This window comes from uncultured Ramlibacter sp. (assembly GCF_936925435.1).
Classification (GTDB): domain Bacteria; phylum Pseudomonadota; class Gammaproteobacteria; order Burkholderiales; family Burkholderiaceae_C; genus Ramlibacter.
The window spans coordinates 163,204-215,575 of record NZ_CAKZHQ010000002.1 but is presented as its reverse complement, the minus strand read 5'-3'; the positions used below and the strand labels follow the sequence as shown (position 1 = coordinate 215,575).

Sequence of the window (52,372 nt, the reverse complement as noted above, 5' to 3'; positions counted from 1 at the left end):
TCGCGCACGACCATCGAATGGATGGCGGCCGACCACCTGGGTGCCATTCCCGCGGTCGGCGAGTTGCTGCCGCCCGGCCATGGTTTCGGCCTGGGTCTGGCCGTGCGCCTGGCCACCGGCCTGGGGCCGCAGCCGGGCTCGGCCGGCATGGTCTATTGGAGCGGCATCGGCGGCACCTCGTTCTTCGTCGATCCGGCGCAAGACATGTTCGCCATGTTGCTGCTGCAGGCGCCCAACCAGCGCGTCCACTACCGCAACCTGTTCCGCCATCTGGTCTATGCCGCGCTTGACTGACGGCGGCGCCGGAGTAGCCTCACAGCCATGAGCCACGATCTCGACCCCCACGACCATTCACACGGCCATTCGCACGACTGGAAGCACGACGGCGTGCGCGTCATTCCCGGCGGCCAGCTCGATGGCAACACCGCGCAGACGCCGGGCATGGACCGCAAGGCGGCCATCAACTTCGCCCGCGTCGGCGCGCAAAAGCTCTGGGCCGGCACTGTCACCATCCATGCCAATGCCAAGACCGGCGCCCACCACCACGGCCATCTGGAAAGCGTGATCTACATCGTCAAGGGCCGGGCCCGCATGCGCTGGGGCGAGCAGCTGGAGTTCACCGCCGAGGCTGGTCCGGGTGACTTCATCTACGTGCCGCCCTATGTGCCGCACCAGGAGATCAACGCCAGTCCCACCGAGGCGCTGGAGTGCGTGCTGTGCCGCAGCGATGGCGAGGCGGTGGCGGTCAACCTGGACATCGCGCCGGTAGAGCAGCCCGAGCAGGTGCTGTGGATCGATCCCACCCATCCGCGCGGCGGCGTATAGCGCAGGTAAAGAGATCGCCTGTAGGGCGCAACCGGCTTACTTTTGTTGCATCGGCCTACACGCCGGCGCCTGTGCCTGAGCTACAACGAGGCACAAGCAAAGGAGTCCCTCATGGATACCACCCAAACAGTTTCCCCCGGTGCGGTGCAAGCCGAACCCGCCCGCACCAGCCGTCCCCTGCTGGTCACCATGGGCGTGATGGCCGTCGCCATCGTCGGCCTGGCCGCCGCCCTGGTGATGTCGAGCAAGGACGGCACGCCGCCGGCCGACACCCAGGCCGTGGTGACGACGACCACCACCACGACCGTGCCCAAGGCGCCGCTGGACGCGCCCGACGAGGCCCTGCCCAAGGCTGCCGCCAAACCCACGCCCAAGCCCGCCGCCAAGCCCGTGCAACAGGCCCAGGGTTCGGCCCAGAACACGCAGCGCCCCGACACGCGCACGGCAGGTGCCAACCCGGCTCCAGCCTGTGCCAATTGCGGCGTTGTTGAATCGGTGACCACCGTGCAGCGCCAGGAGCAGGTCGAAGGCATCGCCGGCACGCCGGTGACGCTGGGCACCGTGGCCGGCGGTGTGATCGGCGGCCTGCTGGGCAACCAGGTCGGCAAGGGCAGCGGCAAGACGGTTGCGACCGTGGCCGGCGTCGCCGGCGGCGCCTATGCCGGCAACCAGATCGAGAAGAACATGAAGAGCTACACGGCCTACCAGATGCACGTGCGCATGGCCGATGGCTCGACGCGCACCATCGAGCAGCGCAACGCCGTCGCCGCCGGCACCCGCGTGGTGGTGGACGGCAATTCGCTGCGCGCCGGTTGATTCTGGATCCCCGCCTTCGCGGGGACTGGTCCTGCGCGCTGACGCTCAGGCGTCAGCGACCTGCAGGACCAGCTTGCCGAAGTTGCCGCCGCTGAACAGCTTGCCCAGGGCCTCGGGGAAGTTTTCCAGGCCTTGCACCACGTCTTCGCGGCTCTTCATGCGGCCGTCCTTCAGATAGCCCGCCAGTTCGGCAATCGCCACCGGGTAGCGGTCGGCGTAGTCGAACACCACCATGCCTTCCATGCGCGCGCGGTTGACCAGCAGTGACATGTAGTTCTTCGGGCCTTGCACGGCCGTGGTGTTGTTGTACTGGCTGATGGCGCCGCAGATGACGATGCGCGCGCCGCGGCCGATGCGGGTCAGCACGTCGTCCAGGATGTCGCCGCCGACGTTGTCGAAGTACACGTCCACGCCCTTGGGGCAGTGTTCCTTCAGGCCGGCCCTGACGTTGCCGGCCTTGTAGTCGATGCAGGCATCGAAGCCCAGCTCATTGACCACCCAGTCGCACTTGGCCTGGCCGCCGGCAATGCCGACCACGCGGCAGCCCTTGATCTTGGCCAGCTGGCCCACGGTCTGGCCGACGGCGCCGGCCGCGCCCGAGACCACCACCGTGTCACCCGGCTTGGGCTGGCCGACATCGAGCAGGCCGAAGTAGGCCGTCATGCCCGGCATGCCCAGCACGTTGAGCCATTGCGTCACGCTGCCGATGCGCTGGTCGATCTTGAACAGGCCGTTGCGGCGGAATTGGTCCTCGGGCAGGGTCAGGTACTCCTGCACGCCCAATGAGCCATAGACAAGGTCGCCGGCCTTGTACTGCGCATTCTTCGATTCCACCACCTGGCCGACGCCGCCGGCGCGCATCACCTCGCCGATGGCCACCGGCGGGATGTAGCTCTTGCCTTCGTTCATCCAGCCGCGCATGGCGGGGTCCAGCGACAGGGCCAGGGTCTTGACCAGGATGGCGCCCTCGGCCGGCTGCTGGGCCGGCTCGCTGGTGAAGCTCCAGTCGTCGCGGGTGGATGCGCCCACCGGGCGGCGGGCAAGGCGGACCTGGTGGTTGGTGAGGGCTGTAGTGGTGTTCATGGGCGCCATGGTAGCGATGCGCGCCGCCCTCTGCGGTTGCGCATGCGACACCCGTTTCTGTCAGCAGGCTGGCCCGTGTCGGCCCCATTTTGCGCAGGCCTGTGCTGTAATGAATTTCGAGGGGACGCGACCCAGCCCAGAAGGAAGCACACCATGCCCGTGACCCAGCCGTCCGTCCACACGCAAGCCCTGGCCGCACCGGGGCGCGACACCCTGGCCAGGCGCTATGCCGATGTTCGCAGCCACAGCCTGGCGCTCGCCGCCCCGCTCTCGGCCGAAGACCAATGCATCCAGTCCATGGCCGATGCCAGCCCGACCAAATGGCATCTGGCCCACACCAGCTGGTTTTTTGAAGCCGTGGTGCTGGCGCCGCATGCGCCGGGCTACCAGGCCTTCGACCAGCGCTTTTTCCACCTCTTCAATTCCTATTACGAGTCGCTGGGCCCGCGCCATCCGCGGCCGCAGCGCGGCCTGCTGACGCGGCCCTCGCTGGACGAGGTGCTGGCCTACCGCCAGCATGTGGATGCGGCGATGGCCGCCTTCATCGCCGACGCCGCGGCGCCCGGCTGGGATGGCACACAGGCACTCATCGAGCTGGGCCTGAACCACGAGCAGCAGCACCAGGAACTGCTGCTGACCGACATCCTCCATGCCCTGTCCTGCAACCCGCTGCTGCCGGCCTACCGCGCGGCCGAGGCACCGGCCCTGCGGCTGGCGGCGCGCACCCCGCCCATGCAATGGCTTGCATTGCCCGGCGGCACGGTGCAAATCGGCCATGACAGCGATGGCTTCGCGTTCGACAACGAGACGCCGCGCCACAGCGTGCTGCTCCAGCCCTTTGAGATCGCCGACCGGCTGGTCACTTGCGGCGAGTACGCGCAGTTCATTGCCGACGGCGGCTACGACAAGCCCGCACTGTGGTTGTCCGACGGCTGGACCGCGGTGCTGGCCCAGGGCTGGAGGGCGCCGGCCTACTGGATCGCGCCCAACGATCCGCGCGCGCCTTTTGCCCACTGGCAGGTCTTCGGCCTGGACGGCGTGCGGCCGCTGGATCCGCTCGCGCCGGTCAGCCAGCTGAGCTTTTACGAGGCCGCGGCCTATGCGCAATGGGCCGGCGCGCGCCTGCCCACCGAGTTCGAGTGGGAGGCGGCGGCCGGCGCGCAGGGCATCACGCAGATGAGCGGCCATGTCTGGCAATGGACGCGTTCCTCCTACGACCCCTATCCGGGCTTCAAGCCCCTGGCTGGCGCCGTCGCCGAATACAACGGCAAGTTCATGGTGGGGCAACTGGTGCTGCGCGGCGGCAGCAGCACCACGCCCGCCGGCCACACCCGGCCCAGCTACCGCAACTTCTTCCCGCCCGGCGCGCGCTGGCAGTTCTCAGGCCTGCGCTTGGCGAAGGACGCAACATGCTGAGCAGCCACTTCATGGCCCTGGAAACGGGCTTCGACGCACCGGCGCTTGCCGCGGCGCCGCGCATGCTGGCCAGCGGCTTCGAACAGGACCTGGTGCGGGCCCTGGTGGTGCGGCCGCACGAGATCTCGCCCAAGTATTTTTACGACGCCCAGGGCTCGCGCCTGTTCGACCAGATCTGCGAACTGCCGGAGTACTACCCCACGCGCACCGAGCTGGCCATCCTGGCGGACAATGCGGCCGATATCGCGCAGCAGATCGGACCGCGCGCCGAGATCGTCGAGTTCGGTGCCGGCTCGCTGCGCAAGATCCGGCTGCTGCTCGATGCGCTGGAGGCGCCGGCACGCTACCTGCCGATCGACATTTCCGGCGAACACCTGGAGGGCGCTGCGGCAGACCTGCGCCGCGCCTGCCCGGCGCTGGACGTGCGTCCGGTGGTGGCCGACTACACGCAGCGCTTCACGCTGCCGCCGCCGGTGGCCGGCAGCGGCGCCCGCGTGGGTTTTTTCCCCGGATCGACCATAGGCAACTTCACGCCGGAGCAGGCCCTGCAGTTCCTGCAGCGCGCCGCCCAGATGCTGCGCGGCGGGGCGCTGCTGCTGGGCGCGGACCTGATCAAGGATCCGGCCGTGCTGCACGCTGCCTACAACGACGCGCAAGGCGTGACCGCGGCCTTCAACCTGAACCTGCTGGCCCGCGCCAACCGCGAGCTGGGCAGCGACTTCGTGCTGGAACAGTTTGCCCACAGCGCGTTCTACAACGCACCGCTGCAGCGCATCGAGATGCATCTGGTCAGCCGCCAGCGCCAGCGCGTCGCGCTGGCGGGCGAGGCGTTCGAACTGGCCGAGGGCGAGAGCCTGCACACCGAAAATTCGCATAAATTCACAATAGAGAGCCTGCGCGAGCTGGCCGGCCGTGCGGGCTTCCGTGCAGGCCCGGTCTGGACCGATGCGCAGAACCTGTTCAGCGTGCACTGGCTGCACGCGCCTTCCTGAAACTTTGCGGGACAGATCTTCAGCGCTGTCCCCAACTGATTGAGAAGCAAGATGAAAGCAACATGGAACGGCGCAACCATTGCGCAAAGCGACGACACGGTGGTGATCGAAGGCAACCACTACTTCCCCCTGGACGCGCTCAACCGCGATTACGTCAGCTTCAGCAACCACAAGACCAGCTGCCCCTGGAAGGGCCAGGCCAGTTATTACTCGTTGATCGTCAACGGCGAGATGAACACCGACGCCGCCTGGTACTACGCCGACCCCAAGCCCGAGGCCGAGATGGTCAAGGACCGCGTGGCCTTCTGGAAGGGCGTCAAGGTCGAGGCCTGATCCTGCCGGCGGGCAGGGCCCCTGGGCTGCGTTGTATGCTCAATCCATGGTTCCCGCACCCTCCATCACCGATCCTTCTGGGCTCGATGCGCAACTGCGCAGCACGGGCTATGCCGTCCTCAGCCCCCAGGGCGTCTGCCAGCTAGCCGGCTGCGAGCTGGCCGCGCTGCGCGCGCTGGAGCCGCTCTGGCATGAACTGCCGCCCGACACCTATTTGAAGGACGGCGGGCGCTACCGGCGCCGTCGCCACTCCTGCTTTATCGCCGACGGTGCGCAGCTGGCCGACGCGCCGCAGCGCCCGCACTGGCAGCCGGTGGAATACAACGCGTTGCACGGCGGCATGGAGCGCTGGTTCGAGCCCATGCAGTCACAGGCGACCGCTGCGCCGGCCTGGCGCCAGCTGATGCTGGCGCTGGCACGGGTGAGCTCGGCGCTCAAGGGCCCGCAGCCCTGGTTCGTCGAAGCCCACCAGTTCCGCATCGACACCACCGACGGCATCGGCCGGCCCACGCCCGAGGGCGCGCACCGCGACGGCGTCGACCTGGTGGCGGTCTTCCTGGTGGGGCGCGAGGGCATCAAGGGCGGCGAGACGCGGGTCTTCGAGGCCGATGGCCCGGCCGGCCAGCGCTTCACCCTGACCGAGCCCTGGAGCCTGCTGCTGCTGGACGACGAGCGCGTGATCCATGAGTCCACGCCCATCCAGCCCCTGGCCGAAGCCGGCCACCGCGACACGCTGGTCGTGACCTGCCGCGCCAAGGGTTTCCAGGGCGCCTGAGGAAAGCGCTCAGCGCAGCAACGACGTGACCTGACGCCACATGCGCCAGGCGCTCCAGCCCTTGAGTGCCCAGCCCAGGGCGCGGCCGGGGCGCGCGGCCGCGGCCAGCGCGGCCGGCAGGGCCAGCCACTGCGGATGCTCGGCCAGCCAATGCAGGCGGCTGCGTGCACGGTCTGCCAATGCCAGCGGGCGCTCCAGCACCGAGGTCTGTTCGCCCAGGCGGCCGCGCAAGATGTCGCTGCGCGCGCGCAGCGCGGCCTGGCGGCGCTGCAACTCCTGGTCCTGGTCGCTCCACATGCCCGGCTCAGGACGGTTCGTTTGGCGTCAACCGCTGGCGGTCGGCGTCCAGCTCGGCCAGCGTGGCCTGCAGCACGCCGCCCTTGCTTTGCATCTGGCCTGCTGCTGCGCGCAGCAGCAGCAAGCCGCCGCCGGCGAACAGCAAGGTGAGCACGCCCAGCGCGGCCAGACGGTGGCCTTGGTCGAACAGCAACACCAGGAAGCCGCACAGCAGCACCAGGCCCACCGTCAGCAGAATCAGGCCGATGCCGGCCAGCAGCAGGCCACGCAGCAGTCGCAGCTTCTCGCGCTCGAGCTCTGTGGTCAGCAGCTCCAGCCGCGTCCGCACCAGCTCGATCCCGGTGGCCAGGGCCTGCCGCAGCGACGCGAACAGGCCGGGGGTGGATGCGTTGCCCATGCGCTCTTTCAGCGGCGCGCGAGCAGCAGGCCCACTAGAAGGCCGACGCCGGCGCCGATGCCCACGGCCGTCCATGGGTTCTCGCGCACATAGCCGTCGGCCGCCTGCCCGGCCTTGCGGGCCTGTTCGCCGGCCAGCTCCTCCAGGCCTGCGAGGTCGGCCTTGGCCTGCTCGAAGCGGGCCTGCATGCGCAGCGTCGCCTCGGTCGCCTTGTCACCGGCCTGGCCCGCCACCTGCTTGAACAGGTCCTCGAAGTCGGCAATGACCTCGCGCAGGTCGGCCATCAACTTGTCCTTGCTTTGCGCTGTGCTGTCGTCCATGGCATGTGCTCCTTGAAAGAAGATTTACTGCGGGTCGCGTACGTCGGCGACCGGGTTGCTTCCGAAATCGGGCCGCGCCAGATAGGCCAGCACCTTTTGCGCGGCGCTTTGCGGCGTGTCCAGCACGCCCTTGTCCTTCAGACCGATGAAGGTTCCCACGTCGGGGAAGCCGCCGGCGTCGGCGCTGCGCAGCTGGACCTGCATGTCGGTGTCGATCACGCCGGGCGCCAGGGCCACCACGCGGGCGCCATTGGGCTTGCCCGCTTCCTCCAGCGCCACGCAGCGGCTGAAGTGGTCCATGCCGGCCTTGGCGGCGCAGTAGGCGGCCTGCGAGGCCATGGCGCGTCGGCCCATGCCCGATGAGATGTTGAGCAGCTTGCGCGGGCAGGTCCATTGCGCGGTGGCGTGCAGGAAGGCGCCGGCCAGCAACATCGGCGCCTCCAGGTCCAGCCGCATTGCGTCGGCCAGGTCGGCGGCGGCGATCTCGCCCAGCGGCGCGATGCGCGGCAGCATGCCGGCGTTGTTGATCAGGGTCACCGAGGCCACGCTGGCCGGGTCGCGCTGTTCCAGCCAGGCTGCCAGCTTGGCAGTGGCGGTGTCGGGACGGGTCAGGTCCTGCGGCCACTGCTCGCACTGGCCGCCGCCCGCGGTGGCCAGCGCGGCCAGGCTGTCGTTGGTCTTGCGCGAGATGCACAGCAGGTCATGCCCGGCGGCCAGCAACTGCTGCGCCATGGCCAGGCCCATGCCGCGCGAGGCGCCGGTCAGGATGGTGAGATGTCGTTGGGTCATGCCCGCATGGTAGCGGGCCGGCGGGGAGGCGGGCAGTCCCTAGGCCGCGACCGCGATGGGAAAGACCGCCTGCAGGCCGTCGCTGCCCGGTTGGAAGGCCACGGTGATGGCATCGCGCGCCTGGGCATCCAGGTTGCGCCAGAGGAAGTCGCGCGCGTTGTGCGGGTCGCCCTGCACATAGAGCTGGGTGGTGAGCAGTTCGCGCTGGTCCAGCCGGACCTTGAAGTGGATGTGCGGCGTGCGCCCGCCGTAGGCCACCGGCCGGATGGTGCGAAAGCGCCACTGGCCGTCGGCGCCCACGCGCACGCGGCCAAAGCCCTGGAAGGCGGGGTCGGCCTTGCCACCGTCGCCCGGGTGGTGGTAGTGGCCGGCTTCGTCGCATTGCCAGATCTCCACCTGGGCGCCGGCCAGCGGCCGGCCCTGCAGGTCGCTGACCTGGCCGCTGACCCAGGCCGGCTGGCCGCGACTGTAGCGGGCCGTGCCATTGCGCAGCAGGTCATGGTCCGAATCCTTGGGCAGTTGCACGGGGTAGAACGGGCCCTCGGTCTGGCCGGGTGTGGGTCGCCGCACCGGCTCTGGCTGGGCGCGCGCGCCCAGCCAGAGGGCGGGCGCCACGACCAGGGCGGCGGTGACTGTGCGGCGCGGCAGCAGCGGTGGGGCAGGGGACATGGCGGATCCTCCAGGTGCTTGGGGTGTGACCGGTCGGCGGCGGCCAAGTTCCGGCCACGGCTTTCACAGATGAATTGGCCTGTAGGGCGCGCCGATTGGCCCGTATCAGCTATCAAAAAAGGAGCGGCCTAGAACGGCGGCGGGTCGGCGAGGGCCAGCGGGGCCCCGCTGGACGGGTGGGCGAAGCGCAGGGCGCTGGCGTGCAGCAGCAGCCGGGGGGCGGCAGCGGCCACTTCCGGCGGTGCGTACAGCGCGTCGCCCAGGATGGGATGGCCCAGTGCCAGCAGGTGGACCCGCAGCTGGTGTGAGCGGCCGGTGATGGGCTCGAGCTCCAGCCGTGTGGTCTGGCCGCCCGCCGGCTCGCCCAGCACCCGCCAGCGTGTCTGGCTGGGTTTGCCGCGTTCGGCGTCGATGATGCGGCGCGGCCGGTTCGGCCAGTCGGCCGCCAGCGGCAGGTCGATCAGGCCCCAGCCATCGGCACTGTCCGGTGCCGCCAGCCGACCGGCGACCACCGCGCAGTAGCGCTTGCCCACTTCGCGTTCGGCGAAGGCGCGGCTCAGGCGCCGCTGGGCCTCGGGTCCCCGCGCCATCAGCCACAGGCCGGAGGTTGCCATGTCCAGCCGGTGCACCACCAGCGCGTCGGCATGCAGGACCTGGACCCGCGCCGCCAGGCAGTCCTGCTTGTCGGCGCCGCGGCCCGGCACGCACAGCAGGCCGGCGGGCTTGCGCACGACGATGCAATGGGCGTCCACATGCAAGAACTCCGGCTGCGTGCCGGCCCCTGATAATTTGTCCATGAGCGCACTGTCCTCCATTCCGCTGCCCCTGCAGGCGATTTTGCTGCTGGTCGCATCCAACGTCTTCATGACCATGGCCTGGTACGGCCACCTGAAGAACATGGCGACCGCGCCCTGGTACATCGCGGCCCTGGTCAGCTGGGGCATCGCCCTGGCCGAATACCTGCTGCAGGTGCCGGCCAACCGCATCGGCTTCCAGCAGGCGGGCATGTCGGTGGCGCAGCTCAAGATCATCCAGGAGGTGATCACCCTGGCGGTGTTCGTGCCCTTCGCGGTGTTCTACCTGAAGGAGCCCTTCAAGCTGGACTTCCTGTGGGCGGGCCTGTGCATGGTGGGCGCGGTGTATTTCATCTTCCGCAGCCCCTGAACCGGGCCCGAAAGGGGCGGGCGTTAAACTCGCCGCAGTCACAAAACCGTCATCCCCCCGTCACATTCCCCAGGAGCCAGCATGCTGTTTGGCAAGTTATTGCCGCGCGAAGGCAATTTTTTCGAGATGTTCAACCAGCATGCCGAGCGCATCGTCGAGGCGGCCCGGGCCTTCTCGCAACTGGTGGCCAACTACAACGACGCCCACCTGCGCGAGCAATACAACCGCGACGTCGACAACGCCGAGCGGGCGGCCGACCGCGTCACGCACGACGTCAACCGGCTGATCCACAAGACCTTCATCACGCCGATCGACCGCGACCAGATCCACACGCTGATCAACACCATGGACGACGTCGCCGACCTGATCCAGGATTCGGCCGAGACCATGGCCTTGTACGACGTGCGCCACATGACCGAGGAGATCACCCGTCTGACGGACCTGAGCGTCAAGTGCTGCGAGCGCGTCAAGGAGGCGGTCGGCATGCTCAGTCGCATCACCGACCCGGCCGTCGCCGAGGCGGCCCTCAAGACCTGCGAGGAGATCGACCGGCTCGAGTCCGACGCCGACCGCGTGATGCGCTCGGCCATGAGCAAGCTGTTCCGCGAGGAGCCCGACGTGCGCGAGGTGCTCAAGCTCAAGGCCATCTACGAGCTGCTCGAGACCATCACCGACAAGTGCGAAGACGTGGCCAACGTGATCGAGGGCATCGTCCTCGAGAACTCCTGAGGCCGGGACGACAAGCATGGAAAGCGTGCAAGCGGCCCTGTGGGTCGTGATCCTGCTGGTGGCCCTGGCCCTGGTGTTCGACTTCATGAACGGCTTCCACGACGCGGCGAACTCCATCGCCACCGTGGTGTCCACAGGCGTGCTCAAGCCGGGCCATGCGGTGGTTTTCGCCGCCTTCTTCAACCTGGTGGCCATCTTCATCTTCCACCTGAGTGTGGCGGCCACGGTGGGCAAGGGCATCGTCCAGCCGGGCGTGGTCGACACCCATGTGGTGTTCGGCGCCCTGGTCGGCGCCACCACCTGGAACATCCTGACCTGGTACTACGGCATCCCCAGCAGCTCCTCGCATGCCCTGATCGGCGGCATCGTCGGCGCGGTGATCGCCAAGTCGGGTGCCGGCGCGCTGATTGCCGGTGGGATCTGGAAGACGGTGATTTTCATCTTCGTCTCGCCGCTGCTGGGCTTCCTGCTGGGCTCGCTGATGATGGTGGCGGTGTTCTGGCTCTTTCGCCGCGCCACGCCCTCGCGGGTGGACCGGTGGTTTCGCCGCCTGCAGCTGGTCTCGGCCGCGGCCTACAGCCTGGGCCACGGCGGCAACGACGCGCAAAAGACCATCGGCATCATCTGGATGCTGTTGATCGCCACCGGCTACACCGCCGCCGGCGCCCCCATGCCGCCCACCTGGGTCATCGTCAGCTGCTACCTGGCGATCGCCGCCGGCACCATGTTTGGCGGCTGGCGCATCGTCAAGACCATGGGTCAGAAGATCACCAAGCTCAAGCCCGTGGGGGGCTTTTGCGCCGAGACGGGCGGGGCGCTGACCCTGTTCCTGGCCACCGCGCTGGGCATCCCGGTGTCCACCACCCACACCATCACCGGCGCCATCGTCGGCGTCGGCTCGACCCAGCGCGCCAGCGCCGTGCGCTGGGGCGTGGCGGGCAACATCGTCTGGGCCTGGATCTTCACCATCCCGGCCAGCGCCTTCGTGGCGGCGATCGCCTACTGGGTCAGCCTGCAGGTGTTCTGAGCGCTCAGCCGACGATGCGCGGCGGGCTGGGGTGCAGCCGCGCCATCGACAGGCTGTCGACGTAGCGGCCGTTCTTGAGCGCATAGCCGCGGTGCCGGCCTTCCTCGGCAAAGCCCAGGCTGCGGTACAGGGCGATGGCGCGCTCGTTGTCGGCGTGCACGTGCAGCTCGATGCGCAGCACGCCGCCCCAGTTGTCGGCCCAGTCCAGCAGGCGCTCCATCAGCTCGAGCCCCAGGCCCTGGCCCTGCCAGGCTGGCGCGATACCGATGCCCAGGCCGCGCACGTGGCTGCGGCGCAGGCTGGGCTGCATGGAATGCATGCCCGCCATGCCCACCACCGCGTCGCCGGCAACGGCAACCAGTTTGGGCGCCTGGGTATCGATCTTCTGCAGGAATTCCAGCCGCGAGGCCACCGGCATGTCGGGCAGCTGCAGCGTGCCTTCGAAGGTGCCGACTGTGCCGAACAGCGCAGAGATGGCGGCGGCGTCAGATGGCTCAGCGCTGCGGATCAGGGGAGCGTCCATGGTGTTTTCCTCGACAGGAATGATGGACAGCCCACTCTAGCGCGGTCGTGTGCCGGCAGGAAATGCCGGCCTTGCATGGAACCATGCGGTAACCGCTGTCTATTGCGAGATCTTGCGGCCCTCCTCGACCTGGTACTCGAAGTAGCGCTGGAAGCTGAAGACGATGCTGGCCATCAGCACGGTGGTGCCCACCAGCAGCGACAGCACGATGGCGGCGATGGTGAACCAACTGGTGGCGCCAGCCGCTGCATCCTCGGGCTGATCCGGGTTGAATTTGGCGTTCCACTTCTCGCGCGTCATCAGGCCGTAGACGATGGCCGTCAGCGCACAGCCGGCGAAGCTAAAGCCCAGGCAGGGGATCAGCACCCAGCTCCATTGGTCGTCCAGGCCGAACTGCTGGACCCGCTGGATGCCGTACAGGCCCAGCGCCGTCGGGATTGGCAGGGCCCAGCCCAGCGTGTCGCCCAGGCCGCGCAGGTAGAACCGGTGCAGGCCCAGCGTGCCGCCCAGAAAGGCCAGCCAGGCGGTCAGGGTCTTGTTTTTCTTCATGACGCGCCCGCCGGCTCCGGCGCCGTGGTGTCGCCTTCGCCCAGGGATTTTTCCATCAACACGATGTCCAGCCACTGGCCGAACTTCCAGCCGCAGGACTTGAACACGCCGACATGGTGGAAGCCCAGGCTGCGGTGCACGCCGATCGAGCCGGCGTTGGCCGAGTCGCCGATCACCGCGATCAGCTTGCGCACGCCGGCGGCTTCGGCGGCTGCCGCCAGGGCCGTGAGGAGTTCGCGGCCCAGTCCGCGGCTGCGGGCATCGGGGTGCATGTAGATCGAGTCTTCGGCGGAAAACCGGTAGGCCGGCCGCGGCTTGAACCACTGGCAGTAGGCAAAGCCCAGCAGTTGGCCGCCGTCCTCGACGACCAGGTAGGGCAGGCCCTTTGCCAGCACGTCGGCTCGGCGCGCTGCCATGTCGACCTCATTGGGCGGAGTGGTCTCGAATGTGCCGGTGCCATGGAGCACGTGGTGGCTGTAAATCGCGGTGATGGCGGGCAGGTCGGCGTCGGTGCTGGAGCGGATGGTGGTCATGGCGGCAGGAAAGGCTATAATCATGGGCTTCTCAGCGTGTCGCTGGCCGGGTGGCCATGTCGCGTGTCTCAACGCTGTGAGAAATGGGGGAAACATCTTCCCCTCCACCCAAGGATAAATCATGGTCGTCATTCGACTTTCTCGCGGCGGCTCCAAGGCTCGCCCGTTCTTCAACATTGTCATTGCCGACAAGCGCACCCGTCGTGATGGCCGCTTCATCGAGCGCATCGGTTTTTACAACCCGATCGCCCGCGGCGGCGAAGAAGGCCTGCGCATCGCCCAGGACCGTCTGACCTACTGGCGCGGTGTTGGCGCCCAGGCTTCCCCCACGGTGGAACGCCTGATCAAGCAAGCAGCCGTCAAGGCCGCTTAAACAGCGCGGTGATCACCGGCCTCGAAGCCGCGGAATTGCCCGCGGACGCCATCGAAGTCGGCCGCATCGCCGATGCCTGGGGCGTCAAGGGCTGGTTCAAGGTCCTGCCCCACAGCGCCGATCCCGAGGCGCTGTTTTCTTCCAAGCGCTGGTACCTGCAGCCGTCCGAAAGAGGTGCGAAAACCTTTTCCGGCACGGCATTGCTGCGCGTGCGCGAGACCAAGGACCATTCCGGCTCCATCGTCGCCAGCGCCCAGGAAGTGGACGACCGCGACGCCGCCGAGGCGCTGCGCGGCGCCCGCATCTTCGTGCCCCGCTCCAGCTTCCCCACCGCCGCCCAGGATGAGTACTACTGGGTCGACCTGATCGGCCTGCAGGTGGTCAACCGCGAAGGCCAGGCCCTGGGCCAGGTGCGCGAGCTGCTGTCCACCGGCCCGCAGACCGTGCTGGTGCTGGAGTTCGAGGCCGACGGCAAGCCCCAGGAACGCATGATTCCCTTCGTCTCGGCCTTTGTCGACAGCGTGAGCCTGGCCGACAAGCGCATCACGGTCGACTGGCAGGCCGACTACTGAGGACGGGGCCGCATGCGCTTCGACCTCATCACCCTGTTCCCCGAGCTCTTCGCGCCCTTTCTCGAAAGCGGCGTGACGCGGCGTGCCTACGAGGGCAAGCTGGTCGACGTGCGCCTGTGGAGCCCGCGCGACTTTGCCGAGGGCAACTACCGCCGCGTCGACGACCGGCCTTTCGGCGGCGGCCCCGGCATGGTGATGATGGCCGAGCCCCTGGCGCGCTGCCTGGCGGCGATCCGCTCCGAGCGCCAGGACAGCGCCCCGGTCGTGCTGTTTTCCCCGGTGGGCCAGAAGCTGGACCATGCAGGGGTGGAAGCCTGGTCGGCCAGCGCTGGCGCCGTGCTCGTGTGCGGGCGCTACGAGGGCATCGACCAGCGCTTCATCGACGCCCATGTGGACTTGCAGATCAGCCTGGGCGACTTCGTGTTGTCGGGCGGGGAAATCGCCGCCATGGCGCTGCTCGATGCAGTGGCCCGCCTGCAACCGGGTGTCCTGAACGACGAGGGCAGCCACCAGCTGGACAGCTTCAACCCGGCTCTGGACGGGCTGCTGGACTGCCCGCACTACACCCGGCCGGAGCAGTGGCAGGGCCGGTCGGCGCCGGCCGAATTGCTGTCCGGCCACCATGCCCAGGTCGAGCGCTGGCGCCGCGACCGGCGCCTGGAAATCACCGCCAGCCAGCGGCCCGAGCTGATCGAGGCAGCGCGGGCGGCGGGCCGTCTGAACAAGGCCGACGAGGCATTTTTGGCCAAAGGCCAATAAATTGTTTATAATCATGGGCTTACCCCGATCCTCTGCGGCATTCCAGGTGACCTGAAAAGGAAGCCGAAATATCCAAAGGCAGCCCGACCAGGCTGCCTATCCTTAACAAAACTGCACGCACGATCACTAGGAAACACCATGAATCTGATCGAAACCCTTGAGCAGGAAGAAATTGCCCGCCTCGGCAAGAAAATCCCCGTGTTCGCCCCCGGCGACACCGTCATCGTCAGCGTCAACGTGGTTGAAGGCACGCGTAAGCGCGTGCAGGCCTACGAAGGCGTCGTGATCGCCAAGCGCAACCGTGGCCTGAACAGCGGCTTCACGGTGCGCAAGATCTCCAGCGGCGAAGGCGTGGAACGCACCTTCCAGACCTACAGCCCGCTGATCGCCGCCATCGAAGTCAAGCGCCGCGGCGATGTGCGCCGTGCCAAGCTGTACTACCTGCGTGACCGCAGCGGCAAGTCGGCCCGCATCAAGGAAAAGCTGCCCAGCAAGGCCGCTGCCGCTTAAAAAGCAGCAGCCGCTTCGCCAGAGCAAGCCGCCACCGGCCCCGTGCCCGTGGCGGCTTTTTCATTCCCAAGCCACATGTCCCACGCCGACGTTCCCGCCGACACCGCGCTGTCCAAGCTGCCCAATTTCGATCCCCGCACGGTGCCGGTGGTGGGGATCGATGGACATCTGCCGGCGGTTGCTCCGGCGTTGCTGCAAGCAGATGCGCTGCGCCAACGCTTTGCCGCACCGCCGGTGTGGTCGCCCGAGATCTGGGCTGAGCGCAAGTTCATGGACCGCGAGCCGGCCCGCGCCTCGGTGCTGATCGCTGTGGTGATGCGCGAGCAGCCGACGGTGATCTTTACCGAACGCAGCACCCACCTGTCCACGCATTCCGGCCAGGTCGCCTTCCCGGGCGGCAAGCAGGACGAGACCGACGCCGATGCCAACCACACGGCGCTGCGCGAAGCGCACGAGGAGATAGGCCTGGAGCGCGATCAGATCGAGTTGATCGGCCGCCTGCCAACCTACATCACCGGGACGCGCTTCATCATCACGCCGGTGGTCGCCCTGGTGCAGCCGGGCCACCGGCTCACGCTCAACCCCTACGAGGTGACGGATGCCTTCGAGGTGCCGCTGCAGTTCCTGGTCAACCCCGCCCACCACCGGCACCACAGCATCATGATCGGCGGCGTGGCACGCGAGTGGCTGTCCATGCCCTACATGGAGGGCACGACCGAGCGCTTCATCTGGGGTGCGACAGCGGCCATGCTGCGCAATCTCTACAGATTCCTCAGCGCGTAAACCGCGGCCCATGACACGGCCGCTATCATTGCCGGCATGAGCTTCTTCGCCATCCTGTTTGCTCTGCTGCTCGAGCAGGTGCGGCCGCTGGCGCGCCAGAACCCCGTTCACAGCGGCCTGCGCAGCTGGGCGCGCTGGGTCAGCAGCAATTTCGACGCCGGCAAGCCGCAGCACGGCTGGATCGCCTGGAGCCTGGCCACGGTGTTCCCGGCCCTGCTGGCCGTGGGCGTGCATTGGAGCCTGACCCTGACCATAGGCTGGCCGTTCGCCGTGCTCTGGAGCGTGGCCGTGCTCTATGTCACCCTGGGCTTCCGTCAGTTCAGCCACTACTTCACCGACATCCGCGACGCCCTGGACGCGGGCGACGAAGATCGCGCGCGGGAGCTGTTGGCGCAATGGCAGCAGGTCGACGCCAGCGAGCTGCCGCGTAGCGAGATCGTGCGCCATGTCATCGAGTATTCGGTGCTGGCGGCGCACCGCCATGTGTTCGGCGTGCTGGCCTGGTTCTCGGTGCTCGCCGCGCTGGGCCTGGGCCCCGCCGGCGCCGTCTTCTACCGCATGGGCGAGTTCGTCTCGCGCTACTGGCGGCACCGCGCCCGGGTGCAGATCCAGCCGGCCAGCGCGGCGCTGCAAACGGCCGCGGCGCGTGCCTGGGCGTGGGTTGACTGGCTGCCGGCGCGCCTGACGGCCCTGGCCTTTGCCGTGGTCGGCAGCTTCGAGGACGCGATCGACCGCTGGCGCAACCATGCCCAGCGCTTTCCCAACGACAACGACGGCGTGATCCTGGCCGCCACCTCCGGGGCGATCGACGTGCGCCTGGGCGGCGAGGCCCTGCGTTCAGCCTTCGCACCGAACAGCTCGCAAAGCTTTCGCGCTGCCGGCGTGGCGACCGAGCCCATGCAAGACACGGAGAGCACGCCGGGCCGCGAGGCCGAGGTCGGCCACCTGCGCAGCGTGGTCGGCCTGGTCTGGCGCTCGGTCGTCTTGTGGATGGTGCTGCTGGCCCTGCTGACGCTGGCCCGCCTGCTCGGTTAATACCGTTGCGGCTGCGACAGTTCGGCGAACAGCTCGCTATAAATTTTGTAGCGCCTTGCGCCCACTGGATCGGGGCTGGAGACCGAATCGATCGCCGCAATGACGCTGCAGCCCGGCTCATGCAGGTGCGTGCAGTTGTAGAACTTGCAGTGGCCCAGGTGGGGTCGCAGGTCGGGCATGCAGTCGGCCAGCCGCGCCGGCTCGATGTGGTTCAGGCCGAACTCCTGGAAGCCGGGCGAGTCGATCAGCGCCGTCGTGCGCGTAGCCGCATCCACCCAGTACCAGGTGGTGCTGGTGGTTGTGTGCTTGCCTGAATTGAGGGCCTGCGAGATCTCGTTGGTCTCGGCCAGGGCGCCGGGTACCAGCAGGTTGATCAAGGTGCTCTTGCCGGCGCCCGAGGGCCCCAGCACCAGGGTTGTCTTGCCCTGCAGGTGCTTGAGCAGGGCCTCGCGGTCGACCTCCTTGGACAGCCGCAGCGACAGCGGCAGCACGCCGTAGCCCATGCGCTGGTAAGGCAGCAGGCGCGACCAGGCCTTCTCGAAAGGCTCGACCAGGTCGCTCTTGTTCAGCGCGATCAGCGGCGAGATGCGCTCGGCCTCGGCGGCGATCAGGGCGCGCGACAACTGGTGCTCGGAAAACTCGGGTTCGGCGGCCACCAGGATCAGCACCTGGTCCAGGTTGGCGGCGAAGGACTTGGTACGGATCTCGTCCTGGCGGTAGAACAGGTTGCGCCGCGGCTCGACCTTTTCCACCGTGCCCTCGTCATGCGAGCCCTGCCAGAGCACGCGGTCGCCCACCACCGCCTTGCTCTTTTTACCGCGCGGATGGCAGATCAGGCGCTTGCCTTCCGGGGTTTCGACGACGACGTGGCGACCGTGGCTGGCGACCACCAGCCCGGAGTCGAGCGCTGCGCGCTCAGCCAAAGCGGACTGCCCTCATGCGAGCAGCGCGTCGGCCAGCGACGCGCATTCGAAATCCGTCTCGGACAGGCCCTTGACGTCGTGGGTGTTGAACCTCACCACGCAGCGGCTGTAGTGGACCGACAGCTCGGGGTGGTGGTCCTGCGCGTTGGCGATGAAGGCCAGGGCGTTGACGAAGGAGATGGTCTCGTAATAGTTGGCAAAGCCAAAGCTCTTTTCGATCGCCACATCGGCACCGTCGCCACTGAGCTTCCAGCCCGGGGCCGCCGCCAGCCGCGTGACGATCTCGGTGGGAGACAGGGCGCGCCGCGGCTGCAGCGACCAGTCTTTCTTGCTCAGCATCGATGTCATGCGGTGGCTCCCATGCGTGCCAACCGTTCCGAAGCGGGTGGGTGCGAGTAGTAAACCTTGACGAAGACCGGGTCCGGCGTCAGCGTGGAGGCGTTGTCTTCGTAGAGCTTGAGCAGGGCTGTGCCCAGGTCGGCGCCGCTGGTCTGGGCCACGGCGTAGGCGTCGGCCTGGAACTCGTGCTTGCGCGAGAGCTGGGCGAACAGCGGCGAGATGAAGAAGGAGAACACCGGCACGGTCAGCATGAACAGCAGCAGGGCCAGGGCGTCGTTCGGCCCGCTCAGGTTGGGGCGCACGCCCAGCGCCGTGTAGAACCAGACCTGGGTCGACAGCCAGCCCAGCAGGGCGAAGCCGGCCAGGCTCATGGCGAACAGGCCCACGATGCGCTGGATGATGTGCTTGTGCTTGAAGTGGCCCAACTCGTGGGCCAGGACCGCGTCGACCTCGCCGGGCGAGAGCTTGGCCAGCAGGGTGTCGTAGAACACCACGCGCTTGGCGGCGCCGAAGCCGGTGAAGTAGGCGTTGGCATGGGCGCTGCGCTTGCTCCCGTCCATCACGAACAGGCCCTTGGCGGCGAAGCCGCAGCGCTGCATCAAGGCCGTGACGCGTGCCTTCAGGCTCTCGTCGTCCAGCGGCTTGAACTTGTTGAACAGCGGCGCGATGAAAGTGGGATAGAGCACCAGCAGCAGCAGGTTGAAGCCCATCCACACGGCCCAGGCCCACAGCCACCACAACGCGCCGGCCGCGCCCATCAGCCACAGGATGAGGGCGGCGATTGGCGTTCCAATGGCCAGGCCCACCAGGGTCGATTTGGCCAGGTCGGCCAGCCACAGCTGGAGCGTCATCTTGTTGAAGCCGAAGCGCTCCTCGATGACAAAGGTCTGGTAGAGCGTGAAAGGCAGATCCAGCAGCCCGCCGATGCAAGCAAATGCCGCCAACAGGGCCAGTTGCTGCCACATGCCGGTGCCGATCGCGCCGACCAGGGCGCGGTTGAGCGCGTCCAGCCCGCCCAGCAGGGTCCACGCCAGCAGCACGGCGGCGCCCAATGCCATCTCCAGCAGGCCAAAGCGCGCCTTGCTGATGGTGTAGTCGGCTGCCTTCTGATGGGCCGCCAGCGAGACGGTGGCGGCAAAGGGCGCGGGCACGGCGCCGCGATGGCGCGCCACGTGGCGGATCTGCCGCGTGGCCAGCCAGAACTTGGCGACCATCCCGGCCAGAAGGGCAGCGGCGAAGGCCAGCGTCAACGCGTAGGAAGCATTCATGCGGGCAAGTTTAGGCCATCGGCGACAATCGCTGCATGCCTGACCCTATTGCGCAAACAGTCCCTGCCACCCTCGCCAAGAGCGACCAGAACCTGATCTGGCTGGACTGCGAGATGACCGGCCTCGATCCCGAGGTCGATCGCCTGATCGAAATCGCCGTCATCGTCACCGGTCCCAACCTGGAGCCGCGCATCGAGGGCCCGGTGCTGGTGATCCACCAGAGCGACGAGCAACTGGGCAAGATGGACGCATGGAACAAGGGCACGCACGGCCGCAGCGGCCTGATCGACAAGGTCAAGGCATCGACGGTCACCGAGGCCCAGGCTGAGCAGGCGATCCTGGCTTTTCTGGCCAAGTACGCGCCCAAGAACTCCACCCCCATGTGCGGCAACAGCATCAGCCAGGACCGGCGCTTTCTGGTCAAGTACATGCCCAAGCTGGAAGCCTTTTTCCACTACCGCAACCTGGACGTGAGCACCTTGAAGGAGCTGTCCAAGCGCTGGCGCCCCGAGGTCTATGCCAGCTTCAAGAAGCAGCAAAAGCACACGGCCCTGGCCGACGTCCACGAGTCGATCGACGAGCTGGCGCACTACCGGCAGCATTTCCTGCGTCTGCAAGATTAGGTGAAAACCCGAAGTCGTGGCATAATCGTGGGCTGCGCTGCAAACAGCAGCACTTTTGCGCATCTCCCCTCATGCACAGGCTCGCCGAATGAGCCAACAGCGCCTCCAGCAGGCCCTGAACGTCGCGTTGATGGTTGATGTTTTTTAACCATTGACGCCACCGTCCCCCGCCCCGGGAGGCGTTTGCGTGCGAGACCCACATGACCGACACTTTTGAAGTGCAGGGCGACTTTGCGCCTGTGCAATCCAACGACACCGATTTCTCCTCCGCGCCGGCCGCCCAGGCCACGCAGTCTGTCGAGGCCATCGAATCGACTGAGCCCGCCGCGCCCAACGGCTTCGTCCTGCTGGGCCTGGCCCCGGAACTGATCCAGGCCGTCGCAGACCTGGGCTACACCCAGCCCACGATGGTCCAGGAAAAAGTCATTCCCCTGGCCCTGCCCACCGGCGAGAACGGCGGCAAGGCCAACAGCTACATCGACCTGATGGTTTCGAGCCAGACCGGCAGCGGCAAGACCGCGGCCTTCCTGCTGCCCGTGCTGCACACCCTGCTGACGCAGAAGGCCGACGCCGAAGCCGAAGAGCGCGCCGAATTCGACCGTGCTGTCGCCGAAGCCGCTGCCAAGGGCGAGCCCGCCCCCAAGCGCCCCAAGCGCAAGGACCCGACCAGCATGCGCAACTTCAAGGCCGCCGTTCCCGGCGCCCTGATCGTCTGCCCGACGCGCGAACTGGCCCAGCAGGTGGCGCATGACGCCATCGGCCTGGTCCAGCATTGCCGTGGCCTGCGCATCGCCAACATCGTCGGCGGTATGCCTTACCAGTTGCAGATCGCCAAGCTGCAGAACGCCGACCTGGTGGTCGCCACTCCCGGCCGCCTGCTGGACCTGCAGCGCTCCATGCAGATCAAGCTGGACAAGGTGCAGTTCCTGGTCGTCGACGAAGCCGACCGCATGCTGGACCTGGGCTTCTCGGACGACCTGGCCGAGATCAACCAGCTGACCATCGAGCGCAAGCAGACCATGATGTTCAGCGCCACCTTCGCGCCGCGCATCCAGCAACTGGCCGCGCGCGTGATGCGCCAGCCGCAGAAGATTCAGATCGACAGCCCGCAGGAAAAGCACGCCAACATCAAGCAGGTGCTGTTCTGGGCCGACAACGCCCAGCACAAGCGCAAGCTCCTGGACCACTGGCTGCGCGACACCACCATCAACCAGGCCATCGTCTTTGCCAGCACGCAAGTCGAGTGCGACGGCCTGGCGGGCGACCTGCAGCAAGCCGGCTTCGACGCCGTCGCCCTGCACGGTGCCCTGTCGCAAGGCCTGCGTAACCGCCGCCTGATGGCTCTGCGCCAGGGCCAGGTGCAGGTGCTGGTGGCCACCGACGTCGCTGCCCGCGGCATCGACGTGCCCACCATCACCCACGTCTTCAATTACGGCCTGCCGATGAAGGCAGAGGACTACACCCACCGCATCGGCCGCACCGGCCGTGCCGGCCGCGACGGCATCGCCGTCACGTTTGCCGAGCTGCGCGACCGCCGCAAGATCTTCGACATCGAGGGCTACAGCAAGCAGACCTTCAAGCCCGAAGTGATCCCCGGCCTGGAGCCGCAGCAGCGTGCCCCGCAAGGCGGCGGTGATTTCGGCGGCCGTGGCCGTGACGGCCAATCGCGCGACCGCAAGTTCGGCGGCGGCGGCCGCAATGCCGGTTTCGGTGGCGGCGGTGGTGGCTTTGGCGACAGGAACGCCCGTGGCCCCCGCCAGATGGGCGCCAACAGCTTCCCGGCCAATGGTGGCTTCGGTGGTGACCAGCGTGGCAACGACGGCCGCGGCGCACCGCGCGAAGGCTTCAGCTACGAGCGCAAGGGCGGTTTCAACGACCGCTTTGCCGGCCAGCGCAATGAAGGTTTCGGCGGTCAGCAACGCAACGAAGGCTTCGCGCCGCGCGGTGACTTCGCCGACCGCAAGCCGGTGTTCTCCAAGCCGCCGGCCAAGCCCGGCAATGGTGGCAAGGTCTTCGTGCCGCGCGACGTGAAGAAGCGCGCCTACAAGCCGGCCAACTAAGAAGAAGCAGCCACGGCGCGGCCGATCTCCGGCCAGCGCCTGTGCAGCCAGATCCAGGAGATCAGGCCCACGCACAGCATCAGCAGCGACGTCAGCGCCAGGGCGCGCGTCGAGTGCATGACCAGCGGTGCAATCACGCCGGCCACGATGCCGTTGGCCGTCGATCCCACCACCGCCTGCAGCGACGAGGCCAGGCCGCGCCGCTCGGGGTACAGGTCCAGCACCAGCAGCGTCACCACTGGCACCATCAGGGCCCAGCCGAAAGAAAACACCGCGATCGGCAGCAGCGCCCAGGCAGCGTGCGGCTCGAACGCGAAGTTGGCCGCGACATTGGCCACCGACACCAGCAACATCACCAGAAAGCCATGGCGGATCTGCGTCTTGGGCGCGATCTTGCCCGCCAGCCGGCCGCTGGCGAACGAGCCTGCCATGATGCCGGCGATGGTCAGCACGAAGAACCAGAAGAACTGCGTGGGTGCCAGGGCCAGGTGCGTGCCCAGGAATTCAGGCGCGGCCAGCACATACATGAACATGCCATTGAATGGAATGCCGCTGGCCAGCGCCAGCAGGAAAAAGCGCGGGCTCGAGCCCAGCTCCCAGTAACCTTGCATCAGGTTGCGTGCGTTGAAGGGCTGACGCTGCGTCACATGCAGGGTCTCGGGCAGCAGCTTGAAATTCGCAACCCACAGGACCACGCCCACGCCGGTGAGAAACCAGAAGATGGCGTGCCAGTTCAGGTGGACGAACAGCCAGCCGCCGATGATGGGTGCCAGCGCCGGCGCCACGCCGAAATAGATCGTCACCTGGCTCATCACCTTTTGCGCCTGCGCCGGCGGGAACATGTCGCGGATCACCGCCCGCGACACGACGATGCCCGCGCCGGTCGACAAGCCTTGCAGCGCGCGGAAGAACACCAACTGGCCGATGCTCTGCGACAGAGCGCAACCGGCCGAGGCGAGGGTGAACATCGCGATGCCCCACAGCACCACCGGCCGGCGGCCGAAGCTGTCGGCCAGCGCCCCGTGGAACAGGTTCATGAAGGCAAAGCCGAACAGGTAGGCCGACAGGGTCTGCTGCATCTCCACCGGCGTGGCGCCCAGCGCGCGGGCGATGCCCGAGAACGCCGGGATGTAGGTGTCGATGGAGAACGGACCCAGCATGCCCAGCAACGCCAGCAGCACGGCCAGGGCCCAGCGCGGTGCGCGCCAGAGGGTGTCGGCATCAGGATTCATGTGCTTGCAGTCTAGCCGCTACGCCCCCGCAAAAAAAAGCACCGCAGGCTTGGCGCATGCGGTGCTTTTGAGAAGTGGTGGTGGGCCCTGAGTGACTCGAACACTCGACCTACGGATTAAGAGTCCGCTGCTCTACCAACTGAGCTAAGAGCCCACTTCGAAAACTGAAAACTGGTGCTGTGGTGGAGAGGAGGAGGATCGAACTCCCGACCTTCGCATTGCGAACGCGACGCTCTCCCAGCTGAGCTACCCCCCCACAACAGCGCGTATTTTAACAACAAGCTGCGCAGGTTTCGGAGCAGCCGCAATTATGCCAAAAAAATCGACGTGTTTCCGCGCCGCGGCTTTTGTTTGCGATACATCACGCTGCTTTGCGCAGTGGCGGCGCGAACATCGCCTCCATCTCCTTGCGGATTTTGTAGGCGTGAGTGCTGGTGTCCATCGCGACATCGCGCCATGTCAGGCTCTGTCCCTTCTTCACCGGCCGCAGCACTTTCACGTCGTGCGCCAAGCCCAGGGGAAGTCCACCCATTTGCAGCGAGCGGTCCGAGGGCAGCAGCTTGCCCCATACGGTGTAGCCGCCTTCACCATCGAGCATCTCACCGGGCGCGAGATCGTGCTTGGCCGTGGCCACCACGTCGGCGTTCCAGCAGGTGGCCACGCCGGTGGGCTCGCCGCGCAAGGCCACGGAAGCGACCGACACGCCCACCTCCAGCCCGATCAGGTGCCAGCGCTTGTACAGCGTGAAGTAGCGCCCGCTGGGATCGGTGTGGGCGTTGTATTCCTCGAAGCAGTTCCTGATGTAGTCCGTCTCGGCCTCCACCGTCACCCACACGCCCATGCGGATGTCGTAGGGGATCTTGCGGCCGTTGGCTTCCAGCGAGGAGATCACTTCCACCATGCCCTTGCGTTCGAGCACGCCGCCTTCGCTGATGGGGCGCGTGACGAAGGGGATGTCCTCCACGCTGGCCGGCGGATAGAGCAGGCCGTTGGATGGCACCGTCAGGCCGGTGGCATTGGCCACCGCCGTGCTTTCGATCGAGGGCTTGGAGCCGTCCAGGAAGCTGTTGAACATCTTGGGATTGAGCCCGCCGCGCAGCGCCTGCTCGGGCGTCAGGCCGTAGTTGCCCCAGACCGTCTCAGGCGTCGATTCGCAAAAATGCGGCAGCCACTTGTGGCCGCGGCCGGCCGCCACCACCGGAAAGCCGCAGGTGCGGGCCCAGTCCACCAGGTCGCAGATCAGGGCCGGCTGGTCGCCAAAAGCCAGCGAGTACACGACACCGGCAGCGGCCGCCTTGCGCGCCAGCAGCGGGCCGCAGAACGCGTCGGCCTCCACCGTCACGTTGACCACGTGCTTGCCGTGGGCGAAGGCCTCCAGACAATGGTCCACCGCCGCGATCGGGTGGCCCGTGCATTCGACGATGAGGTCGATGGCCGGGTGCCGCACCAACGCCTGCCAGTCCTCGCTGACGTGGGTTGCTCCTGTCTTGATAGCATCATCGATCGATTCTGCGAGGGCTGTGGCCGGATTCCATCCCACACGTGCGAGGTTGGCGCGGGCCGTGTCGGGCGCCAGGTCGGCGATGCCCACCAGGTGCACGCCCGGCGTGCGCGGCACCTGGGCCAGGTACATGGAGCCGAACTTGCCGGCCCCGATCAGGCCGATGCGCACGGGCCGGCCTTGCGCCGCACGTTGCTGGAGTTTGGCGTGCAGGTTCATGCCGCTTTCTTCATTTCGTCAAAGGCAATGGGGGAGGTCTGCAATGCGCTGGCCGGCAGGCCCTGCTTCCACGGCACGTCCACCGGGTAGTCCTTGAGCAGGCAGTCGTCCGGCAGTGTCTCGATGGGCGTGAAGTCGCGGTGGGCGATGTACTCGGGCCGTTTGAAGCGGCGGATGTGGTTGGACACCGCGCACAGGCTGAGATAGACCGCGACGCGGTGCCAGGGCGAGAGATTGCTGCCCGAGGCGTGGACCAGGCAGCTGTGGAACAGGATCATCGAGCCGGCCGGTCCCTTGGGGCTGACGATGCCGCCTCCGACAAGGCGGCCGTCCTTGTCATACTGTCCCTTGCCACCAGCGCGCTCCACCAGCTTGCCGATCAGCGCGTCGTCCACCGTCCACAGTGGGTAGCTGGTGGTGGTCAGGTCGTGCCTGGCCTCCACCACGCCTTTTTTGTGGCTGCCGGGGATGAACATCAGCGGTCCGTTGTGCTCGTTGACGTCGTCCAGGAAGATGGCCACGTTCATTGCGCGTTCGGTGGGCATCATGTCGTCGTTCAGCCAGGTGCCGTAGTCCTGGTGCCACTGCCAGACGTCGCCCTCGAAGGCCGCCTTGCCGTTGATCTTGAACTGGTGCATGTACAGCTGATCGCCCAGCAGGTCTTGTACCGGCCCGATCATGCGTGGGTGCCGGGCCAGCCGGGCGAAGGGCTCGCTCACCAGGTGGGCGGCGAAATTGGTGCGCACCGCGTCCTTGCCTTTTTCTCGCACGTTGTAAGCCTCGCGCCGGCTGTACAGCGCGGGCACGGCGTCGGTCAGGGTGCGCGTCTCCGCAGGCGTGAACAGCCCGGGGAAGAAGAGGTAGCCCTCACTGTCGAACTGGTCCTTCTGTTCCTGCGTCAGTTGCATGGCTTGTCTCCTTCTCTGGTTTCGTCCAGACCGTGTCCAGCCACACAATACGCAGGCACGGCGGCCAGGGCAAGCGGGGACTTCCCCGGCCTGTGCCAAGATGCACGCCCGCGTAGGCGACAACAGAGGAATTCCCATGGGCAAGCAAGACGGCGCCTGGTTCGACAGCATGTACAACAACCGCGCGCTGGTGCTCCGGCACGCGGAGCACTTCCGGCGCTGGGACGCCGAGTCGGCGCAGGTCGTGCGCAGCCAGCCGCGCAAGCTGGACGTACGCTATGGCGGCGGTCCCAACGAGCATCTGGACATCTTCCCCACCCAGCAGGCCGATGCGCCAGTGCTGGTCTTCATCCATGGCGGCTACTGGCGCTCGCTTGACAAGCAGGGCCATTCCTTCATCGCGCCGGCCTTCACCAGCGAAGGCGCCTGCGTGGTGGTGCCCAATTACGCGTTGTGCCCGGCGGTGACCATTCCCGATATCTGCCTGCAGATGGTGCGGGCCCTGGCCTGGACCTGGCGCCACATCGCCGAGCATGGCGGCGACCCCTCGCGCATCAGCGTGGTCGGCCACTCGGCCGGTGGCCACCTGGCGGCGATGCTGCTGGCCTGCGTGTGGCCGGTGGTGGGCAAGGACCTGCCAGCGGATCTGGTGAAGAGCGCCTTGTCGATTTCCGGCCTGTACGACCTGGATCCCGTGCGCCGCGCGCCCTTCCTGCAGGATGCGCTGCGCCTGACGCCCGGCGATGCGCGCAAGGCCAGCCCGGCGCTGCTGCCCGCGCCGCCGCAGGGCCGCCTGGTCAGCGTGGCCGGTGGCGACGAGAGCGCGGAATTCCTGCGCCAGAACGATCTGATCCGCCAGGCCTGGGGCAAGCAGCGCGTGCCGGTCTGCGAGGCCCTGCCGGGCCTGAACCATTTCAGCGTGCTCGAGGCCCTGGTCCAGCCCGGCCACCGCCTCAACAGCCTGGCGCTGGACCTGCTGCGGACCTGAAGCCATGCACCTGTGGATCCTGGCCCTGGCCTGCGCCTTGCTGGTCGGCTGCGGCGGTGGCGGTGGCGGCAACAGCGCCCCAGTGGAACCGCCGCCGGTGGTCCAGCCCGAGCCGCAGCCCGAGGCTCCCGCCGGCTGTTCGGTGGCCGAGCAGCGCCAGTCCCTGCGCAGCGCCATGGAGAACGACTATTTCTGGCCCACCCAGGCCGGGGACGCCGGCGCCGCGACGATGGACGCGTATTTCCAGTCCTTGCTGTTCAAGCCCACCGACCGCTACAGCTACAGCGAGAGCAGCGCCAACGACGTGCTGCTGATTCTGGGCCAACGCGTTGGCTATGGCTACACCCTGGCCTGGGCCGATGCCGCTGGCACGGTGCTGAAGGTCCGCAACGTCGAGCCGCACAGTCCCGTGGCCCTCGCCGGCCTGCGCCGCGGCGACACCGTGCTGGCCATCGACGGCCAGTCACCCGCGCAGGTCGCGGCAGGCTCGCTGGCACCGGTGTCGACGCCGGGCGTGCCGCGCGAGTTCGTGCTGCGCGACGCGGCGGGCCAGGAGCGCCGACTGGCTGTCAGTTCCGCGCAATTCCCGCTCAGCACGGTTCCTGCGACGGCCACCTTCAGCGTGACGCGGCCGGCGCCTGGGGGAAGCGAGACCGTCAAGGTGGGCTACATCGTCTACCAGCAGTTCATGGTCTACGGCTACATCGAGCTGGGCGATGCGATCCGGTCGATGGCCGCGGCCGGCGTGCAGGAGCTGGTGCTGGACCTGCGCTACAACAACGGCGGCAGCGTCAACCTGTCGCGTGACCTCGCCAGCATGGTCGGCGGCACGCGCGTGGCGGGCCAGGTTTTTGCGCAGCTGCGCTACAACGCGCGCAACGTGGCAAGCAATTACGACATGCCCTTCATCACACTGCCGGCCGGCCTGCCCGCGCCGCCCTTGCAGGGGCTGCCGCGGGTGCTGGTGATCACCTCGGGCGCCACGGCATCTGCCAGTGAGCTGTTCATCAACGGCCTCAAGCCGCTGATGCCGGTGGTCCTGGTGGGCCAGACCACCTATGGCAAGCCCTATGGCTTCGTCGCCCGGGAGTCCTGCGGCACCAGCTACAACGCGGTGAAATTCGAGACCTTCAACGGCCAGGGCTTGGGCCGCTATACCGCCGGTTTCGCACCAGACTGCGAGGTGGCCGACGACCTGGACCGCCAGCTGGGCGATCCGCTGGAAGCACGCACCCGCGCGGCCCTGGATTACATCGCCACCGGCAGTTGCGCCGCGCTGCCGCGCAGCCTGGTGCAGGGCGCCACGCGGCCGCCACAGGCCTTCGGCGAGACCTGGTCCGGTGGCATGCTGCGCGACTGAGCGGCCTTACAGCGGGAGCACCGAGATGGTGACGATGCCTTCGAGCGCACGCGCAGCCACCAGCGCGTAGCTGCGCACCGGTCCGGTCCCCACGGGCAGGGAGGTGACGGGCTGGTTGGCCTCGGTGGCGCTGACGGTCACGCTGTGGGCGCTGTCGTCCAGGTCGACATAGACCAGCATGAAGGCCGCCTGCGCCCGCGGCCCCAGCATCGCCAGCTGCGCCATCTGGACTTGCGCCTGGCTGCCGGTCTCGGCCAGCGCCAGACTTTCCAACGATTCGATGGGCTGGCGCTGCTTGTCCAGGAACATCACGGAGGGCGCGAAGATGCTGCCCTGCCAGCCATCGGCCGGGATCATTTGCAGGCGCAGCGCATAGGGGCCCGGCAAGCGGGGCAGCTCCAGCAGGTAGGCCAGGGCTTGTCTGTCCCGGACCGTCACCGCCGGTGCGCTGCGGTCAAGCAACAAAACGGCTGTCTTCAGGTCGGCCACCAGGGCCCGCTGCGATGGCAGTTCGGCCAGCGCGACCGCCGGTCGCAGGGCGGCGGCGATGCTGGCGGCAAGCTGGGCCTGGACCTCGGCGGACGGGCCACGCGGGGCCGGCGTGGTGCATGCGGCCAGCGCTGTTGCGCAGGCCAGCATGAGTACGGCGCGAACGGGCAGGGGGCTCACATCAGGAGACGTTCGCCGGCGAGCATGGCCAGAGCGCGGCTCACATCAAAAGATGTTCGCCGGCGTTGTCGCCGCCCAGGATGACGTAGTTGACCTTGCGCACGTCCATCAGTTTCTTGCCGCCGGCGTAGCTGATGGAGCTTTGCACGTCTTCTTCCATCTCGCGCAGCGTATCGGCCAGCTTGCCCCTGACCGGTTCGAGGATGCGCTTGCCCTCGACGTGCTTGTACTCGCCCTTGTTGAAGTCCGAGGCGCTGCCGTAGTACTCCTTGAACAGCTTGCCGTCCACCTCCACGGTGTCGCCGGGCGACTCCTCATGGCCGGCCAGCATGGAGCCGATCATCACCATGGTGGCGCCGAAGCGGATGCTCTTGGCGATGTCGCCGTGCTCGCGGATGCCGCCGTCGGCGATGATGGGCTTGGTCGCGACGCGGGCGCACCACTTGAGCGCCGACAGCTGCCAGCCGCCTGTGCCAAAGCCGGTCTTCATGCGCGTGATGCAGACCTTGCCCGGGCCGATGCCCACCTTGGTGGCGTCGGCGCCCCAGTTCTCCAGGTCGATGATGGCCTCGGGCGTGCCCACGTTGCCGGCGATGATGAAGGTCGAGGGCAGCTTCTCGCGCAGGTAGGCGATCATGTTCTTGACCGTGTCTGCATGGCCGTGGGCGATGTCGATGGTCACGTACTCGGGTACCAGGCCGGCGGCGGCCAGCTGGTCCACGGTGTCGTAGTCGGCCTTCTTCACCCCCAGGGAAATGGAGGCGAAGGCGCCGTGAGCCCGCATGTCGCGCACGAACTGCACGTTGTCCAGGTCGAAGCGGTGCATCACGTAGAAGTAGCCGTTCTGCGCCAGCCACAGGCACAGCTTCTCATTGAGGACCGTCTTCATGTTGGCCGGCACCACCGGGATGCGAAAGCTGCGGCCACCCAGTTCCACGCTGGCGTCGCACTCGGAGCGGCTTTCCACGCGGCATTTGCGCGGCAGCAGCAAGACATTGTCGTAATCGAAGATTTCCATACCAGGCTCCAGAAGGCTGTTTGTTGAACAGGGAGAGCGCTTGGACTGTCGGACCGGCCTGGCCGCGTGGGCCAAAAAAAACCGGACCACAAATGCTTGGGCCCGGTGCCCGATTCTACCGCTGCGGGCCCTGGGGCGCGCATCTGGATTGGGCTATAGCCCTTATATCGCCGCGTGCATCCTGGACCCAGCCGACCACGCGCAGGCGCTCGGGGTTGGCGCCCTCGGGGATGCTCAGTGGGCGCGCCTCGAAAAGCCGCATCTGCTGCGCTTTTGATAGCGCTCCAAGTCCATTCCACGGGGGCTGAAGCAGGTTTCTGACCAGATTTCGCTCGACCGGCGTGCCCTCGGTGCCGGCCGGCACGGTTTCCACCAGGGCCAGCCAGGCGGTCCAGGGCGAGCGGCCAGCGGGCCTGAGCTCGATCGAGGCGCCGATGTAGTTGTTGAAGGGCAGGCCATGGGCCACGCGCAGGCTGCGCGCGGCCGCCAGCAGGGGGCTGCGCACAGCCTCGGCCTGCGCCGGCTGCGGCCGTCCGAGGGCCGCCAGCCGCAGCAGTCCATCGCGGCTGGCGGCCGCCGACAGCGGCGCGTCCTCGCCCTTGCTGCCCGGCAGGATCCAGTCCAATGCCACCTCGCGCGCCTGCGGCTGCGGCGTGGCCGGATCAGACCAGCAGCTGTCGCAGTCGGCATTGATGAAGCGCTCGACCAGGGCCAGCGGCCGCAGCTGGCCGTCGCTGGAGCAGGAGGACTGGGCCTGCGCCAGCAGCGGCAGCAGTGTCAGCAGGAAGAAGGGGATTGGTCGCATGGGGCGGGCGCGGGCTTTCTACAATGGATGGATGTTCCCAGAAGTCGCTTCCGATGCCCCGCTCTTGCACAATCTCAACGCGGAGCAGCGCGCGGCGGTCACGCTGCCCAACCAGCATGCGCTGATCCTGGCCGGCGCCGGCTCGGGCAAAACCCGGGTGCTGACCACCCGCATCGCCTGGCTGCTGTCCACCGGCCAGATCTCGCCCGGCGGCGTGCTGGCCGTGACCTTCACCAACAAGGCCGCCAAGGAGATGATGACGCGCCTGGGCGCGCTGCTGCCGGTCAACGTGCGCGGCATGTGGATAGGCACCTTCCACGGTCTGTGCAACCGCCTCCTGCGCGCCCACTACAAGCTGGCGAATCTGCCGCAAAGTTTCCAGATCCTGGACACGCAGGACCAGCTGTCGGCGATCAAGCGGGTGATGAAGGCGCACAACGTCGACGACGAGCGCTTCCCCGCCAAGCAGACCCAGTGGTTCATCTCGGGCGCCAAGGAAGACGGCCTGCGGCCCAACATGGTCGAGGCGCGCAGCGACGAGGACAGGCGCAAGGTCGAGATCTACCAGCTGTACGAAGAGCAGTGCCAGCGCGAAGGCGTGGTCGACTTCGGCGAGCTGATGCTGCGCAGCTACGAGCTGCTGCGCGACAACGATCCCATCCGCGAGCACTACCAGCGGCGCTTCCGCCACATCCTGGTCGACGAGTTTCAGGACACCAACAAGCTGCAGTACGCCTGGCTCAAGCAGCTGGCCGGCCCCGAGAGCGCGGTGCTGGCCGTCGGCGACGACGACCAGAGCATCTATGCCTTCCGCGGCGCCCGTGTGGGCAACATGGCCGACTTCGTGCGCGAGTTCCATGTCACGCACCAGATCAAGCTGGAGCAGAACTACCGCAGCTACAGCAACATCCTGGACTCGGCCAACCAGCTGATCAGCCACAACAAGACGCGTCTGGGCAAGAACCTGCGCACGGACCAGGGCCCGGGCGAGCCGGTGCGCGTTTACGAGGCACCCACCGATCTGGCCGAAGCCCAGTGGATGGTTGAGGAGATGCGCCACCTGGTGCGCGACCAGGGCACGCAGCCGGGCTTCGAGCGCAAGGAGATCGCCGTGCTGTACCGCAGCAACGCGCAGAGCCGGGTGATCGAGACGGCGCTGTTCAATGCCGCCGTGCCCTACCGCGTCTACGGCGGCCTGCGCTTCTTCGAGCGTGCCGAGATCAAGCATGCACTGGCCTACCTGCGCTTGCTGGAGAACCCCAACGACGACACATCCTTCCTGCGGGTGGTGAACTTCCCGCCGCGCGGCATCGGCGCGCGCAGCATCGAGCAGCTGCAGGACGCGGCCCGCGTCGCCGGCTGCTCGCTGCACGACGCGGTCAGCGCCACCACCGGCAAGGCCGGTGCCAACCTGGGCGGCTTCGTCGCCAAGATCGACGTGCTGCGCGAGCAGACGCAAAAGATGGTCTTGAAGGAGATCATCGAGCTGGTGCTGCAGCACTCGGGCCTGGTCGAGCACTACAAGGCCGAGCGTGAAGGCGCCGACCGGGTCGAGAATCTGGAAGAACTGGTCAATGCGGCCGAGAGCTTCGTCACCCAGGAAGGCTTCGGGCGCGACGCCGTCGCCCTGCCGGTGGACGAACTGGGTCCGGGCATGCTGCGCCAGTCGCCGGCCAGCCAGGGCCTGGACCCCAGCCTGCCCGAGGCCAACGAGCCGGCGCCAGACTACGTGCCGCCGGACGCCGAGACCGGCGAGACGCTCTCGCCGCTGGCCGCCTTCCTGACCCATGCGGCGCTGGAGTCGGGCGACAACCAGGCCCAGGCCGGCCAGGACGCGGTGCAGCTGATGACGGTGCACGCGGCCAAGGGCCTGGAGTTCGACTGCGTCTTCATCACCGGCCTGGAAGAGGGCCTGTTCCCCAGCGAGCGCTCGATGGCCGACCACGATGGCCTGGAGGAAGAGCGGCGGCTGATGTACGTGGCCATCACGCGGGCGCGCAAGCGCCTGTACATGAGCCATTCGCAGACGCGCATGCTGCACGGCCAGACCCGCTACAACCTCAAGAGCCGCTTCTTCGACGAGCTGCCCGAGGCCGCGCTCAAATGGCTGACGCCGAAGAACCAGAACTTCGGCGGCTCGTCCTTCGGCTACGGCGCCGGCTATCCGAGCACGCGCTCGGGCGGCTTCCACCGCGACGCCGGCGCCAGCCAGAGCTTTGCCAGCCCGCCTGTGCCGGTGCAAAAGGCCGCGCCCTCGCACGGCCTGCGCGCGGGCATCCAGGTTTTCCACGCCAAGTTCGGTGAAGGCGCTGTGCTGTCGATCGAAGGGCAGGGCGACGATGCCCGGGCCCAGGTGAAGTTCGGCCGCCACGGCATCAAGTGGCTGGCCCTGTCGGTGGCCAAGCTCACGCCTGTCAACTGAGGCGAGCTACACGCAGTGAGCGAGCGTGGGGGCCATTTCTAATCCCCGATGTGGTGCCAGTCGTCTTCCTGCAGCTGGCCAAAGAAGTTGTGGATGGTCTGCAGGCAGCCGTTGGCGGCGGCCCACTCGATCTGCAGGCGCAGGCAGGTCCGCTTGGACAGCGCGGGCATGGACTTCCAGGCCTGGCCAGCCGGCGGCGGCAAGGGGTCCTGGCGGCCTTTGGCGTCGGCCTTTACCGGCAGCAGGTCGTAGAGCAGCTGCCATTGCAACTGCTGCGGGCAGACCCGGTTGTTGCGCCGCGCCTCCAGCATCACCGCCTCCGGGGTCAAACCGCTGGGCGGCTTGTGGCGCGCCGCCATCTGCAAGCCGGCCGGCTCGGTGGCGGCATAGCCCGGTTCGGCGACCGGACGCGTCGGCAGCCCATTGGGCGCGGTCTGTTCAAAGCCCCGGGGCTCCCCGTCGCCGCTGCTCAGGGCGGTAAAGAGGGCCCAGGCCGACTCGGTGTCGGCCTCGACCGCGTCGACACTGGGAATGCGGTCACCAGGCAGGTAGAGACCACCGAAATCGGTGGCCTTTGGTGCTGGCTTTTTGGGGGCGTTCATGAATTACATGTTGTAACAGTCGGGCGCAGCCTTGTCCATCGCTGTTGCGAAGGATTACCGGTCCCGGCCGGGACCGGGACGGATTGACAAGGCTTGCTGCAATGCAGAACATGCTACCCGCAATGCAGAATTCCGTGAACGCTTCTATTTCAAGCGCCGCTACCCCAAGGGTCGGCAAAACCAGCAATGCCAAGGAGGACAGGCACTTCGTCACCGCCCTGGCCCGCGGGCTGGACGTGCTGTCGGCCTTCCGCTCACGCGACCGCATGCTGGGCAACCAGGAACTGGCCCGGCGTTGCGGCCTGCCCAAGTCCACCATCTCGCGGCTGACCTACACGCTGACCAAGCACGGTTACCTGGAGCACGCCCAGGACGACAGCGGCGCCGCCGGCTACCGCCTGGGCAGCGCCGTGCTGGCGCTGGGCAGCGCGATGCTCGCGCGGATGGACCTGCGCCAGCTGGCGCGGCCGCTGATGCAGGAGCTGGCCGACCATTCGCAGGCCATGGTGTCGCTGGGCCTGCGCGATCGCCTGTCCATGATCTACGTCGAGAACTGCCGCAGCGAATCGGCGCTCACCCTCAGCCTGGACGTGGGCTCGCGCATTCCCCTGGCCACCACCGCGATGGGCCGTGCCTACCTGGCGGTGTGCACCGAGGGCGAACGCCAAGCGCTGATGGAGCGCATCCGCGGCCACGACGAGGCGGCCTGGCCGCAACTGCGCGACGGCATCGATGCCGCTGTCGCGCAGTACGCCGAACTGGGTTGCTGTACCTCGTTCGGCGAGTGGCAGCACGACGTCAACGCCATTGCCGTTGCCCTGCGCCGGCCGGCCAGCCGCTCGGTGGTGGCGATCAACTGCGGCGGGCCGGGGTTCAAGCTCTCACCGCAGTACCTGCTGGGCGAGGTGCGGCCGCAGCTGCTGGCGCTGGCCACACGCTTGCAGGGCATGGCCGGCACGGTCTAGAAGAAAACGTGATTTTCTGCCGCATCCGCGGCAGCTTGTGCGACGTTTGTCCTGTTCCAACTTTCCAGGAGCTGCCCCATGAAAACCGCTTCCTTCGTCCTTGCCGCTGCGCTGGCCTTTGGCGCCGCAGGCCATGCCGCCGACATCCCGGGTGCCAACCCCAGCGTGCGCGCGCCGTCGGTCAACGACAGGCTGGGCAACGCCCGCAAGGCGATCGACGCCAAGGACTGGAACAAGGCCCTGTCCGAGCTCAATGCCGCCGCGCGCGAGGAGCCGCGCAACGCCGACGTGCAGAACCTGCTGGGCTACAGCTGGCGCAAGCGCGCCACGCCCGACCTGGCCAAAGCCTTCGAGCACTACAACAACGCGCTGCGCCTGGACCCGCGCCACAAGGGCGCGCACGAGTACATCGGCGAGGCCTACTTGATGGACAAAAAGCCGGCCGAGGCGGACAAGCACCTGGCGCAGCTGGAGAGCATCTGCGGCGGCAAGGGCTGCGAGGAATACCAGGATCTGGCCAAGGCCATCGCCGAGTACAAGGCGAAGAACTGACGCCAAGCCCCATCCCGGTTTGAGCCGGGATCCACCCCTCAGCGTTGCACCGCGGGGGGGGCAGGCGGCGGCGGCTGCTGCTCCTGGTAACCCTCGGCGTCCTTCACGCCCTTGCGCCCGGAGATCTGCCAGGCGGTCTGTTGGTCCGCCAGGCGGGCCAGGAATTCCAGCTCCTCGTCGGTGTGGTTGATGGCCTTGGCGGGCAGGAGGAAATGGCCGTTCTTGGGCTCGGCCTCGCCCCAGAACGCCTGGTGGTAGACCGAGCGCGAGGTGGTCTGGTCCGGGCCTGCGCCCAGCGTCACCACGCCATAGCAGTTGCAGAAATAGCTGCGGTAGTTTTCCTCCGGCCGCACCTCGGTGTAGACGCCGGTGCCGCGGATGCCGGCGGTGAGCGTGGGCGTGAGGATCTGGCGGCTGGTGCCGCGGCCCCAGACACTGGCGATGGCGCCGCTGAGCATGCGCAGCACGCTGACCGAGTTGAGCGTGGCGCCACGCTCGATGGCGAAGCGCGAGTTCTGCCGCACCTGGAAGGCGGTGTTGCCGATCACGAAGACCAGGCTGGAGCCAGGGCCGGTGGCCACAGCGTCGCCGGTCTGGATGGTGGTTTGCGGCTGTACCCGCGTGCCATTGACGGTGGCGTCACCCACCAGTTCCACGATGTTGCTGCGCTGCTGTGCGTGGGCGGCCGAAAAACCGCCCAGGGCGGTCCAGGCAGCGGCAGATTGCAGGAAGCTGCGGCGCTGGAACCAGGTGACTTCGGCTTCGCTGCGGCCTTGCAGGATGTGTTGCGTCATGGGCTCTCCGGGACATCGTGGTGGGGGACGTGGTGGCGCAAAACTACCACGAAACCCGATATACGCCTCCCGGCCCGCTTCGGATGCGCTGGCCGCTCAGGGCGAGGGCGGTGCGTCGGCGGAAAGCCCGCCCTCGGGAGACGGCGCGTCGGTCACGAAGCTGTCGCGGAAGGTGAAGTACAGCGAGGCCGAGGACATGGAGGCCAGCAGCAGGGCGGCCGGCATCATCATGGCGCGCACCATGTCGGCGCCGCCGACCAGGCCGCCGATCAGACCGATCAGCGCCACCACGCTGACGAACACCAGCATCCAGGCCAGGCCGAACAGCGCCAGCGCGCCGAAATTGCGAAAGCAGGCGACGGCGCTGAAGAACAGGCTCTTGAGCGGCGGCACGCCGTGCCAGTGGACCAGCGCAGGCGCGTGCCAGAACATCAGGAACAGCGGTGCATGCAGTGCCAGGGCCAGCAGCGTGGTGGTGTCGATCTGGTTGCCCGGGTCGCCCGGCGCGCCGGCAAACAGCATGGCCAGTCGGGTGGCCAGCAGCGAGCCGCCGGCATAGATCGCGCCCAGCACCAGCATGGCCTTGGCCCGGTCGCGGCCGGCGCGGAACGCGCTGAGCAGCACGGTGGGCATGGGGAATTTGCCCTTGGCCGCCTCGGCCGTGGCCGCCATCAGGCCCAAGGTCGCGGCCGGCACCAGCATGCCGCCGATCAGAACGCCCAGCACCGGGATCGCCGAGATCACCAGCACCACGGCCATGTACATGAAGAACAGGCCGGCCAGGGCCAGGGGCTGCTTGAAGAAGGCCTTTATGCCCAGCCGCACCCACAGGAGACCGGTGCGTGCCGGAACGACGTTGAGTTTCATGGGGTGGGGGCTCAGGCTGTGACCGGGTGGGCGACGCGCTGGCGCAGCACACGCTCGAAGTGACCGGGATCGTGCGGCTGCAGCATGGCGGCTTCGCGCGGCAGATGGAAGTCCCACAGGCGCGAGATCCAGAAGCGCAGGGCGCCGGCGCGGGCCATGGCCGGCAGCAGCTGGCGCTCCGCCGCCGCCAGCGGCCGGCGCGCGCCATAGGCGTCCAGGAAGGCGAGTGCGCGCTCGGGGTCATGCGCGCCGCTGGGCAGGTCGACGCACCAGTCGTTCAGGCAGACCGCGATGTCGAACAGCCAGCTGTCGACGCCGGCGAAATAGAAGTCGAAAAAGCCGGTCAGCTCGCTGCCCTCGAACATCACGTTGTCGCGGAACAGGTCGGCATGGATGGGGCCGCGCGGCAGGGCGGCGTAGGCCGAGCCGGCGGCGATGTGGTTCTGAAGGGCCAGCTCGGCGCGGATCAGCGCGGCCTGCGCCGCATCGAGGAAGGGCAGGACCACCGGCACGGTCTCGTTCCACCAGGCCAGGCCACGCAGGTTGGGCTGGCTGCGCGGGTAGTCACGGCCGGCCAGGTGCATGCGTGCCAGCATGTCGCCAACGGCGGCGCAGTGCGCGGCGGTGGGTGCCAGCTCGCTCTTGCCGCGCAGCCGGTTGACCACCGCAGCGGGCTTGCCGCACAGCTTGTGCAGGATGTCACCGTCGCGGTCGGACTGCGGATCGGGCACCGGGATGCCGCGCTGCGCCAGGTGCTTCATCAGGTGCAGGTAGAACGGCAACTGCTCGAAGCCCAGGCGTTCGAACAGGGTCAGCACGTACTGGCCGGTCTCGGTGGTGGCGAAGTAGTTGGTGTTCTCGATGCCGCCCTGGATGCCGCGCAGCTCGCGCAGCTGCCCCAGCTGCAGCCGGCCCAGCAGTTCGCCGGCCTCGCCCTCGGAGACTTCGGTGAAAACGGCCATTGTCAGAACTTCAGGACGTTCCAGACCCGCGTGCCGGTGGCGCTGCCCATGCCGTCGCGGTTGTCGGCGGGGCGGCTGCGTGCCAGGTCGGTGGGGGTGATCTCGTACTCGGGCACGTCGGCCTTGGGCTGGACCGTGATGCTCTGGGTCTGGCCGCCGTAGCGCACCTCCTCGATCGTGCTGCCGGCGTCCTCATGCACGATGCGTTGCACTTTCTGGTTCTTACGGCCTTCGCTTTGCTCCTGCTTTTGTAGCGCCTCCGGCTTGCTGGACGGGGGCTGTTGGCTGGTTGGAGCCGCAGGCTGGGCGAGGGCGGCGGCGCCGGCCAGCAGCGCGGGCAGGACGAGGAAACGGGCTTGCATGGTCCGATTGTAGGGGGGCGCAGGCCTGCGCCGCGGGCGGGCACAATGCCTGCATGAGCGATGCCACCGACGACCAAATCCCCCTGGAGAAGACCCTGCTGCTGGTCGACGGCTCCAGCTACCTGTACCGGGCTTTCCACGCCATGCCGGACCTGCGTGCCGTGCCCGGCGACCCGGCCAGCCCGGCCACAGGCGCCATCCGCGGCATGATCAACATGATGCAGAAGCTGCGCAAGGACGTGCGCGCCGACTACGCGGTCTGCGTCTTCGACGCGCCGGGCAAAACCTTCCGCGACGACCTCTACCCCGAGTACAAGGCCAATCGCTCGTCCATGCCGGACGACCTGCGCTCCCAGATCCCGGCCATCCACGAAGTCGTGCGCCTGCTGGGGTGGAAAGTGCTGAACGTGCCGGGCGTGGAAGCCGACGACGTCATCGGCACGCTGTCGTGCATGGCCACCGAGCAGGGCATCACGACCGTGATTTCCAGCGGCGACAAGGACCTGTCCCAGCTGGTCAACGAGCATGTGACGGTGATCGACACCATGAACGACCGCAAGCGCGACGTCGCCGGCGTCGAGGCCGAGTTCGGCGTGCCGCCGCGCCTGATGGTGGACTACCAGACCCTGGTGGGCGACACGGTGGACAACGTGCCCGGCGTCAACAAGGTCGGCCCGAAGACGGCGGTCAAGCTGCTGCTCGAATACGGCTCGGTCGACGCCATGATCGAGCGCGCCGACGAGCTCAAGGGCGCGGTCGGCGAGAACTTCCGCCAGGCACTGGACTGGCTGCCCCAGGGCCGGGCCTTGCTGACGGTCAAGAAGGACTGCGACCTGCGCGAGCACATCCCCGGCCTGCCCTCGCTGGAGGACATCGTGATCGGCGGCCAGCAGACCGACGCGCTGAAAACTTTTTACGCGCAGCACGGCTTCAAGGGCCTGGTCAAGCAGCTGGAACTGCACGCCGTGCCGCCGGAACTGATCGAGGAACACCAGAGCAAAAAGAAGCCCGGCGCCAACCCCGGCCTGTTCGACGAACCCGACCTGGTGGGCCAGTTGCCGGTGAGCAACCTGCAGTACGACACCATCTTCAGCTGGGAGCAGTTCGACGACTGGCTGCGCCGCCTCGAAGCCTCGGAGCTTGCGGCCATCGACACCGAGACCAGCTCGCTCGACGAAATGCTGGCCGAAATCATCGGCGTGTCCTTCTCGGTCAAGCCGGGCGAGGCGGCCTACATCCCCCTGGCCCACAGCTATGGCGACGCGCCCGAGCAATTGCCGCGCGACGAAGTGCTGGCCAGGCTCAAGCCCTGGCTGGAGAACCCGGACAAGAAAAAGCTGGGCCAGCACATCAAGTACGACCGCCATGTCTTTGCCAACCACGGCATCGAGGTCCAGGGCTATGCGCACGACACCATGCTGCAAAGCTATGTGCTGGAAGTGCACAAGCCGCACGGCCTGGCCAGCCTGGCCGAGCGCCACCTGGGCCGCAGCGGCATCGACTACGAATCGCTGACCGGCAAGGGCGTGCACCAGATTCCGTTCTCGCAGGTGTCGGTGGACAAGGCATCCGAGTACTCCTGCGAGGACTCGGACCAGACCCTGGACGTGCACCTTGCCCTTTGGCCGCAGCTTGAGCGCGATGCCAGGCTGCGCTTCATCTACGAGCTGGAGATGCAAAGCAGCGAGACGCTCTACCGCATCGAGCGCAACGGCGTGCTGATCGATGGGCCCATGCTGGCCAAGCAGAGCGCGGAGTTGGGCACGCGCATCCTGCAGCTGGAAAAAGAGGCGCACGAGCTGGGCGGCCAGCCCTTCAACCTGGGAAGCCCCAAGCAGATCGGCGAGATCCTGTTCACCAAGCTGGGCCTGCCGGTGGTCAAGAAGACGCCCAGCGGATCGCCCAGCACCGATGAAGAGGTTCTGGAAAAACTCGCCGAGGACTATCCGCTGCCGGCCAAGCTGCTGGAGCACCGCGGCCTGTCCAAGCTCAAGGGCACCTACACCGACAAGCTGGCGCAGATGGCCCATCCCAGGACCGGCCGCGTCCACACGCACTACGCCCAGGCGGTGGCCGTGACGGGGCGTTTGTCCAGCAACGACCCCAATTTGCAGAACATCCCGGTCAAGACCGCGGAAGGCCGGCGTGTGCGCGAGGCCTTCGTCGCCGCGCCCGGCCACCTGATCGCCAGCGCCGACTACAGCCAGATCGAGCTGCGCATCATGGCCCATCTGAGCGAAGACGCGGCCCTGCTCAAGGCCTTCACCGAAGGCATGGACGTGCACCGCGCCACCGCGGCGGAGGTCTTCGGCGTCGCGCCCGGCGAGGTGTCGAGCGAACAGCGCCGCTACGCCAAGGTCATCAACTTTGGCCTGATCTACGGCATGAGCAGCTTCGGCCTGGCGCGCAACCTGGGGATTGAAACCAAGGCGGCGGCGGCCTACATCGACCGCTACTTCCAGCGCTACCCGGGCGTGAAGAACTACATGGACGAGACCCGCGCATCGGCCAAGGAGCAGGGCTATGTGGAGACGGTGTTCGGCCGGCGCCTGGTCCTGCCCGAGATCAATTCACCGAATGGGCCGCGCCGCGGCGGCGCCGAGCGGGCCGCCATCAACGCGCCCATGCAGGGCACGGCGGCCGACCTGATCAAGCTGGCCATGGTCAAGGTGCAGGACGTGCTCGACGCGCAAAAGCGCGGCACGAAGATGATCATGCAGGTGCACGACGAACTGGTGTTCGAGGTGCCGCAGGCCGAGGTCGACTGGCTGCGGGTGGAGATTCCGCGCCTGATGGCTGGCGTGGCGCAATTGCGCGTGCCCCTGCTGGCCGAGATCGGCGTGGGCGAGAACTGGGAAAAGGCGCACTGAAGCGCCGGCGGCCAGCTAGCCGCAGCGCACCCGGGTCACGCGGCCGTCGCTGTCGGTGTCCAGGTTCAGGCGCATGGCGTCGAACTCCATGGTCACCGCCTGGTTGGGCTTGAGCAGGCGCACCCGCGTGGCGCCAGCGCGCTCCCTGGCCTGGGCCACCAGGTCACCATTGGGGATCTGGCCGACCGCGAATTGCGCTGCCGCCGCGTCGCACTGGGCGCTGCTGGCCAGGGCCGGCGGCGGCAAGGCCTGGCCGGGCGGGGCGGAAGCGGCGGGGCCGCTCGGCTGGGCGCAGGCGGTGAGGGCGGCTGTGCCCAGGAAGCTCAGGATTCGCAGCATGTTGCAGTCCGGTGTGGGTCTGGGCCATTCTAGGCAGGCAAGGAGGAGGGATGAAAGCAATCGCAAGCAAGCACCTGGCGGTGGCCGGCCTGGCCGTGGCCATCGCACTGCTCGCACTGGCCCTGTGGTGCGGCGACCGCGCCAGCCGCATCCAGGGGCCATCGGCACTGGCTGTGCTGCCGGACCAGTCGGTCTGGCTGTCGGTGGACGACGAGCTCTGGCGGCTCGGAGCGGACGGCCGGTTGTTGGACCGCGTCGACAGCATGGGGGCGCTGGGCACGCCGGGCCTGGTGGGCAATCTGGCGCGCCATCCCTCCGGTGCGGTGGTGGCGGCGGTGCGCGACGACCCGCGGCTGTTCTTCCTCGACCCGGCGACGGGCCGCCTGCAGCGCACGCTGCTGCCGCAGTGGCCGGCGGATCTGGCGCAGCACGCTGCGCGCGCCATCAGCTATGCGTTTTCTCCGGCGGGGCTGCTGGCGGTGGCCACCGGTGGCGGCCATGCGGTGGCTCTGTTCGACGGCGAGGGCCGTTTCCTGGCGCGTACACAGCCGGACCTGTACCGCTTCACCAATGGGCTGTGGTGGCAGGGCGAGGCCCTGTGGACCACCAACACCAACCGCTTCCAGCTGATCGAACTGGACCCGCGCAGCATGGCGCCGGTGCAGACCCTGCGCCTGCGCGGCGGGCATTCCACGGCCGTCTACCTGGGCATGGCCACGCCCTCGCAGGGACAGGCCCGCGACGGCCTGCAGGCACTGGCTTCGGTGGTCCGCTTCGCCAACGGCATGACGGTGGGCCGGGTGGTCGATGTCTTTGCCGATGGCAGCGAGCGCGAGTTCACCGGCAGCGATGGCACCGAGCCGCGCGACCTGACCTGGGCGGGCGGCAAGCTGCTGGTGGTCGACGGCGCCTCGTACCGCGTGCTGCGCTTCGGCGCCGACGGCGCGCGCGCAGGCGAGTTCGGCGATGCCGGCACCGCAGCCGCGCTGTTGCAGCGCAAGGCGCTTAAGCTGCGTTATGGCCGCTTGCACAACGGCCTGCTGGCTGGCGGTGTGCTGGTGTTCCTGGCAGCCCTGGTGCTGGCCGTGCGGGCCGAGCGCGGCGCGCAGGCTGGAGCGCGCCAGCGCGCCGAGCTTGCCAGCCTGGGCGCTGCCACGCCAGCGGCCGGCCCCTGGAGCGTGGCGGGCCGCTGGCTGTTGCTGGCGGCACCGGTGCTGCTGTTGGTGGCCTGGACCTTTCCGTGGCTGCTGCGCTTGCGTCCCTGGCCTTCGTGGCTGGCGGCGGGTCTTGCCCCTTTGGGCCTGTGGGCGCCGGTGGCCGTCGCCGCCTTTGTGCTGGTGGCCATCTTGCTATGGCAGCGCCTGGCCTTCGCCTGGGCCGGCGCGCGGCCAGGCTGGGAGGCGGTGGTCAATGCCGCAGCCTTGCGCCTGTTGCGCCGTGCCCAGGTGGGGGAGCAGCTGCTCGAGGGCGAGCAGGTGCAAGACACGGTGTTGCTGATCGGCTTGCCGGCGCGCGCCGTGGTGCTGACGCAGTGGCGGCTGCTGGTGTTCGCGCTCAGTGCCACCGACTGCGTGCTGGAACGCGCCGCTGCGCGCGCCGATGTCACTGCGGCGCAAGCTGCGACCGCGGGTGAGATGAACTGGATGGGGCGCTTGCGCCTGCTGCTCAATTCCGGCGCCGGCGTGCTGCGCCTGGAGATGGGCGCTGCGGCCGTTGCCGGCTACGTCATCTCGCTGGTGACGGCGCAGCGCATGGCCGCGGCGATGCGGGACAGGTCGGCCATCGCGCCAGGCATGCCCCCGTGGCAGGGAGCGCCAGCGCAGGCCCGGCGGCGCATCGCCTGGGCTTGGGCCGTGCTGGCCTCGGCTCTGGTGCCCGGCCTGGGCCAATGGATGCAGCGGCGACGCACCATGGCCCTGCTGCTGTTCCTGCCCTGGGCCGGCTGGCTGCTGCAGGTGAGCCTGCCCCTGGCCTGGACCCTGGCGGGGCCGCGGGCCGAGGTCGGTGTGGGCAGCGTCCTCTCGGCTTTGCAGATCCATCTGCTGCTGGGCGTGGTGGCCGCCTGGGATGCCTGGCGCATGCGCAAGCGCGCCGGCTGAATGCCTATTTCTTCTCGGACCAGAGCTCGCCGCCGGTGGCCCAGTTGCTGCGCTGGATGTCGGTCAGGATGATGTCGACCGATTCGGCCTTGCCGCCCAGGGTGTCGACCACGGCCTGGGTGATGGCCTTGACCAGGTTCTTCTTCTGTTCGGGCGTGCGGCCCTCGAACATGTCGATGCGGATGGTGGGCATGGAAAAATCTCCTCACGAAAAACGCGAATTATGGGCGGCCCCGTATATTCGCGGGCAGTTCATCCCCCACAGGAGTGCCGCCATGTTGCATGAAGACCTGCGAACCGACTTCGACGCCCTGCTGCCCGGCAACGCCGGTGCCACGCGGCGCGGCGCGCTCAAGGCCGCACTCGGTGTGGGCTATGCCGCTGCCGCCGGTGCTGCGATGGCGCAGACCGCCATCAAGACCTCGTCCGAAGGCCTGGTCACAGGAGAGTTCACTTACGAAGTCAATGGCTTCAAGGTGCCGGCCTTTCGCGCCCAGCCGGCGGGCCGGGCGAATCTGCCGGTGGTGCTGGTGATCCAGGAGATCTTCGGCGTGCACGAGTACATCGCCGACACCGCACGCCGCTTCGCCAAGGCCGGCTACCTGGCGATCGCGCCCGAGCTGTACGCGCGCCAGGGCGACCCCAGCACTTACGGCGAGATGGCCAAGCTGATGGCCGAGGTGGTGTCCAAGGTGCCGGATGCGCAGGTGATGGCCGACCTGGACGGCGCGCTCAAGTGGGCTGGCGCCAACGGCGGCGACGTCCACCGCGCCGCCATCACCGGCTTTTGCTGGGGTGGGCGCATCACCTGGCTGTATGCCGCCCATGGTCCGGTCAAGGCCGGCGTGGCCTGGTACGGCCGCCTGGTGGGCAGTGCCAGCGATCTGACGCCGCGCCACCCGCTGGACATTGCCGCCGGCCTGCAGGCGCCGGTGCTGGGCCTGTACGGCGCGGCCGACAGCGGCATCCCGCTTGACACGGTTGATAAGATGAAAGCCGCTCTGGCCGCCGGGTCTCCCGCGGCCAGGGCTTCGCAGTTCGTGGTGTACCCGGACGCGCCCCATGCCTTCCATGCCGACTACCGCCCCAGCTACCGCGCGGCGCCGGCCATCGACGGCTGGACCCGGGCGCTGGCATGGTTCAAGGCGAACGGCGTGGCCTGAGGCCGGACCCCGGCCGGCCGCAAATTGAACATTCAACAATGCCCCAGCCCCTGCCGGCTGGGCGTGAGACGCTATGACTTTGCTAGCAATCCTGATCGCAACGCTGGCCGCCGGCATCGGCAGCGTGTGGCTGGCCGCCGCCCTGATGGGCCTGGGCCTGCTGGGCGCCCACAGTGGCAAGCCCGGTGGGCTTGGCGCCCAGCACCTGCTGAGCCTGGCGGCCGGCGCCCTGCTGGCCACGGCCTTCATGCACCTGCTGCCGGAAGCTTTTGAAAGCCAGGCTGGCGCCAAGCAACTGTTTGCCACGCTGTTGGTGGGTCTGGTCTTCTTCTTCCTGTTGGACAAGGCGGAGCTGTGGCACCACGGCCATGAGCACCACCACGAAGGCGCCCACGACCATGCCCACGGTCACGCGCATGCCCACCACCATCACGCGCCGCGTGCCGGCGGCTGGGCCGTGCTCACCGGCGACAGCGTGCACTGCTTCGGCGACGGCATCCTGATCGCCTCGGCCTTCGTCGCCGACCTGCGCCTGGGCGTGGTCGCTGCGCTGGCGGTGCTGGCGCACGAGGTGCCGCACCATATCGGCGACCTGGTGGTGCTGCGCCAGACCAGCAGCAACCGGCGCGCCGCCCTGGTCAAGGTCTCGCTGGCCGGCGCCGTCACTGCCCTGGGCGGGCTGTGCGGCTGGTGGCTGGTCGACAAGCTGCACGACTGGCTGCCTTACTTCCTGGTGGTGGCCAGCAGCAGCTTCATCTACGTGGCGCTGGCTGACCTGATCCCGCAGCTGCAAAAGCGTCTGGGTGCGCGCGAGACCGCCGCCCAGATCGGCTGGCTGCTGGCCGGCATCGCCCTGGTCACCGTGGTCAGCGTCCTGGCCCATTCACATTGAGCCCATGAAACGCCACGCTGCCTGCCTGCTTGCCACCGCCTTGCTGTTGCAGGCTTGCGGCGGCGGTGACGACCCGGCCGACGTCGCTCTGGTGTTCACCGAGGTGCAGAGCAGTGCCAGTTCGGCCATTGCGCAGGCGCGCACCGTGGCTGTCCACGACGACACGGCCTGGGCCGCGCTGTGGGCCGCGCACAAGGCCCATGAGACGCCCCCGCCGCCGCGTCCGCCCATCGATTTCGCCCTTCAAAGCGTGGCAGCGGTCTTCCTGGGCGAGGTGGGCGCCTGCGACCGGCCGCGCGTCGACTCTGTCGTGCTGACGCCCGGCACGCGCATCACGGTGCAGTGGACCCATGTGTTGCCGCAGCCCTTCGAGGCCTGCATCGCCATGCTGGGGCGGCCGGCGCAGATGGTGCGCTTTGACAACCCGCAGCAATTGCCGCTGGAGTTCCGGCAGGCGCGCTGAAGCGGCGCAGAGCAGCGGGGGCGTGCAGCGCAAGTAGGGCTTTGGGCCAGGGTGTGGCCTTCCTACGTCGCCCTAAGACAAATTCTTACAGCGTGCAACAGCCTGCCTGCCAAGATGAGGCACAAGGCGGCGGATGTTCGCTGCCGACCTCGGGGGTGAGGGTATGAAGTACCTCGGCTGCATGTTATTTGCCATCGCGCTGTCCGGCGCGGCCCTGGCCGAAACCGAAGCAGAGTACGGGCGCACGCCCGTAGCGCCCGCTGTCCCCGTGGAGCCCGTAGAGCGGCCGCGTCCGGTACGCCCGGTCTTTGCGGCCGACGCCGTGCGCGGCCTGGCGCCCACCAGCCCCGAGATGCGCGAGGAACGCGCCTTTCTCAAGACCGCTGCGGCGGCGGCCCGGTTTGAAGCCGAGGCCGGCAAGCTGGCCCTGGGCCGCTCCACCGACCCACGCGTGCTGGCCTTCGCGGCCGACCTGATGGACCGGCACAGTGCCACCAGCCTGGAGCTGACCCAACTGCTGCACGTGCGCGGCATGGCCCCGCCCATGCTGGACAACGGCCAGCGCGCGCTGCTCAAGAGCCTGGCCAAACGCAGCGGCAGCAAGTTCGACCGCGAGTTCATGGACCAGGTTGGTCTCAAAAGCCTGCGCGAGGACCTGCGCCTGTATGACAAGGCCAGCCTGGCGGCCCAGGACCCGTCTCTCAAGGCCTGGCTGGAGCGCCAGCTGCCGCAGCTGCGCTCCAGCGTGCTGATGGCCGAGCGTGTCGCGCCAGGGGGCAGCCGCCTGGCGCAGGAGCGCAAGAGTGGCGCGGCACTGCCCACCACGCTGGCGCCACGCCAGCCGCCCTTGGCCGGCGTGACCCTGGCGACGCAGAAGATGGGCGGCGGCGCGGCAGCGCCGCTCAGCGTGTCGAGTAACCGGTGACCCGCCACTTGCCGTCGGCTTCCCGCACGGTGGTGACGATTTCCTGCACTTCCTTCTTGTCGAACTTCGTGAGGAAGACCACGCTCACGTAGTCGCCGGCGGGGCGGCCTTCCAGCGTGGTCTTGTACGAGGCGGGACCTGTCTGGCGCTCGACGAACACGCCCAGCGGCGTGCGCACGTTGGGGATGTTGTCCATCCACATGGCCAGCGGCACGGTGGAGCGGAACATGGCGGCGGTGCTCTCCCAGGCCGTGCCCCAGTCGCGCCGGTCCAGCAGGGTCAGCCAGGCGGCGGCGACCAGCTTGCCGGCGGCCTCCTTGGCTGCTTGCTCGCTTGAGACAGGGGCGGGTGCCTGCGCGCCGGACTGGGCGGGCGCGGCGGCGGGTGCGCTGGGCGCCGCCGGCGCGTTCTTGGGCAGCTTCAGCTGCGCACCGGCGGCCGTGCAAAACAGCGCGGCGGCCAGGGTCAGGGTGCGGGAAGCGGTCATGGGGTTGTTCTCTCTGGCAAAGACTGTGCGAGTGAGTCTAAACGCCGGGAGTTCCTGCGGATTGGCGCCGGATGTCGCGCAGCATGAACAGATACAAGCCTTCCACTTTGTCGCGCGCCCATGGCGTCTTGCGCAGGAACTTCAGGCTCGACGCGATGCTGGGGTCGCTGGTGAAGCAGCGCACCGGGATGCGCTCACCCAGGCCGGCCCAGCCGTACTGCGCGACCAGGGCCGTGACGATGGCTTCCAGCGTCAGGCCGTGCAGGGGGTTCTTTGGCTGTGTTGGCGGAGCTGGCGGGGGCGTGGGTGTGTCGGTGGCCATGGCCCAAGTATCGGTCACCAAGGCCCGACAATGCAGCCATGCCCACTCCCTTGAGCCTGAGCGGCGCCCCCAACTTCCGCGACCTTGGCGGCTACGTCACCGCCAGCGGCCACAGCGTGCGCCGCCATCGCTTCTTCCGCTCCGACCACCTGGGCGCGCTGGCGCCGGCCGACCTGTCGGCGCTGGCCACAGCGCTGGGTGCGCCGCTGCGCGTGCTGGACCTGCGCGGTGTCAACGAGCGGCTGTTGGCGGCCTGCGCGATCCCGGGCGCGACGGTGCATTCGCTGCCGATCGAGCCGACCATCGTGCAAAAGCTGCAGGACCTGCTGGCCGCCGGTGAGCAACTGGACGAGGCCACCACCGTCGCCCTGATACAGGACACCTACCGCGGCTTCGTGCGCGGCAACACGCCGCGCTTTGCCGCGTTGTTCGGCCACCTGCTGGACGAAGCCGACACCGCGCCCCTGGTCTTTCACTGCACCGCCGGCAAGGACCGCACCGGCTTTGCCGCGGCCCTGCTGCTGCTGGCGCTGGGCGTGCCGCGCGACACGGTGCTGCACGACTACCTGCTGACCAACGACAGGCTGGCCGCTCGCGTGCACTCGGGCGCACTGCCGCCGCAGGTGGCCCGCGTGCTGTGGCGGGTGCAGCCAGAGTTCCTGGCCGCCGCCTTCGAGGCGGTCGACGCCGACTACGGCGGACTCGAGGGCTATCTGCGCGACGGCCTGCTGCTTGGCACGGCGCAGCAGCGCCGGCTGCGCGAACGCTTTCTGGTGGCCGCCGAACGCTCTTGATTCACTAGCGCCTCGCGCCGGTTTCCTACGCCGCCCGGTGTGGCGCACTGACAGCCCGTTGGTCACACGGACTCAAGAATGGCCTGCCGGGTGCCGAAGAAGTTGGCAACCCACAGGATCAGGAGTTCTCCATGGCCTATGTCGTGTTTCTCGTCAGCGTGCTGCTCGCGCTGGTGGCCATCTACGGCGCCGCCATCAGCTGGCTGTACTTCCGCCAGGAGCGCCTGCTGTTCGAGCCCGAGCAACTGGCGCAGGACCAGGTCCTGTGTGCGGACGCCGACGTGCGTGAACTCTTCGTCGATGTGCCCGGCGCCCGCCTGTCGGTCGCCCAGCTGCAGCTGCCCAGAGCGCGCGGCGTGATGTTCTTCCTGCACGGCAACTCCGGCAATCTGCAAAAGTGGCTGGTCGGCCTGGACACTTTTCGCGAGCTCAATTACGACGTCGTGATGTTCGACTACCGGGGTTTTGGCAAGAGCAGCGGCCGCATCGAGAGCGAGGCCCAGTTGCACGCCGACGTGCAGGCTGTCTGGGCGCAATTCGCGCCGCAGTACGAGGGCCGCCGTGTGGTTGTCGCCGGCCAGTCGCTGGGCACCGGCCTGGCGGCGGGCCTGTCGGCGGAAATGTGTTCGGCCGGCCGCGCGCCCGACCTGACCATCATGGTCTCGGCCTACAGCAGCATGCAGGCGCTGGGCGCCGAGCTTTACCCCTGGGTGCCCAGCCGGGTGCTGCGCTACCCACTGGCCACACTGGACCGGGCCTGCCGCCTGACCGGCAAGCTGATGCTGATCCACGGCGACAAGGACGAACTGATTGGCTTCCACCACAGCCAGGCCTTGCACCGCGCCATGCCGCTGGCGCAGCTGCACTGCGTGGAGGGCGCGGGCCACAGCGACGTGCACCAATTCCCGTCTTTCCGCCAGGCCATGCACAGCGCACTGGCTGCACTTTGATCCCGCTTGCTCCTGATTTGAGAGCGTCTGAAGGCCATTCCATGGGGTCTGCAGCCCTTTTTCCCTTGCGATCGCAGGCCTGAATGGACTTCGCCATCTGGTCCCTGCTGGTCGGCGCCCTGCTCATCGTGATGGCCCTGGGCACCAGCGTGCTGGCGCGCCTGCCGCTGTCGACCGCCATGCTCTACCTGCTGGCCGGGGTTGCCATCGGCCCGCTCGGTCTGGGCCTGCTGTGGGCCACGCCCGACCGCCACACGCTGCTGATCGAGCGCCTGACCGAGGTGGTGGTGCTGGTCTCGCTGTTCACCGCCGGCCTCAAGCTCAGCCCCCCTCTGAACGACCGCCGCTGGTGGCTGCCGCTGCGGCTGGCGCTGACTTCCATGGTCCTGACCGTGCTGGCGATCAGCGCCGTCGGCTGGCTGCTGCTGGGCCTGCCGCTGGGCGCGGCCATCCTGCTGGGCGGCATCCTGGCGCCCACCGACCCGGTGCTGGCCTCCGACGTGCAGGTGCACGACCCGGCGGACCGCGACAAGCTGCGCTTTGCGCTGACTGGCGAGGGCGGCCTGAACGACGGCACGGCCTTTCCTTTTGTGATGCTGGGCCTGGGTCTGCTGGGACTGCACGACCTGGGCGAGGGCGGCTGGCGCTGGCTGACGCTGGACGTGGCCTGGGCCGGCATCGCCGGCCTCAGCGTGGGCGCCCTGCTCGGGCTGGCTGTGGGCCGGCTGGTGCTGTTCCTGCGGCGCGAGCACCGCGAAGCCGTGGGCCTGGACGACTTCCTTGCCCTGGGCCTGATCGGCCTGTCGTACGGCGCCGCCGTGCTGGTCCACGGCTATGGCTTTCTGGCCGTCTTTGCCGCCGGTGTGGCGCTGCGCCACCTGGAACGTTCGCAAAGACCAACGCCGGCCGCCACCAGCCAGGCGCTCAACCAGGCCGCCATCGACCCCGACCAGAATGCCGCCAACGCGGCAGCCGTGCATCCGCAGCACGCGCCGGCCTTCATGGCGCAGGCGGTGCTGGGCTTCAACCAGCAGCTCGAACGCATCGGCGAGGTGACCGTGGTCATCACCATCGGTGCGCTGCTGTGGGCTGTGGCCTGGGACAAGGCCGTGTGGTGGTTCGTGCCGCTGCTGCTGCTGGTGATCCGGCCGCTGGCCGTGGCTGTGGGCCTGGCCGGCTCGGCCAGCAGCGGCGCCCAGCGCGCCCTGATCGGCTGGTTCGGCATCCGCGGCATCGGTTCGCTCTACTACCTGATGTTTGCCATCAACCACGGCCTGGCGCCCGAGCTGGCCCAGGTGCTGACGGCGCTGACGCTGTCGGTGGTGGTCAGCTCCATCGTGCTGCACGGCATTTCGGTCACGCCCATGATGGCGGCCTACGAGCGGCGGCGCCGCCGCTGAAGCCCAGTCCTACAGGGCGTGCATGGGCGCGCTGACAGCGCTTGCCTGTGGCGGCGGCCTACAGTGGTTTGCACCACTTCAAGGAACAGCCATGACAGCGCAAAGCCAGGACCGCTTCGGCGACAAGGAGCCCAAGGCCGGTGAGGGCGACGTCGCCAAGCCCAAGCGGGTGCCCAACGCCGACATGCAGAGCGACGACGCAGGCACGGCCGACAGCGGCAACGAGCCCGTGCCCGGCGAGGCGCCGCTGGAGCGCTCTGGCAGCCAGGACTAGAACGCCCGGCGGCTTTTGTCCTACAGCATTCAACAGCAGCGACCGACAGGCCGCGGCTGCGGCCTGCCTAAAGTCAGCCGTTCCATCGCACAAAGTCAACAGGAGCCTTTCGCATGAACACCCAGAACCTGTCCCGCAGCGCCGCCCTGGCCGTGCTGGCCGCCGCCACCCTGGCCCTTGCCGCCTGCGGCAAGAAGGAAGAGCCCGCGCCTGCCGTCAGCACGCCCGCACCGGCCCCGGCTCCGGCGCCCGCACCGCCGCCCATGGCGGCGCCAGCCCCCGCGCCTGCACCCGCTGCGGACAGCGGCACGGGCAGCGCCACCGGATCGGCCGGCGCCATGCCGTCGACGGGCGCGGCGACCAGCACCTCCAGCACCACCACCACCCGCTGAAAGCCCGCGGCGCAGGAACCTGCTTCGCAGCCGCTGTGCCCGGGCGTAGCGTGCGCCGGTGAGAACTTCCATCCTCAGGGCGCGCTGCTGCATCGCCGGCGGCGGGCCGGCCGGCATGGTGCTGGGCCTGTTGCTCGCGCGTGCCGGCGTTGACGTCGTCGTGCTGGAAAAGCACGCCGACTTCCTGCGTGACTTCCGGGGCGACACGGTCCATCCCTCGACCCTGCAGGTGCTGCAGGAGTTGGGCCTGCTGCAGGCCTTTTTGCAGCGGCCGCACGACAAGGCGCGCGACAT

General features: G+C 68.1%; 63 protein-coding genes and 2 tRNA genes (2 of these 65 running past the window's edge). 35 read left to right on the top strand and 30 right to left on the bottom strand.

What is annotated here, in order from left to right:
- From Q0632_RS01195 to Q0632_RS01185, 3 genes are all read left to right on the top strand, one after another.
- Window positions 1–294 carry the 3' end of a serine hydrolase gene (locus Q0632_RS01195; RefSeq protein ID WP_298923488.1) on the top strand. Its footprint begins 858 nt before the window's first position, so only the last 294 of its 1,152 coding nucleotides appear in the window; its start codon lies off the left edge, out of view; it ends in the stop codon at window positions 292–294.
- 27 nt (window positions 295–321) lie between these two features.
- Window positions 322–825, top strand: coding sequence for a cupin domain-containing protein (locus tag Q0632_RS01190; RefSeq protein WP_298923486.1), 504 nt, complete (start codon window positions 322–324; stop codon window positions 823–825).
- A gap of 111 nt (window positions 826–936) precedes the next feature.
- On the top strand, window positions 937–1,641 hold the full coding sequence (locus Q0632_RS01185) for a glycine zipper 2TM domain-containing protein (protein ID WP_298923483.1): 705 nt from the start codon (window positions 937–939) through the stop codon (window positions 1,639–1,641).
- A gap of 45 nt (window positions 1,642–1,686) precedes the next feature.
- On the opposite strand, the gene Q0632_RS01180 is transcribed toward Q0632_RS01185, so the two are convergent.
- Window positions 1,687–2,724, bottom strand: a complete 1,038-nt coding sequence (locus Q0632_RS01180; protein ID WP_298923482.1) for an NADP-dependent oxidoreductase — start codon at window positions 2,722–2,724, stop codon at window positions 1,687–1,689.
- Window positions 2,725–2,877: 153 nt separating this feature from the next.
- Between Q0632_RS01180 and egtB the strand changes: the two genes are divergently transcribed.
- The 4 genes from egtB (at window position 2,878) to Q0632_RS01160 (ending at window position 6,240) form a co-directional block, all read left to right on the top strand.
- A complete protein-coding gene (gene egtB / locus Q0632_RS01175) occupies window positions 2,878–4,140 on the top strand; it encodes an ergothioneine biosynthesis protein EgtB (protein ID WP_298923479.1) in 1,263 nt (420 codons plus the stop codon).
- A 62-nt stretch (window positions 4,141–4,202) separates the two neighbouring features.
- The gene (gene egtD / locus Q0632_RS01170) at window positions 4,203–5,132 is read left to right on the top strand and encodes an L-histidine N(alpha)-methyltransferase (RefSeq protein WP_298923883.1); all 930 of its coding nucleotides are present in this window, start codon (window positions 4,203–4,205) and stop codon (window positions 5,130–5,132) included.
- Window positions 5,133–5,183: 51 nt separating this feature from the next.
- Complete coding sequence (locus Q0632_RS01165) at window positions 5,184–5,465, top strand: DUF427 domain-containing protein (protein WP_298923477.1); 282 nt, start codon at window positions 5,184–5,186, stop codon at window positions 5,463–5,465.
- A 46-nt stretch (window positions 5,466–5,511) separates the two neighbouring features.
- A complete protein-coding gene (locus Q0632_RS01160) occupies window positions 5,512–6,240 on the top strand; it encodes a 2OG-Fe dioxygenase family protein (protein WP_298923475.1) in 729 nt (242 codons plus the stop codon).
- A 9-nt stretch (window positions 6,241–6,249) separates the two neighbouring features.
- Here the strand turns inward: Q0632_RS01160 and Q0632_RS01155 are convergent, their stop codons facing one another.
- The 6 genes from Q0632_RS01155 to Q0632_RS01130 all read right to left on the bottom strand — a co-directional run bounded on the left by Q0632_RS01155 (window position 6,250) and on the right by Q0632_RS01130 (window position 9,509).
- Window positions 6,250–6,537 (bottom strand): YqjK family protein, encoded by a 288-nt coding sequence (locus tag Q0632_RS01155; RefSeq protein WP_298923473.1) that lies wholly within the window; start codon window positions 6,535–6,537, stop codon window positions 6,250–6,252.
- Between the two features lie 7 nt (window positions 6,538–6,544).
- The gene (locus Q0632_RS01150) at window positions 6,545–6,934 is read right to left on the bottom strand and encodes a phage holin family protein (RefSeq protein ID WP_298923472.1); all 390 of its coding nucleotides are present in this window, start codon (window positions 6,932–6,934) and stop codon (window positions 6,545–6,547) included.
- A gap of 8 nt (window positions 6,935–6,942) precedes the next feature.
- Window positions 6,943–7,254, bottom strand: coding sequence for a YqjD family protein (locus tag Q0632_RS01145; protein WP_298923470.1), 312 nt, complete (start codon window positions 7,252–7,254; stop codon window positions 6,943–6,945).
- A 24-nt stretch (window positions 7,255–7,278) separates the two neighbouring features.
- Window positions 7,279–8,043 (bottom strand): SDR family NAD(P)-dependent oxidoreductase, encoded by a 765-nt coding sequence (locus Q0632_RS01140; protein WP_298923468.1) that lies wholly within the window; start codon window positions 8,041–8,043, stop codon window positions 7,279–7,281.
- 39 nt (window positions 8,044–8,082) lie between these two features.
- Window positions 8,083–8,712: a protocatechuate 3,4-dioxygenase gene (locus Q0632_RS01135; protein ID WP_298923465.1), complete on the bottom strand. Its 630-nt coding sequence runs from the start codon at window positions 8,710–8,712 to the stop codon at window positions 8,083–8,085.
- A gap of 128 nt (window positions 8,713–8,840) precedes the next feature.
- Window positions 8,841–9,509: a pseudouridine synthase gene (locus tag Q0632_RS01130; RefSeq protein WP_298923463.1), complete on the bottom strand. Its 669-nt coding sequence runs from the start codon at window positions 9,507–9,509 to the stop codon at window positions 8,841–8,843.
- Between Q0632_RS01130 and Q0632_RS01125 the strand changes: the two genes are divergently transcribed.
- The 3 genes from Q0632_RS01125 to Q0632_RS01115 all read left to right on the top strand — a co-directional run bounded on the left by Q0632_RS01125 (window position 9,508) and on the right by Q0632_RS01115 (window position 11,632).
- Window positions 9,508–9,876, top strand: coding sequence for a DMT family protein (locus Q0632_RS01125; protein ID WP_298923461.1), 369 nt, complete (start codon window positions 9,508–9,510; stop codon window positions 9,874–9,876). The two genes, Q0632_RS01130 and Q0632_RS01125, sit on opposite strands and share 2 nt — an antisense overlap.
- A gap of 81 nt (window positions 9,877–9,957) precedes the next feature.
- Window positions 9,958–10,605 (top strand): DUF47 domain-containing protein, encoded by a 648-nt coding sequence (locus Q0632_RS01120; RefSeq protein WP_298923459.1) that lies wholly within the window; start codon window positions 9,958–9,960, stop codon window positions 10,603–10,605.
- A 16-nt stretch (window positions 10,606–10,621) separates the two neighbouring features.
- Window positions 10,622–11,632, top strand: a complete 1,011-nt coding sequence (locus Q0632_RS01115; RefSeq protein WP_298923457.1) for an inorganic phosphate transporter — start codon at window positions 10,622–10,624, stop codon at window positions 11,630–11,632.
- Between the two features lie 4 nt (window positions 11,633–11,636).
- Here Q0632_RS01115 and Q0632_RS01110 read toward each other — a convergent pair whose 3' ends face one another.
- The 3 genes from Q0632_RS01110 to Q0632_RS01100 form a co-directional block, all read right to left on the bottom strand.
- Window positions 11,637–12,155, bottom strand: a complete 519-nt coding sequence (locus Q0632_RS01110) for a GNAT family N-acetyltransferase (protein ID WP_298923455.1) — start codon at window positions 12,153–12,155, stop codon at window positions 11,637–11,639.
- 99 nt (window positions 12,156–12,254) lie between these two features.
- A complete protein-coding gene (locus Q0632_RS01105) occupies window positions 12,255–12,704 on the bottom strand; it encodes an NINE protein (RefSeq protein WP_298923453.1) in 450 nt (149 codons plus the stop codon).
- Window positions 12,701–13,237, bottom strand: a complete 537-nt coding sequence (locus tag Q0632_RS01100; RefSeq protein WP_298923451.1) for a GNAT family N-acetyltransferase — start codon at window positions 13,235–13,237, stop codon at window positions 12,701–12,703. Before Q0632_RS01100 ends, Q0632_RS01105 begins: the two co-directional genes overlap by 4 nt.
- Before the next feature lie 121 nt (window positions 13,238–13,358).
- On the opposite strand from Q0632_RS01100, the gene rpsP reads away from it, so the two are divergent.
- The 6 genes from rpsP (at window position 13,359) to Q0632_RS01070 (ending at window position 17,269) form a co-directional block, all read left to right on the top strand.
- A complete protein-coding gene (gene rpsP, locus Q0632_RS01095) occupies window positions 13,359–13,610 on the top strand; it encodes a 30S ribosomal protein S16 (protein ID WP_298923449.1) in 252 nt (83 codons plus the stop codon).
- Between the two features lie 8 nt (window positions 13,611–13,618).
- On the top strand, window positions 13,619–14,182 hold the full coding sequence (gene rimM / locus Q0632_RS01090; protein WP_298923447.1) for a ribosome maturation factor RimM: 564 nt from the start codon (window positions 13,619–13,621) through the stop codon (window positions 14,180–14,182).
- A gap of 12 nt (window positions 14,183–14,194) precedes the next feature.
- On the top strand, window positions 14,195–14,941 hold the full coding sequence (gene trmD, locus Q0632_RS01085) for a tRNA (guanosine(37)-N1)-methyltransferase TrmD (RefSeq protein ID WP_298923445.1): 747 nt from the start codon (window positions 14,195–14,197) through the stop codon (window positions 14,939–14,941).
- A 138-nt stretch (window positions 14,942–15,079) separates the two neighbouring features.
- A complete protein-coding gene (rplS, locus tag Q0632_RS01080; protein WP_298923443.1) occupies window positions 15,080–15,451 on the top strand; it encodes a 50S ribosomal protein L19 in 372 nt (123 codons plus the stop codon).
- A gap of 75 nt (window positions 15,452–15,526) precedes the next feature.
- On the top strand, window positions 15,527–16,234 hold the full coding sequence (locus Q0632_RS01075; RefSeq protein WP_298923441.1) for a CoA pyrophosphatase: 708 nt from the start codon (window positions 15,527–15,529) through the stop codon (window positions 16,232–16,234).
- 36 nt (window positions 16,235–16,270) lie between these two features.
- Complete coding sequence (locus Q0632_RS01070; protein WP_298923439.1) at window positions 16,271–17,269, top strand: CobD/CbiB family protein; 999 nt, start codon at window positions 16,271–16,273, stop codon at window positions 17,267–17,269.
- On the opposite strand, the gene rsgA is transcribed toward Q0632_RS01070, so the two are convergent.
- Genes rsgA through Q0632_RS01055 form a run of 3 tightly spaced genes read right to left on the bottom strand, consistent with a single transcriptional unit; the run spans window position 17,266 to window position 19,799 of the window.
- Window positions 17,266–18,192 (bottom strand): ribosome small subunit-dependent GTPase A, encoded by a 927-nt coding sequence (gene rsgA / locus Q0632_RS01065; RefSeq protein WP_298923438.1) that lies wholly within the window; start codon window positions 18,190–18,192, stop codon window positions 17,266–17,268. The two genes, Q0632_RS01070 and rsgA, sit on opposite strands and share 4 nt — an antisense overlap.
- 12 nt (window positions 18,193–18,204) lie before the next feature.
- The gene (locus Q0632_RS01060) at window positions 18,205–18,540 is read right to left on the bottom strand and encodes a 4a-hydroxytetrahydrobiopterin dehydratase (protein WP_298923437.1); all 336 of its coding nucleotides are present in this window, start codon (window positions 18,538–18,540) and stop codon (window positions 18,205–18,207) included.
- Window positions 18,537–19,799, bottom strand: coding sequence for a M48 family metallopeptidase (locus Q0632_RS01055; protein ID WP_298923436.1), 1,263 nt, complete (start codon window positions 19,797–19,799; stop codon window positions 18,537–18,539). Before Q0632_RS01055 ends, Q0632_RS01060 begins: the two co-directional genes overlap by 4 nt.
- Before the next feature lie 35 nt (window positions 19,800–19,834).
- On the opposite strand from Q0632_RS01055, the gene orn reads away from it, so the two are divergent.
- Together orn and Q0632_RS01045 are read left to right on the top strand one after the other, a co-directional pair.
- The gene (gene orn / locus Q0632_RS01050) at window positions 19,835–20,422 is read left to right on the top strand and encodes an oligoribonuclease (RefSeq protein ID WP_298923435.1); all 588 of its coding nucleotides are present in this window, start codon (window positions 19,835–19,837) and stop codon (window positions 20,420–20,422) included.
- A gap of 200 nt (window positions 20,423–20,622) precedes the next feature.
- A complete protein-coding gene (locus Q0632_RS01045) occupies window positions 20,623–22,482 on the top strand; it encodes a DEAD/DEAH box helicase (RefSeq protein ID WP_298923434.1) in 1,860 nt (619 codons plus the stop codon).
- On the opposite strand, the gene Q0632_RS01040 is transcribed toward Q0632_RS01045, so the two are convergent.
- The 5 genes from Q0632_RS01040 to Q0632_RS01020 form a co-directional block, all read right to left on the bottom strand.
- A complete protein-coding gene (locus Q0632_RS01040) occupies window positions 22,479–23,714 on the bottom strand; it encodes a multidrug effflux MFS transporter (protein ID WP_298923432.1) in 1,236 nt (411 codons plus the stop codon). The genes Q0632_RS01045 and Q0632_RS01040 overlap by 4 nt on opposite strands.
- 78 nt (window positions 23,715–23,792) lie before the next feature.
- A tRNA-Lys gene (locus tag Q0632_RS01035) sits at window positions 23,793–23,868 on the bottom strand.
- Window positions 23,869–23,894: 26 nt separating this feature from the next.
- Window positions 23,895–23,970, bottom strand: a tRNA-Ala gene (locus tag Q0632_RS01030).
- A 105-nt stretch (window positions 23,971–24,075) separates the two neighbouring features.
- On the bottom strand, window positions 24,076–25,434 hold the full coding sequence (locus Q0632_RS01025) for a Gfo/Idh/MocA family oxidoreductase (RefSeq protein ID WP_298923430.1): 1,359 nt from the start codon (window positions 25,432–25,434) through the stop codon (window positions 24,076–24,078).
- Window positions 25,431–26,342, bottom strand: coding sequence for a phytanoyl-CoA dioxygenase family protein (locus tag Q0632_RS01020; protein ID WP_298923428.1), 912 nt, complete (start codon window positions 26,340–26,342; stop codon window positions 25,431–25,433). Before Q0632_RS01020 ends, Q0632_RS01025 begins: the two co-directional genes overlap by 4 nt.
- Window positions 26,343–26,478: 136 nt before the next feature.
- Here Q0632_RS01020 and Q0632_RS01015 point away from each other — a divergent pair, with 136 nt between their 5' ends.
- Window positions 26,479–27,330 carry an alpha/beta hydrolase gene (locus tag Q0632_RS01015; protein ID WP_298923426.1) on the top strand — a complete coding sequence of 284 codons (852 nt, stop codon included), beginning with the start codon at window positions 26,479–26,481 and terminating at the stop codon, window positions 27,328–27,330.
- A gap of 4 nt (window positions 27,331–27,334) precedes the next feature.
- Entirely contained in the window at window positions 27,335–28,690 is a 1,356-nt protein-coding gene (locus tag Q0632_RS01010) for a S41 family peptidase (protein WP_298923423.1), read from the top strand.
- A 6-nt stretch (window positions 28,691–28,696) separates the two neighbouring features.
- Here the strand turns inward: Q0632_RS01010 and Q0632_RS01005 are convergent, their stop codons facing one another.
- From Q0632_RS01005 to Q0632_RS00995, 3 genes are all read right to left on the bottom strand, one after another.
- A complete protein-coding gene (locus Q0632_RS01005; protein WP_298923421.1) occupies window positions 28,697–29,359 on the bottom strand; it encodes a MalM family protein in 663 nt (220 codons plus the stop codon).
- A 40-nt stretch (window positions 29,360–29,399) separates the two neighbouring features.
- Window positions 29,400–30,377: a GMP reductase gene (locus Q0632_RS01000; RefSeq protein WP_298923419.1), complete on the bottom strand. Its 978-nt coding sequence runs from the start codon at window positions 30,375–30,377 to the stop codon at window positions 29,400–29,402.
- A 115-nt stretch (window positions 30,378–30,492) separates the two neighbouring features.
- Window positions 30,493–31,182, bottom strand: coding sequence for a hypothetical protein (locus Q0632_RS00995; protein WP_298923416.1), 690 nt, complete (start codon window positions 31,180–31,182; stop codon window positions 30,493–30,495).
- A 31-nt stretch (window positions 31,183–31,213) separates the two neighbouring features.
- Here Q0632_RS00995 and Q0632_RS00990 point away from each other — a divergent pair, with 31 nt between their 5' ends.
- Complete coding sequence (locus Q0632_RS00990; protein ID WP_298923414.1) at window positions 31,214–33,604, top strand: UvrD-helicase domain-containing protein; 2,391 nt, start codon at window positions 31,214–31,216, stop codon at window positions 33,602–33,604.
- A gap of 38 nt (window positions 33,605–33,642) precedes the next feature.
- On the opposite strand, the gene Q0632_RS00985 is transcribed toward Q0632_RS00990, so the two are convergent.
- Window positions 33,643–34,206: a hypothetical protein gene (locus Q0632_RS00985; protein WP_298923412.1), complete on the bottom strand. Its 564-nt coding sequence runs from the start codon at window positions 34,204–34,206 to the stop codon at window positions 33,643–33,645.
- 134 nt (window positions 34,207–34,340) lie between these two features.
- On the opposite strand from Q0632_RS00985, the gene Q0632_RS00980 reads away from it, so the two are divergent.
- The gene (locus tag Q0632_RS00980) at window positions 34,341–35,171 is read left to right on the top strand and encodes an IclR family transcriptional regulator (protein ID WP_298923409.1); all 831 of its coding nucleotides are present in this window, start codon (window positions 34,341–34,343) and stop codon (window positions 35,169–35,171) included.
- 78 nt (window positions 35,172–35,249) lie between these two features.
- On the top strand, window positions 35,250–35,723 hold the full coding sequence (locus tag Q0632_RS00975; RefSeq protein WP_298923406.1) for a hypothetical protein: 474 nt from the start codon (window positions 35,250–35,252) through the stop codon (window positions 35,721–35,723).
- Between the two features lie 38 nt (window positions 35,724–35,761).
- Here the strand turns inward: Q0632_RS00975 and Q0632_RS00970 are convergent, their stop codons facing one another.
- From Q0632_RS00970 to Q0632_RS00955, 4 genes are all read right to left on the bottom strand, one after another.
- Window positions 35,762–36,517 (bottom strand): iron dicitrate transport regulator FecR, encoded by a 756-nt coding sequence (locus Q0632_RS00970; protein WP_298923404.1) that lies wholly within the window; start codon window positions 36,515–36,517, stop codon window positions 35,762–35,764.
- Between the two features lie 96 nt (window positions 36,518–36,613).
- Complete coding sequence (locus Q0632_RS00965) at window positions 36,614–37,384, bottom strand: BPSS1780 family membrane protein (protein WP_298923402.1); 771 nt, start codon at window positions 37,382–37,384, stop codon at window positions 36,614–36,616.
- Window positions 37,385–37,395: 11 nt separating this feature from the next.
- Window positions 37,396–38,346, bottom strand: a complete 951-nt coding sequence (locus Q0632_RS00960) for a homoserine kinase (RefSeq protein WP_298923400.1) — start codon at window positions 38,344–38,346, stop codon at window positions 37,396–37,398.
- 2 nt (window positions 38,347–38,348) lie between these two features.
- On the bottom strand, window positions 38,349–38,708 hold the full coding sequence (locus Q0632_RS00955; protein WP_298923398.1) for a hypothetical protein: 360 nt from the start codon (window positions 38,706–38,708) through the stop codon (window positions 38,349–38,351).
- Between the two features lie 53 nt (window positions 38,709–38,761).
- On the opposite strand from Q0632_RS00955, the gene polA reads away from it, so the two are divergent.
- Complete coding sequence (gene polA / locus Q0632_RS00950) at window positions 38,762–41,578, top strand: DNA polymerase I (protein WP_298923396.1); 2,817 nt, start codon at window positions 38,762–38,764, stop codon at window positions 41,576–41,578.
- Between the two features lie 15 nt (window positions 41,579–41,593).
- Here the strand turns inward: polA and Q0632_RS00945 are convergent, their stop codons facing one another.
- Window positions 41,594–41,917: an I78 family peptidase inhibitor gene (locus tag Q0632_RS00945; RefSeq protein ID WP_298923394.1), complete on the bottom strand. Its 324-nt coding sequence runs from the start codon at window positions 41,915–41,917 to the stop codon at window positions 41,594–41,596.
- Window positions 41,918–41,967: 50 nt separating this feature from the next.
- Between Q0632_RS00945 and Q0632_RS00940 the strand changes: the two genes are divergently transcribed.
- The gene (locus tag Q0632_RS00940; protein WP_298923392.1) at window positions 41,968–44,016 is read left to right on the top strand and encodes a hypothetical protein; all 2,049 of its coding nucleotides are present in this window, start codon (window positions 41,968–41,970) and stop codon (window positions 44,014–44,016) included.
- 4 nt (window positions 44,017–44,020) lie between these two features.
- Here the strand turns inward: Q0632_RS00940 and Q0632_RS00935 are convergent, their stop codons facing one another.
- Window positions 44,021–44,209, bottom strand: coding sequence for a 4-oxalocrotonate tautomerase (locus Q0632_RS00935; protein WP_298923390.1), 189 nt, complete (start codon window positions 44,207–44,209; stop codon window positions 44,021–44,023).
- An 82-nt stretch (window positions 44,210–44,291) separates the two neighbouring features.
- Between Q0632_RS00935 and Q0632_RS00930 the strand changes: the two genes are divergently transcribed.
- The 4 genes from Q0632_RS00930 (at window position 44,292) to Q0632_RS00915 (ending at window position 47,459) form a co-directional block, all read left to right on the top strand.
- On the top strand, window positions 44,292–45,179 hold the full coding sequence (locus tag Q0632_RS00930) for a dienelactone hydrolase family protein (RefSeq protein ID WP_298923388.1): 888 nt from the start codon (window positions 44,292–44,294) through the stop codon (window positions 45,177–45,179).
- Between the two features lie 73 nt (window positions 45,180–45,252).
- Window positions 45,253–46,071 carry a ZIP family metal transporter gene (locus Q0632_RS00925; RefSeq protein WP_298923386.1) on the top strand — a complete coding sequence of 273 codons (819 nt, stop codon included), beginning with the start codon at window positions 45,253–45,255 and terminating at the stop codon, window positions 46,069–46,071.
- A gap of 4 nt (window positions 46,072–46,075) precedes the next feature.
- Window positions 46,076–46,534 (top strand): hypothetical protein, encoded by a 459-nt coding sequence (locus tag Q0632_RS00920; RefSeq protein ID WP_298923385.1) that lies wholly within the window; start codon window positions 46,076–46,078, stop codon window positions 46,532–46,534.
- 181 nt (window positions 46,535–46,715) lie between these two features.
- Window positions 46,716–47,459: a DUF4142 domain-containing protein gene (locus Q0632_RS00915; protein WP_298923383.1), complete on the top strand. Its 744-nt coding sequence runs from the start codon at window positions 46,716–46,718 to the stop codon at window positions 47,457–47,459.
- Here Q0632_RS00915 and Q0632_RS00910 read toward each other — a convergent pair.
- Both Q0632_RS00910 and Q0632_RS00905 read right to left on the bottom strand, forming a co-directional pair.
- Window positions 47,437–47,946, bottom strand: coding sequence for a DUF4019 domain-containing protein (locus tag Q0632_RS00910; protein ID WP_298923381.1), 510 nt, complete (start codon window positions 47,944–47,946; stop codon window positions 47,437–47,439). The two genes, Q0632_RS00915 and Q0632_RS00910, sit on opposite strands and share 23 nt — an antisense overlap.
- Window positions 47,947–47,983: 37 nt before the next feature.
- Entirely contained in the window at window positions 47,984–48,268 is a 285-nt protein-coding gene (locus Q0632_RS00905; RefSeq protein ID WP_298923379.1) for a VF530 family protein, read from the bottom strand.
- 38 nt (window positions 48,269–48,306) lie between these two features.
- On the opposite strand from Q0632_RS00905, the gene Q0632_RS00900 reads away from it, so the two are divergent.
- The 6 genes from Q0632_RS00900 to Q0632_RS00875 all read left to right on the top strand — a co-directional run.
- Window positions 48,307–49,062, top strand: coding sequence for a tyrosine-protein phosphatase (locus tag Q0632_RS00900; RefSeq protein WP_298923377.1), 756 nt, complete (start codon window positions 48,307–48,309; stop codon window positions 49,060–49,062).
- A 131-nt stretch (window positions 49,063–49,193) separates the two neighbouring features.
- On the top strand, window positions 49,194–50,012 hold the full coding sequence (locus tag Q0632_RS00895; protein ID WP_298923375.1) for an alpha/beta fold hydrolase: 819 nt from the start codon (window positions 49,194–49,196) through the stop codon (window positions 50,010–50,012).
- A gap of 83 nt (window positions 50,013–50,095) precedes the next feature.
- Window positions 50,096–51,412 carry a cation:proton antiporter gene (locus Q0632_RS00890; RefSeq protein ID WP_298923373.1) on the top strand — a complete coding sequence of 439 codons (1,317 nt, stop codon included), beginning with the start codon at window positions 50,096–50,098 and terminating at the stop codon, window positions 51,410–51,412.
- Between the two features lie 91 nt (window positions 51,413–51,503).
- Entirely contained in the window at window positions 51,504–51,686 is a 183-nt protein-coding gene (locus tag Q0632_RS00885; RefSeq protein WP_298923371.1) for a hypothetical protein, read from the top strand.
- 113 nt (window positions 51,687–51,799) lie between these two features.
- A complete protein-coding gene (locus Q0632_RS00880; protein ID WP_298923369.1) occupies window positions 51,800–52,078 on the top strand; it encodes a hypothetical protein in 279 nt (92 codons plus the stop codon).
- A gap of 58 nt (window positions 52,079–52,136) precedes the next feature.
- Window positions 52,137–52,372: the 5' end (the start) of an FAD-dependent monooxygenase gene (locus tag Q0632_RS00875; RefSeq protein ID WP_298923367.1), read on the top strand. 688 nt of this gene lie beyond the right edge of the window; 236 of the gene's 924 nt are visible here — the first part of the coding sequence; the start codon lies at window positions 52,137–52,139; the stop codon falls past the right edge of the window.

Coding starts and splice junctions, on each gene's coding strand:
- Q0632_RS01190 (WP_298923486.1), top strand. CDS start 322: ATGAGCCACGATCTCGACCCCCACGACCATTCACACGGCCATTCGCAC.
- Q0632_RS01185 (WP_298923483.1), top strand. CDS start 937: ATGGATACCACCCAAACAGTTTCCCCCGGTGCGGTGCAAGCCGAACCC.
- Q0632_RS01180 (WP_298923482.1), bottom strand. CDS start 2,724: ATGAACACCACTACAGCCCTCACCAACCACCAGGTCCGCCTTGCCCGC.
- egtB (WP_298923479.1), top strand. CDS start 2,878: ATGCCCGTGACCCAGCCGTCCGTCCACACGCAAGCCCTGGCCGCACCG.
- egtD (WP_298923883.1), top strand. CDS start 4,203: ATGCTGGCCAGCGGCTTCGAACAGGACCTGGTGCGGGCCCTGGTGGTG.
- Q0632_RS01165 (WP_298923477.1), top strand. CDS start 5,184: ATGAAAGCAACATGGAACGGCGCAACCATTGCGCAAAGCGACGACACG.
- Q0632_RS01160 (WP_298923475.1), top strand. CDS start 5,512: ATGGTTCCCGCACCCTCCATCACCGATCCTTCTGGGCTCGATGCGCAA.
- Q0632_RS01155 (WP_298923473.1), bottom strand. CDS start 6,537: ATGTGGAGCGACCAGGACCAGGAGTTGCAGCGCCGCCAGGCCGCGCTG.
- Q0632_RS01150 (WP_298923472.1), bottom strand. CDS start 6,934: ATGGGCAACGCATCCACCCCCGGCCTGTTCGCGTCGCTGCGGCAGGCC.
- Q0632_RS01145 (WP_298923470.1), bottom strand. CDS start 7,254: ATGGACGACAGCACAGCGCAAAGCAAGGACAAGTTGATGGCCGACCTG.
- Q0632_RS01140 (WP_298923468.1), bottom strand. CDS start 8,043: ATGACCCAACGACATCTCACCATCCTGACCGGCGCCTCGCGCGGCATG.
- Q0632_RS01135 (WP_298923465.1), bottom strand. CDS start 8,712: ATGTCCCCTGCCCCACCGCTGCTGCCGCGCCGCACAGTCACCGCCGCC.
- Q0632_RS01125 (WP_298923461.1), top strand. CDS start 9,508: ATGAGCGCACTGTCCTCCATTCCGCTGCCCCTGCAGGCGATTTTGCTG.
- Q0632_RS01130 (WP_298923463.1), bottom strand. CDS start 9,509: ATGGACAAATTATCAGGGGCCGGCACGCAGCCGGAGTTCTTGCATGTG.
- Q0632_RS01120 (WP_298923459.1), top strand. CDS start 9,958: ATGCTGTTTGGCAAGTTATTGCCGCGCGAAGGCAATTTTTTCGAGATG.
- Q0632_RS01115 (WP_298923457.1), top strand. CDS start 10,622: ATGGAAAGCGTGCAAGCGGCCCTGTGGGTCGTGATCCTGCTGGTGGCC.
- Q0632_RS01110 (WP_298923455.1), bottom strand. CDS start 12,155: ATGGACGCTCCCCTGATCCGCAGCGCTGAGCCATCTGACGCCGCCGCC.
- Q0632_RS01105 (WP_298923453.1), bottom strand. CDS start 12,704: ATGAAGAAAAACAAGACCCTGACCGCCTGGCTGGCCTTTCTGGGCGGC.
- Q0632_RS01100 (WP_298923451.1), bottom strand. CDS start 13,237: ATGACCACCATCCGCTCCAGCACCGACGCCGACCTGCCCGCCATCACC.
- rpsP (WP_298923449.1), top strand. CDS start 13,359: ATGGTCGTCATTCGACTTTCTCGCGGCGGCTCCAAGGCTCGCCCGTTC.
- trmD (WP_298923445.1), top strand. CDS start 14,195: ATGCGCTTCGACCTCATCACCCTGTTCCCCGAGCTCTTCGCGCCCTTT.
- rplS (WP_298923443.1), top strand. CDS start 15,080: ATGAATCTGATCGAAACCCTTGAGCAGGAAGAAATTGCCCGCCTCGGC.
- Q0632_RS01075 (WP_298923441.1), top strand. CDS start 15,527: ATGTCCCACGCCGACGTTCCCGCCGACACCGCGCTGTCCAAGCTGCCC.
- Q0632_RS01070 (WP_298923439.1), top strand. CDS start 16,271: ATGAGCTTCTTCGCCATCCTGTTTGCTCTGCTGCTCGAGCAGGTGCGG.
- Q0632_RS01060 (WP_298923437.1), bottom strand. CDS start 18,540: ATGACATCGATGCTGAGCAAGAAAGACTGGTCGCTGCAGCCGCGGCGC.
- Q0632_RS01055 (WP_298923436.1), bottom strand. CDS start 19,799: ATGAATGCTTCCTACGCGTTGACGCTGGCCTTCGCCGCTGCCCTTCTG.
- orn (WP_298923435.1), top strand. CDS start 19,835: ATGCCTGACCCTATTGCGCAAACAGTCCCTGCCACCCTCGCCAAGAGC.
- Q0632_RS01045 (WP_298923434.1), top strand. CDS start 20,623: ATGACCGACACTTTTGAAGTGCAGGGCGACTTTGCGCCTGTGCAATCC.
- Q0632_RS01040 (WP_298923432.1), bottom strand. CDS start 23,714: ATGAATCCTGATGCCGACACCCTCTGGCGCGCACCGCGCTGGGCCCTG.
- Q0632_RS01025 (WP_298923430.1), bottom strand. CDS start 25,434: ATGAACCTGCACGCCAAACTCCAGCAACGTGCGGCGCAAGGCCGGCCC.
- Q0632_RS01020 (WP_298923428.1), bottom strand. CDS start 26,342: ATGCAACTGACGCAGGAACAGAAGGACCAGTTCGACAGTGAGGGCTAC.
- Q0632_RS01015 (WP_298923426.1), top strand. CDS start 26,479: ATGGGCAAGCAAGACGGCGCCTGGTTCGACAGCATGTACAACAACCGC.
- Q0632_RS01010 (WP_298923423.1), top strand. CDS start 27,335: ATGCACCTGTGGATCCTGGCCCTGGCCTGCGCCTTGCTGGTCGGCTGC.
- Q0632_RS01000 (WP_298923419.1), bottom strand. CDS start 30,377: ATGGAAATCTTCGATTACGACAATGTCTTGCTGCTGCCGCGCAAATGC.
- Q0632_RS00995 (WP_298923416.1), bottom strand. CDS start 31,182: ATGCGACCAATCCCCTTCTTCCTGCTGACACTGCTGCCGCTGCTGGCG.
- Q0632_RS00990 (WP_298923414.1), top strand. CDS start 31,214: ATGTTCCCAGAAGTCGCTTCCGATGCCCCGCTCTTGCACAATCTCAAC.
- Q0632_RS00985 (WP_298923412.1), bottom strand. CDS start 34,206: ATGAACGCCCCCAAAAAGCCAGCACCAAAGGCCACCGATTTCGGTGGT.
- Q0632_RS00975 (WP_298923406.1), top strand. CDS start 35,250: ATGAAAACCGCTTCCTTCGTCCTTGCCGCTGCGCTGGCCTTTGGCGCC.
- Q0632_RS00970 (WP_298923404.1), bottom strand. CDS start 36,517: ATGACGCAACACATCCTGCAAGGCCGCAGCGAAGCCGAAGTCACCTGG.
- Q0632_RS00965 (WP_298923402.1), bottom strand. CDS start 37,384: ATGAAACTCAACGTCGTTCCGGCACGCACCGGTCTCCTGTGGGTGCGG.
- Q0632_RS00960 (WP_298923400.1), bottom strand. CDS start 38,346: ATGGCCGTTTTCACCGAAGTCTCCGAGGGCGAGGCCGGCGAACTGCTG.
- Q0632_RS00955 (WP_298923398.1), bottom strand. CDS start 38,708: ATGCAAGCCCGTTTCCTCGTCCTGCCCGCGCTGCTGGCCGGCGCCGCC.
- polA (WP_298923396.1), top strand. CDS start 38,762: ATGAGCGATGCCACCGACGACCAAATCCCCCTGGAGAAGACCCTGCTG.
- Q0632_RS00945 (WP_298923394.1), bottom strand. CDS start 41,917: ATGCTGCGAATCCTGAGCTTCCTGGGCACAGCCGCCCTCACCGCCTGC.
- Q0632_RS00940 (WP_298923392.1), top strand. CDS start 41,968: ATGAAAGCAATCGCAAGCAAGCACCTGGCGGTGGCCGGCCTGGCCGTG.
- Q0632_RS00935 (WP_298923390.1), bottom strand. CDS start 44,209: ATGCCCACCATCCGCATCGACATGTTCGAGGGCCGCACGCCCGAACAG.
- Q0632_RS00930 (WP_298923388.1), top strand. CDS start 44,292: ATGTTGCATGAAGACCTGCGAACCGACTTCGACGCCCTGCTGCCCGGC.
- Q0632_RS00925 (WP_298923386.1), top strand. CDS start 45,253: ATGACTTTGCTAGCAATCCTGATCGCAACGCTGGCCGCCGGCATCGGC.
- Q0632_RS00920 (WP_298923385.1), top strand. CDS start 46,076: ATGAAACGCCACGCTGCCTGCCTGCTTGCCACCGCCTTGCTGTTGCAG.
- Q0632_RS00915 (WP_298923383.1), top strand. CDS start 46,716: ATGTTATTTGCCATCGCGCTGTCCGGCGCGGCCCTGGCCGAAACCGAA.
- Q0632_RS00910 (WP_298923381.1), bottom strand. CDS start 47,946: ATGACCGCTTCCCGCACCCTGACCCTGGCCGCCGCGCTGTTTTGCACG.
- Q0632_RS00905 (WP_298923379.1), bottom strand. CDS start 48,268: ATGGCCACCGACACACCCACGCCCCCGCCAGCTCCGCCAACACAGCCA.
- Q0632_RS00900 (WP_298923377.1), top strand. CDS start 48,307: ATGCCCACTCCCTTGAGCCTGAGCGGCGCCCCCAACTTCCGCGACCTT.
- Q0632_RS00895 (WP_298923375.1), top strand. CDS start 49,194: ATGGCCTATGTCGTGTTTCTCGTCAGCGTGCTGCTCGCGCTGGTGGCC.
- Q0632_RS00890 (WP_298923373.1), top strand. CDS start 50,096: ATGGACTTCGCCATCTGGTCCCTGCTGGTCGGCGCCCTGCTCATCGTG.
- Q0632_RS00885 (WP_298923371.1), top strand. CDS start 51,504: ATGACAGCGCAAAGCCAGGACCGCTTCGGCGACAAGGAGCCCAAGGCC.
- Q0632_RS00880 (WP_298923369.1), top strand. CDS start 51,800: ATGAACACCCAGAACCTGTCCCGCAGCGCCGCCCTGGCCGTGCTGGCC.